Consider the following 57,671-nt stretch of genomic DNA (forward strand, 5'->3'; position numbering starts at 1 on the left):
TACGTGTCCGACGCGCTTCGCCGGTGACATCCGAGCCGTCAAGCGGCCCGAGTGTTCCGCAGTGTCAGACTCACCGATACGCCAACGACCTCACCTCACAGGGCCGTCACCGGGCGGCCCTCCCACCAGGTGAACCATGATCAGTGCTCCCGCCCCGCACCGAGCCACCACTGACCGTCGCGCGGGAGCACGACCGGCTGCCCAAGGCGTACCGCCGACCGGGCCGATAGCGCCAAGCCGCGATGGTGCCCACCTTTCGGCCGAAGAGCCCACCGGCACCAAGACCGCCTACGACGCCATCGGTGCGAGAGAATCTCACAGCAACGACGGACACACCACGGAGGGCTGCGGCATGCAGGCGACGCGTGGGAGATCGAAGTTCCGCAAGATCTGGACGCGGAGCCTCGCCGGCCTGGCCGCCTTACTCATCGCCGGTGCGGCAGGAGTCGTCCTGGCCTACCCGTCCGTCGCGGCGACCACCTGCCCGGGCTGCTACGGGTTGACGGAGTTGCAACCCGGCGTCTACACCGAGCAGGGCCTGTCCGGCGAGCAGCGAGCGTGGGTGAGCCAGGTGGTCGAGACCGCGCGACAACGGGTCAGCGGCTTCTACGGCGGCCGGTCCGGCTCTCCCAAGCTGCTCGTATGCCTGACCGAGGAGTGTTATCAGCACATCGGCGGCGGAAAGGAGCGTGGGATCGCGGTGCTCAACCGATCGGTGATGCTCTCACCGCGCGGCCTCGACCCGGTGATCGCCTCGCACGAACTGTCTCATGTGGAATTACACCAGCGCCTCAGCGGAGGGGCGGATGTCCCACAGTGGTTCGACGAGGGCCTGGCGGTGGTGGTCTCGAACGACCCCCGCTACCTCGCCCCCGAGTCCGCCCCTGACCGCTGCCTGACGGATCCCACCGGGCCGCTGCCCGTCACGCTGGGCGAATGGCTCCACGCCGCAGGCCAGGACCCAGGCACCTACGCCAAGTCCGCGTGCCAGGTGAGCCGCTGGCTCCGGCAGAACGGCGGGCGAGCAGCCCTCCACACCTTGATCAAAAGCCTCGGCAACGGCGGCGCGTTCACGGCTCTGGTGAAGGTCGCACCACAGGACCAGCCGACAGGCTGACCGCAACCCTACGGAGGTTCGCGTTCCGGCCGTCGTGGTGGGTCATCGTGACCACCTCCGGCATCCAACCCGGACCTGCCGAGGAGCAGGTGACAAAGCGCTTTCGGAAACTGCAAAAGGGTGGGCATAGTCGGGCGCATGAGTGACGAGTTCGACGCCGTGCTCGGCGCGGTCGGCCGCGACTGCGCGCATGGCGTCATCGCAGTGGAGTTTCCCTGACCACGCTGTCGGAGACCACCGGCATCTCGGTCAGCACCCTCTCCCGTCTGGAGTCCGGCCTCCGCAAACCGGGCCTGGAGCTGCTGCTCCCCCTGTCCCGCAACCCCAGCGGGCTGCAGGCGTTCAAACAGATCCTCCCGGCCGGCCCGGACGATCTCCAGCCCGATCCCCGCTCGCACGAGGGATACCACTGGCTGTACGTCCTCAACGGGCGACTACGCCTGGTGCTCGGCGACCAGGACCTCGTCCTCGTCGCGGGCCAGGTCGCCGAGTTCGACACCCACCAGAGCGGGATGGTGTCCTCCTCCCTACCAGTCTCGGACGGATTCCACTCCAGAGATGAGGCTGCCGCGAGCGTTTTCGACGCTAGGGCCGTGGAGCGCTTCGGCTTCGTTCATGATGTGGTCAAGGGCCTCGAAGAGTTCTTCGCGTTCGACGGTTTCGATGAAGCCCGATCGCTGGTCAAGCTGGTTGAATGCCTCTCCGTAGAAGCGCCCGATCTCTTCCATCCGGGCCGGTCGGGTGTCGGCGGGCTCTTCGGCGAACGCCTCGATGACCGCCCTCCTCGTCGTCCTGTATTGAGCGACGGCCCTCTTGTACGTGGTGGCACTGATCTGTTCGCGGCCGTCCCAGTCGCGCAGCGGATTGTTCCGGTTCTCCTCGACCCATTCAGGCTTGCGGGCCCGGTGGATGGAGACAAAGGTGCCTGCGGGGATCTCGGGATGCCAGGTCTTGCGCATCACCGAGGCGTAACCAGCCGGGATGCCGTAGAGGTCCACCGATTCCAGCTCTGACACTCGAAGCGGCTTGAGGCAGTCCTCTTTGGTCATCCCCAACAGGTCGACGATGCTGATCCGCTGGAGAGAGATGAGTTGGCACAGGTCGTCCGCATGGGAGAGCAGTCCGAGGCGTCCGGACAGATGAAGCCGCGTCAACGCGGGGAAACGCTGGACCAGCTGGGCACAGTCGAGGGAGTCGATGTCCCTGATCGTCAGATGCATGACCTCTGAACGTGGCGCGGCCGGCCGGCTGAGCAGTTCGTTGACCTTCTCGCCGGTGCACTCCACCTTCCACGGCACGACCGGGTCCTCGTGGACGCCTCGGTCCCACCGTCGTTGTCGAGCGAGCTGGTCGCCCAGATGCCATCCGGAGGCCCAGCTGTTCGCCGGTCCGCCGTGGAGCAGCCGGGTCGCTCCGATGACCTTGTGACTGCGCGGGAGGACCCATTCGTGGTTGCAGAACGACAGCGTCCCGTTCCATGAATGATGGGTGAGCTTGAGAGGTGCGACGTCACCGAGGTCGGCGACGGACGATGGCTCGGGCCCGGACCAGTCCAGCTCGAGCACCGCTGCCGTCTGTGAATCGGCGTTGAGCCGGACGACCTGCGCGGCCGTCCACTCCCCTAGATCCACCGAGTGGGCGGCCACCACGTCGCCGACCGCGAGTGGCCTTGGGGGTGTGACCTGCTTGCGACGCGACATGGCGTGATCTTAGTCATCGAGGATGAACGGACAGCACCCTGGTGAGGCTGTTCATGAACAGCCACCGACCCAGCCGGACGACCGTTCCATCCGGCATGTTTCCGGGTATGTCATGAAATGACGCGTTCCGGAAGGTTCCGGGATCGTCGAAGGCGCATCAAGAGACGTGGAAGGATTAGATGGTTTACAGGTAGGAAATAGAGAGCTTGGGAGGTGGCCGCCGTGAAGCAGGCGCTGGAGACCATCGTGAAGCCGCTGCCGGAGCACCTGTTCGTGCGGCACGACGGCAATGCCGAGATGCGCTGGGAGAGCATGGCCGGCCAGGGCTACCACACCCCCACCGACCGGTTCTTCGTCCGCAACCACACCTCCACTCCCCTGATCGACGCAACCGGGTGGCGGCTGCGGGTGCACGGCGACGGTGTACGCCGGCCGGACGTGTTCGACTACGAGCGACTGCTGTCCATGCCTTCACGGACCATCGACGCGGCCATCGAGTGCGCCGGGAACGGCCGCCGGTTCTACGGATCACAGCAGGGCGACCCGGCGCCGGGAGCGCAGTGGGGGCTGGGGGCGATCGGGGTCGCGCGCTGGCGCGGGGTGCCGCTGCGGGACCTCCTGCGAGAGGCCGGCGTACGCGAAAACGCCGTGGACGTGGTGGCCCACGGGCTCGACGCGCCCTTCGAGGGGTACGGCCGCATCCGCAGACCGCTGCCCGTCGGCAAGGCGATGGACGACGTCCTGGTGGCCTACGAAATGAACGGGGAGCCACTTCTCCCCGACCATGGATTTCCGGCGCGACTGGTGGTGCCCGGCTGGGCGGGAATCGCGTCCATCAAGTGGCTCGGGGAAATTGAAGTTTGTACGACTCCCGCTTTCACGCCGTGGAACACCGTGTTTTACCGGGATGTCGCCGAGCAACCGGTGAAGAGCGCATTCGAGCTCCCCTGGAACGCCGCACTGTCCGCCGGCGAGCCCCACGTGCTGCGCGGCAGATCGTGGTCGGGGCACGGGCGGATCGTACGGGTGGAGGTCAGCTTCGACGGCGGCGCCGGCTGGCACGAGGCGGAGCACCATGGCCCGCACCTGGTCAGCGCCTGGTTGCCGTGGCACGTCTGGTGGGTGCCCGAGCGGCCGGGCGCGCAGGTGCTCCTGGCCAGAGCGACCGACGAGACCGGGGCCACGCAGCCCCTCACCATGCCCCGGCATCCGTTCGGCTATCACTTCGACGCTGTCGTACAACACCCCGTTCACGTGGTGCGTGGTTAGAGAAATGTCACGGATAGCGGCTGAGCTGCGTAATCCATGAACCGGGTGCGCGCGGTACTCGAATTCATCTGAGAGACTCGCGCGGAAACGTTCTGGTAATCCATACATGTGATGGTGAACACACCCGGCGAATAGGGGAGAGCAGATGCGCCAGCTGTCCGCGCTCGACGCGCAGTTCCTGAACGCCGAGTCCGAGACCACGGCCGCGCATGTCGCGGGGCTGGCGATTCTCGACCCGGCCGGTGGCAGCATCAGCCGGCAGTCGCTCGCCGATCTTCTGCTCGAACGCCGCCACCTCTCGCCGGCGCTGAGTCTCCGCCTCGTCCAGGTGCCTCTCGGGCTGGACCGGCCCTACTGGGCGCACGATCCGGACTTCGATCTGGAGCACCACCTGTTCGAGCAGACCCTGCCCGCGCCCGGCGGCATGGGGCAACTCGCCGACGCGGTGGCCGAGATCCACGCCCGGCGGCTCGACCGCGCGCACCCGCTGTGGGAGATGCACCTCATCCACGGACTGGCCGACGGCACGGTGGCCGTCTACACCAAGGTGCACCACGCGGCCATCGACGGCGTCTCCGGCGCGGAAACGCTCGCCACCCTCCTCGACCTCGCCCCCGGCCGCCCCGACCTCCTCAAGACCCCCGCAAGCCCCGAAACCCCCGACGACGTCCGTGACGGAGCCGATGGGCGACACGCGGATGCCAGGACCGACGCGGATGCCAAGACCAACGGGGAAGCCAAGATCGACGCGAATGCTGGGACCGACGGGGATGCCAGGAGCGACGAGGCGAGCCGGGGCGAGCTGGGTGACACGGGGGCGCCGAGCTTTCTGGAGATGCTCTCCGGGGCCGCCGTGCAGGCCGCGACCCAGCCCGTACGCACGCTGCGCTCCATGATCCGGATGGCCGGGGAACTGGACGCGATTCCCCTGGCCGCCAGGGTGCCCGGCGCGCGGCTGATCGCCGAGGCGGCCCGGGTGGCGGGCGGCGATCTGGAGCCGCGGCCCGAGCCGCCCAGCCTGGCGGTGCCGCGCACGCCGTTCAACGGCCCCATCAGCGCCGAGCGGCGCCTCGCCTTCGGTTCGGTGTCGTACAAGGACGTCCGGAACGTGGCCAAGGCCAACGATGTCCGCGTCAACGACGTGATCATGGCGGTGTGCGCGTCGGCGCTACGGTCGTGGCTGCTGGAGCGGGACGCGCTGCCGGCGGAGCCGCTGATCGTGGCCGTCCCGGTCGCGGTCCGTACGGCCGCCGCCAGCGCGCGGGCCGGCAACCAGATCTCAGCGCTGGTCACCACGCTGCCCACGCAGGTCGTCGGCGCGAGAGAGCGGCTGCGGGTGACCGGGGAGACGATGAGCGCGGCGAAACGGCGTTTCGCGATGGCGCGCACCAGGTGGCTGGACGAGCTGTGCACGTTGCTGCCCGCTCCGGTCGCCGGTCTGGTGACGCCGGCGGCCTTCCGGCTCGCCTCGGTGGCGTGCCCGCCGATCAACCTGATCATCAGCAACGTGCCCGGCCCGCAGTTCCCGCTGTTCCTGTGCGGCGGGCGGGTCCTGTCGTACTACCCGATGTCGGTGCTGTCCGACGTCAGCGGCGGGGTGAACATCACCTGCCTGTCGTACGACGGCATGATCGACTTCGGCATCGTGGCCTGCCCGGAGCGGATGGACGACGTGTGGGGCCTGCTCGGCCATCTGAGGACGGCGCTGGACGACCTGCTGGACGATCGGGTGGGCGACGAGTTCCGCGACGTCGCGGGAGGCTGACGGTCAGCGGATACGGTCGATCAGAGCGCCCCAACGGTCAGCGGATACGGTCGGTCAGGGCGCCGTGACCGTCAGCGGACGCGGTCGATCAGAGCGCCGTAACGGTCAGCGAATGCGGTCGATCAGAGCGCCGTAACGGTCAGCGAATGCGGTCGATCAAAGCGCCGCACACGTCGCGGAGGGCGGTGTCGCCGGGCAGGAACTCCGCCATCATCTTCATGGCGCCCCGGGCCCGGCGGGCCGACAGGTCCAGCGCCGCCTGCCGGCCGCCGGCCTCCTCGACGAGACGCGCGGCCTGTCGTACGGCTTCCTCGTCCGTGGCGGCCGCGCCGACCACGACGGCCAGCTCGCGGGCGGCCGTACCTCCCGCGGACAGGGCCGCGATGATCGGCAGGGTCTTCTTGCCGCGGCGCAGGTCGCCGTGGACGGGCTTGCCGGTGATGGCCGGATCACCCCAGATGCCGAGGATGTCGTCATAGATCTGGAAGGCGACACCGAACTCACGGCCCATCTCCCAGGCTCGCTCGGCCAGCTCGGGCGCGCCGCCGAGCGCCACGCCGGTCGCGGCGGCCGCGCCCAGCAGGCTGCCGGTCTTGCCCGCGGCCATCTCCTCGTACTCCTGGACGGTGACCTCGCCGGGTCCGCTCCACGGACGGTTTTCGAAGGCCAGGTCGAGGGTCTGCCCCTGGACGAGCTCCACCAGTGCCCTGGACAGGTACGCCATGGGGACGCCGGTGCCGGCCAGGCGGTCGACCGCCAGCGCCAGCATGGCGTCGCCGGCCAGCAGGGCCGGGCCCGCGCCGTAGGCCCGCCACAGCGTCTGCCGGTGCCTGCGCCGCTCGTCGAGGTCCATGATGTCGTCGTGCACCAGTGAGAACGCGTGCACCAGCTCCACGGCGACGGCTCCCGGCAGCGCCGATTCGGGCGGCGCGCCGACGGCCTCGGCGGACAGCATGGCGATGGCCGGCCGCAGGTGCTTGCCGCCGTCTCCGGCGAACGGCCGGCCGTCCACATCCGACCAGCCGAGCGCGAACCCGGCCATCCTCGCCCCCGACGGATGCAGCACCGAGACCGCTTCGCGAAGGGCGGGCTCAAGCAGGCGCCGGCAGCGAGCGATCGCCTCCGCACCCGCCTGGACGGCGTCAGGACGGCTGGCATTCATGGCGCGCTCCTACTCAATGCGATCTTGAACTGCATGCACGATCATGTAATACTCCATCTAGCTTTGACTTTCGTCAGCTTATGTCCGTTATGTGAGACAAATGGCTGGACCTGAGAAGGAGACACGCATATGGCGGCCACCGTCGCCTCCGTCAAGACCCTCCCCTTTCTCAGCAGGCTGACGAGGCACTGGCGCGTCCCGGTCAACGCTCTGGAGGAGGCCGGCGCGCAGGCGGACGGCGAGCTCGTCCGGCTGAGCATGGGACCGTTTCGCCCCTACCTGGTGACCCACCCCGACCACGTCCAGCACGTGCTGACGACCAACCAGCCGAACTTCGTCCGCGAAGGCATGTTCTGGGATCCGCTGGCCCCGCTCGTCGGGCAGGGCATCCTGTCCGACGGCGACAACTGGGCGGAGAGCAGGCGGATCCTGCAGCCGCTCTTCACCGCCAGGTACGTCAACTCGCTGGCCGAGCGCATGGCGGAGAGCATCGACAGGTCGATCGACGAGGTCATCGTGCCGGGACCGCCCCTCGACATCGCCAAGACGATGTCCGCGATCGTGCACCCGATGATCGTCCGGCTGTTCTTCGGCGAGAAGATCTCCGTGGCCGACATGAACCGGCTGGGACCGGCCTACGACGTCGCCGTCACCGCCAACGCCATCCGGCACCTGCTGCCCTTCGTGCCGGACCGCGTGCCGTTACCGGGAGATCGAGCCTTCAGACGAGCGATCAGGACCGTCGACGAGGTCATCTACCGGCGCATCGAGCAGGTCAGGACGCAGGAGCAGGACGGCGACGACGTCGTCTCGCGACTGTGCCAGGCCCGCAGGGACGACGCCGGGCCCGACGGCGACCGGCGGATCAGGGACGACATGGTGGCCATGCACGGCCCCTCCACCGACACCACGACCACGGTGCTGACCTGGGTCTGGCCCGCACTGCACGCCCATCCCGAGGCCGCCGCCCGCGTGTACGAGGAAGTGGAGCGGGTGGTCGGCGACGCCCCGGTCAGCGTCTCCCATCTGCCGGATCTGACGTACCTGCGGATGTTCGTCAGTGAGGTGCTGCGCCTGTATCCGCCCGCCTGGATGCTGCCCCGCAAGGCCCTCGCCACGGACGTCGTCGGCGGAGTCACGATCGAGGCCGGCTCCACCGTCATCCTCAGCCCGTACCTGACGCAGCGACTGCCGCAGTTCTGGGACCGGCCGCTGACGTTCGACCCCGAGCGGTTCGCGCCGGGGAACGAGTCCGGGCGGCACCGCTACGCCTTCCTGCCGTTCATCGCGGGACCGCACGTCTGTCTCGGTCAGGCCCTGTTCATGATGGAGGCTCCCTTGCTGATCGCCGGAATCCTCAGGAGGTTCAGGCCCGTGGTCCACAGCGACGGCCCGGTCTCCCCCCAGCTCGCCTCATCCCTGCGGCCACCCGCGGGGCTGACGATGGCTCTCTACCCGATACGACGACCGTGACGACGCCGGCCGAGCTGTTCGCGGACGGGCGAACGTGCGCCCTGGCCGTGGCCGGCGCCCGCGATCTGGCCCGCGGCGCGGCCGCGCACCCCGGGCTGTTCCCCGAGAAGTCCTTCGACGGCGGGCTCTACTTCTCCCTGGCGCTGGCCGGCGCGTTCGGCTCACCGTGGGCCACCGCCGACGCCCTGCGGGCGGTCAACCGCGCCTCACTGCTGGTGTTCGCCGTGGACCGGCTCATCGACGAGGAGGCCACCGCCAGGGAGGAGGTCGCCGCGCTGGTGACCGAGTGCCTGGCCGTGGCGGGCGGCGGCGCCCCAGTCTCCCCCGCCGGCGCTTTCCTCGCGGAGCTGCGCGGCGAGCTGGCCGGCACGGCCGGTTTCCCCGGGCTGGAGCCGGCCTGGCGGGCTCAACTGGAGCGCATGCTCACCGCCATGGCCCGCGAATGGGAGTGGAGCCGGGCCGAGGCGCCGACGCCGGAACGGTATCTGGCCAACGCCGACAGTTGCGGGGCCGGCTTCATCAGCGTCTCGCACTGGATCTACACCGGCCTGGCCACCGGCCCCGGCGATTTGGACCGGCTGCGTCCGGCGGGCGACACGGTGCAGCGCTATCTCCGGCTGCTCAACGACCTGGCCACGCACCACAGGGAGAGGAGCTTCGGCGACCTCAACGCCTTCACCCTGGGCATGACCCGCGACGAGGTGACCACCCGGCTGGCGGAGCTGTCCCGCGAGGCCGCCGACCTGATCGAACCACTGAGGAACGTCCATCCCCGCGCCGCCGCGTATCTCTGGTGGCAGATCCACTACAGCGCCGGCTTCTACGAGCTGACTGACTTCTGGGCGGACACACAGTGGTGATCATGAACTTTTCCCAGCAGGCCGGAACCTTGGTCGACGAACTCATGGCACGGCCCTGGGGCCAGGTGTCCGCATCGGTGTACGAGACGGGGCGCTTGGTCACCCTCGCCCCCTGGCTGGCCGGCCACGGCGAGAGAGTGGCCTTCCTGCTGGCCCAGCAGCGCGACGACGGCTCCTGGGGCGCTCCCGACGGCTACGGCCTGGTGCCCACGCTGAGCGCCACGGAGGCCCTGCTCAGTGCGGGCGAGCGGGACCCCGCCCTCGTCCCGGTGGCGCGGTCCGGGCTGCGGGCCCTGCGCCACCTGCTCCAGCAGAAGCCCGACCTGCCCGACACCCCGGCGATCGACCTGATCGTGCCGGCCCTCGTCGAGCTGATCAACGCACACGGTCACGGTGAGCCGCTGGCGGCGCCCGGCATGGACACCACCCGCCTCGATCGGGTCAAGCGGCTGCTGTCCTCAGGCCAGGAGCCGCCGCAGAAGGTGCTGCACGTCCTGGAGGTCGCGGGCACGGACGCGGCCCGCGCCGGCGACGTCCGGCCCGCGCCGCTCGGCACCGTCGGCGCCTCCCCGGCGGCGACGGCCACCTGGCTGGCCGGGTTCGCCTCGGCCGACGCGGCGCGGGCCGATCCGGCCGACACGGCGCTGACCGATTCGGCCGCCGCCGCCCGGCAGCACCTGGAGGCGGTGGCCGCGCGCAGCGGCGGACCCGTCCCCGTCGGGCTGCCCATCACCGTCTTCGAGCGCGGCTGGGTGCTGAGCTGGCTGGTCAGGGCCGGCGTGCCGGTACGGGTGCCGGCCGAGATGATCGCCGATCTGCGGACCGCCATCCGCCCCCAGGGGACGCCCGCGGGAGCCGGCCTGCCGGCCGACGCGGACACCACCAGCGTCGCGCTCTACGCGCTGGCCCTGCTCGGCGTGCCCTGCGACCCCTCGTCCCTGATGATGTTCGACACGGGCGCCCACTTCTGCACCTGGCAGGGCGAGGACGGCGTCTCGGTCAGTGTGAACGCCCACGTGCTGGACGCGCTCGGGCAGTATGTGCGCGCCAGGCCGCCGGCGCAGGCGGCGTACGGGCCGGTGATGGCGCGCGTGGCGAGCTGGCTGGCCGCGAAGCAGCGGGCCGACGGAAGCTGGGAGGATCGATGGCACGCCTCCCCCTTCTACGCCACACTCAGCTGTGTGCTGGCGCTCGGCGATTTCGGCGGGCCCCGGCACACCGGCTCGGTCCACCGGGCCAGGGAATGGGTGCTGGCCACCCAGCGGGACGACGGATCATGGGGGCGCTGGGCAGGTGGGCCGGAGGAGACCGCCTACGCCATGCAGATCCTCCTGCTCTCCGGCCCGGACTCGGATGAACGGTGCCTGAAAGCCGCGTGGCGCGGATACGAATTTCTCCGGGAAGATCCCTTATCAGATTATGCTCCGCTTTGGCATGACAAAGACCTTTACTCCCCGACGGCAATCGTACGGGCAGCCATCCTAGCCGCTCTTTACGTAGCAAAGACCTCAAAAGGATGATTACACAGGAAACTGGGACATAGCGTCTCGATGGCGTCCATTCGCGTTGAGAGAGCTACGCTGCGTTGCTAAGGTGACCCGGGTGTCTGAATCTTGGGTTGCTCATCTTTCCGTCTTGACAAGGCAGGCTGACTACCCTGCTTTCTTCAGGGGTGGGCTCGATGCGCTTCCGTAACGCCAGTGTCCGGTCAAAGGTCACTGCACTAATCGTGTCGCTCGCGCTCCTGTGGGCTTTCGCCGCCTGGGTGACGCTCCGGGAGGGCATCAACATGCTCTGGGCCGCGACCATCAACAGCAGTGTGGTGGAGCCCAGCGAGCCCCTGCTCGTCGAGTTGCAGCGGGAGCGCCGACTGACCGTCGCCAGCCTCGGTAGCCGTTTGCGGCCGACCGGCGCGGCGCTGCGCCAGCAGCGCGCGCGGACGGACGCGGCGCACGCCGCGTTCGCGAGCTCCATCAGCGGCACCGCGGTGCGATTCGGCGCCGACGACCTGCTGGAGGAGCGCGTGGCGGCCGTCGAGAGCCGGCTGACCGGCCTCAAGGCCATCAGGAAGGCGATCGACACGGGCGTCACGCAGCCCTCCCAGGCGACGGCCCCTTACAACGCCGTCATCGACGACTTCTACCGCATGTACGACTCCGTCGCCGCGTTCGACGACAAGGAGATCGCCAAGGACGGCCGGACGCTGGCCGAGATGCACCACTCGCGGGAGTTCCTCGCCCGCGAGGACGCCATCATGGCCGGTGTCTTCGCCCGGGACGGCTTCACCGAGCAGGAGCACGCCGACTTCGTGGCGGCCACCGGGGTCTTCCGCCAGACCCTGTCCGAGGCCATGTCCAAGCTGCCGGACGTGGACAAGCCGCACTACGACGCCTGGGCGAAGAGCCCGGCCGCCACCCGGCTGCGGAGCATGGAGGAGCGACTCATCCGGCATCGGGTGGGCGCGGACGTGCTGCCCGTCAGCGGCGAGGATTGGCGCAAGACCACCGAGGCGACCCTCGCCGACCTGCACACCGTGACGGTCTCGGCCGGAGACCGGCTGCTGGAGCGGATCACGCCCGTCGCCGTCGGCGTCATCGTCCGGCTCGTGCTGGCCGGCGGTCTCGGCCTGCTCGCCGTCATCGCCTCGATCGTGCTCTCCATCACCACGACCAGGCAGCTGCTCGCCCAGCTGAAGAAGCTGCGGGACGCCGCCCATGAGCTGTCCGACGAGCGGCTGCCCGGGGTGGTGGAGCGGATCGGCCGCGGCGAGGTGGTCGACGTCAGCCGGGAGGTGCCCGACCTCGACTTCGGCGACGACGAGATCGGTCAGGTCGGGCAGGCGTTCAACACCGTCCAGCGGACCGCCATCGGCGTCGCCGCCGAGCAGGCCGAGCTGCGGCGCGGCATCCGCGACATCCTGCTCAGCCTGGCGCGCCGGACGCAGGGCCTGGTGCACCGGCAGCTCACCGTGCTGGACGTGATGGAGCGGCAGGAGACCGACCCCGAGGAGCTGAAGCAGCTCTTCCGCCTGGACCACCTGGCCATCCGCATGCGCCGCAACGCCGAGAACCTCATCGTGCTGTCCGGCTCCTCCCCCGCCCGCACCTGGCGCCGTTCGGTGCCCATGGTCGACGTGGTCCGCGGCGCGCTGGCCGAGGTGGAGGACTACACCCGGGTGACGCTCATGCCGATGGGCGAGGTGGTGCTCGTCGGCCGCGCCGTCGGTGACGTGATCCACCTGCTGGCCGAGCTGATCGAGAACGCCGTCTCCTTCTCGCCCCCCTACACCAACGTGCGCGTCAGCGGCCAGCTCGTGGCCAACGGCTATGTCATCGAAATCGAGGACCAAGGGCTCGGCATGAAGCCCGAGGACCTGGAGGCGGCCAACGAGCGCATCGCCGACCCACCGGAGTTCCGCATCAGCGGCACCGCCCGGCTGGGCCTCTACGTGGTCAGCCAGCTGGCCGATCGCCACGACGTCAAGGTGGTGCTCAAGCACTCGCCCTACGGCGGCACCACCGTCGTGGTGCTGCTGCCGCAGGAGCTCGTGGAGGTGGACGCCGGGCCCGACCCGGCCGACACGGACGCCACGCCACGCCTGCCCCGCAGGTCGCCCACGTCGGCGACGGCCGCGTCGGCCACGGCCACGGCGGCCCGCCCGGCCACCGAGCGTCCGGTGGCCCAGCGCCCGGTGAACGAAGGCAACGTCCGCGCGCTGAAGGTGGCCGGCCCTTCGCGGCCGCCGCAGCAGCCTGAGCCCGACCTGCCCCAGCCGATCGAGAAGGGGGCGGCCACGGAGCCCCAGCCAGAGGCACCCTCGGTGTTCACCCCGGGAGGGCTGCCGCTGCGGGTGCCGCAGGCCAACCTGGCCGCGGCCCTGCGGGACGAAGGCCCGCCCACCACTCCAGATCTTGAGGATGACGATGACGAGCGCTCGCCGGAGGAGATCCGGGCGATGATGGGATCCCTGCAGTCCGGCACCCGGCTCGGCAGGACCGAGGCGGCCAGGCTCATGGAAGAACAGTCGGGAGGCGACACGTGACACCAGGTGCCGGCACAGACCTCAACTGGCTCCTCGATGATCTGATCGGCCGCGTCAAGGAGGCCGAGCACGCGATCGTGCTGTCCTCCGACGGGCTGCTCATGGCTTCCTCCGCCGCGCTGCAGCGGACCGACGGCGAGCACCTGTCGGCGGTGGCCTCCGGGCTGCAGAGCCTGGCCAAGGGCGTCTCCGAGCATGTGGGCGGCGGCCCGGTCAAGCAGACCGTGGTGGAGTGGAGATCGCGGTTCCTCATCGTGACCGTGGCGGGCGAGCGGGCCTGCCTTGCGGTGCTCTGCGCGCAGGGCGCCGACATCGGCCTGGTCGCCTACGAGATGGCCATGCTCGTGGCCCGCGTCGGCCAGTATCTGACCTCGGGGACCCGCGCCGGGGCAGAGCGGTGAACGGGGATTACAGATCCTCGGGCGAGCCGAGCGGGGAGCACTGGATCGATCCGGAGATCATCCGGCCCTATGTGGTGACGCGGGGCCGGACCGCGCCCGTGCACGGCAGGTTCAACCTGATCTCGATGGCCCTGGCCGTGGGGCCGCCGCCTGGCCCGGACGCCGGGCTCGACCCGGAGCACCACTCGATCCTGCGGCTCTGCCGGGAGCCCAAGTCCGTGGCGGAGATCGCCGCACACCTCAACCTGCCCGCGGGCACCATCCGCGTACTCCTCGGCGACCTGTTCGACAGGGAGCTCGTCTCGGCCCAGGAGCCGCAATCCGAAATGGACATGCGTGACATGAAGATGTACAGGGCGGTGCTCGATGGCCTTCGATCGCTCTAGCCGGCCGCGCCTGCCGACGGCGATCAAGATTCTTGTCGCCGGCGGGTTCGGCGCGGGCAAGACCACGATGGTCGGCGCGGTCTCGGAGACCAGACCGCTGCGCACCGAGGAGGTGCTCACCGAGCGCGGCATCGGCATCGACGACCTGTCCAGCGTCGAGGCCAAGCGGACGACCACGGTGGCGATGGACTTCGGCCGCATCACGATCGGCGACGAATACGTCCTCTACCTGTTCGGCACGCCGGGCCAGGAGCGGTTCTGGTTCGTCTGGGACGAGCTGGCCGAGGGCTCGCTCGGCGCGGTCATCCTGGCCGACACCCGCCGCCTGGCCGACTGCTTTCCTTCGGTCGACTACTTCGAGCGGCGCGGCACCCCGTTCGTGGTCGCGGTCAACTGCTTCGAGGGCTCCGAGACGTTCGAGCTCGCGGAGGTACGGCTGGCGCTGCAGCTCAAGCCGTCGATCCCGATCATCATGTGTGACGCCAGGAAGCGTGACTCCAGCCGGGAGGTGCTCATCTCGCTGGTGAAGCACTCGGCGAAGCTCCGCGCGGAGCCAGTGGGCTCCTGATCAACTGACCGAGCACGTGGAAAGGGCCCGGCACGGCGTGCAGTCCGTGCCGGGCCCCGCTCTGTGCGCGTCAGTGCTTGGTAGCCTGCTCCGCGCCCACACCGGTGAGAGACCGGACCTCGATCTCGGCGTACTTGGCGGCGTTGTACTCCTTGCTCAGGACCGTGCCGAGCCAGCCGCAGAAGAACCCGAGCGGGATCGAGATGATCCCCGGGTTGCTCAGCGGGAACCAGGCGAAGTCGGCGTCCTTGAACAGGGCGGTCTTCGAGCCCGAGACCACGGGCGAGAAGATGACCAGCAGCAGCGCGGAGACCAGGCCACCGTAGATGGCGCTGACCGCCCCCGCCGTGTTGAACCTCTTCCAGAACAGGCTGTAGAGGATCGCCGGCAGGTTGCCCGAGGCCGCGACCGCGAAGGCCAGGGCCACCAGGAACGCCACGTTCTGGCCCTGGGCGAGGATGCCCAGCCCGATGGCGGCGGCGCCGATCACCAGGGCGGAGAGCCTGGCCACCACGACCTCCTGACGCTCACTGACCTGGCCGCGCTTGAAGACGTGGGCGTACAGGTCGTGGGCGAAGCTGGAGGAGGAGGCGAGAGTGAGGCCCGCGACCACCGCCAGGATGGTGGCGAAGGCGACGGCGCCGATCAGGGCCAGCAGGATGGTGCCGCCCACCGAGCCGAAGATCTCCTCACCGATCCGCTGGGCCAGCAGCGGCGCGGCCGTGTTGCCCGCCGGGTCCTCCGCGCGGATGGCGTCGGCGCCGACCACGGCGGCGGCACCGAAGCCGAGGACCAGCGTCAGCAGGTAGAAGGTGCCGATGAGGCCGATGCCCCACATCACGGACTTGCGCGCTGCCTTGGCGGTCGGGACGGTGTAGAAGCGGATGAGGATGTGCGGCAGTCCCGCCGTGCCGAGCACCAGGGCGAGGCCGAGGCTGATCAGGTCGATCTTCCCCGCGAGTCCCTGCGCCTCGGTGCCGTACCTCAGGCCCGGGCTGAGGAAGCTGCCGCTGTTGGCCGAGGGTCCGCTGGTCGTGGCGGCCTGGCTGAGCAGCGCCGACAGGTTGAAGCCGAACTTGCCCAGCACCAGGATGGTCACCAGGGCGGCGCCGCTCATCAGCAGCACGGCCTTGACGATCTGCACCCAGGTGGTGCCCTTCATGCCGCCGAACACCACATAGATGATCATCAGGGCGCCGACGGCGACGATCGTCCACATCTTGCCGGCGTCGGAGGTGATGCCGAGCAGCAGGCCGACCAGGGCGCCCGCGCCGACCATCTGCGCGAGCAGGTAGAAGATGCTGACGACGATGGTCGAGACGCCGGCCGCGGTGCGCACCGGCCGGGGGCTCATCCTGAAGGCGAGCACGTCGGCCATGGTGAACTTGCCGGAGTTACGCATCAGCTCGGCCACCAGGAGCAGCGCGACCAGCCAGGCGACCAGGAAGCCGATGGAGTAGAGGAAGCCGTCGTAGCCGTACAGCGCGATGATGCCGGCGATGCCGAGGAACGAGGCCGCCGACATGTAGTCGCCGCCGATGGCCAGGCCGTTCTGCACGCCGGTGAACGAGCGGCCGCCCGCGTAATAGTCAGCCGCGGTCTTGGTCTGGCGGCTGGCCCAGACCGTGATGCCGAGCGTGGCGGCGACGAAGGAAAGGAAGAGGATCGTGGCGAGAACCGTTGAGCTCACTTGGCCTTCTCCTCGACCTCGTGGCGGAGCTTGTCGGAAATGGGGTCGAGCACCTTCTCCATGTGCCTGGAGTAGGCCCACGCGATGCCGAAGGTCGTCACGAACTGGAGCAACCCGAAGATCAGTCCAACGTTGATCTCACCGAGCAGTTTGATGGCCATGAAGTCACGGGCCCAGCCCGACATCACCACATACAGCAGGTACCACACCAGGAACGCCGCCGTCATCGGGAACGTCCACCGGCGGAAACGCCTCTTCAGATCTTGGAACTCACTGCTCCTCTGGACCTCTTCATAGACAGACGCGTCATGTTCTTGGGTTGTCACGAGACCTCCACTGTGATGCGGATCACGCTCACGTTAAGAGGGGTGCCTACCCTACGTGGAGGGGCCGAACGGGGTTGTTCGGCGAGCCGCCGCCCAATGGCGTTCAGTTGGGCGGCGGCTGCGACGAAAGGTCAGTTCGAGACGACGAACGGTTGTCATCCTTTGACCGCTCCAGCGGTCAGTCCTTCGACGATGTAGCGCCGGATGACGGCGAACATCACCAGGGTCGGGATCACCGAGACCACGGTGGCGGCCGCCATAGCGCCCCAGTCGATGTCGTACTGGGTGATGAAGGAGTTCATCGCGACCGGGATGGTCTTGGCGTCCTCGCTGTCGATGAACGTGATCGCCAGGAACAGCTCGTTCCAGCACTGCACGAAGGCGAAGATGAACGTGGCCGCGATGCCGGGCAGCATGACCGGGATCACCACCCTGATCATGGCGGCCATCCGTGACGCGCCGTCGACCTGCGCGGCCTCCTCCAGCGCCACCGGCACCCGCTCGTAGAAGCCGCGCATGATGATCGTGGCGAACGGCACCAGCATGGCGACGTAGACCAGCATCAGCCCGGCCAGCCTGTTGAGCAGGTCGAGGTCGGACATCAGCAGGTAGAGCGGGCCGAGCGCGATGAACAGCGGGATCATCTGGGTGACGAGGAAGGCCAGCATCAGCGCTCCCCTGCCGGGAAAGGCGAAGCGGGCCAGGACGTAGCCGCCGAGCACCCCGGTCACCGTCACGACGCCGGCGGAGATCAGGGAGACCATGAGGCTGTTGAGCAGGTACGTCCCGAAGTCGGCGAAGGAGAACAGCTCGGTGTAGTGCTCGAACGTCACGGTGCCCGGCCAGTAACGCAGCGGCAGGGAGAAGATCTCGGCCTTGGGCTTGAGCGAGGTGACGACGATCCAGTAGAGCGGGAACAGCGTGATCAGCAACCAGACGGTGAGCACGATCACCTTGGCGAGACGTCTCATCGGGCCTTCTCGAATCGGGTCGCGTTCAGGTAGAAGACGCTGAAGGCCAGCAGCAGGCCGAGGACCAGCAGCCCGACCGCGCCCGCCCTGCCGTAGTCGCCGCCGGCGACCTGCTGGATGAGGAACGTGGTGATGATGTCGGTGCTGCCCGCCGGTCCGCCGCCCGTCATGGCGTAGATGAGGTCGGGGAAGTTGAGGATCCAGATGATCCGCAGCAGCACGATCAGCGCCAGGGTGGGCCGGATGTGCGGCAGCGTCACGTGCCAGAACTGGCGCAGCCGGGACGCCCCGTCCACCGACGCCGCCTCGTAGAGCTCACGGGGCACCGACTGCAGCGCGGCCATGATCATGATGGCGAAGAACGTCACGCCGTACCAGACGTTGGCCACGATCACCGAGGTCATCGCCCAGCCGGGTGAGGCGAGGAAGCCGATGCGCTCGTCGATGATCCCGGCCTTGAGCAGCAGGTCGTTGATCACGCCGAACTGCCCGTTGAACATCCAGCGCCACAGCAGCCCGATCAGGAACCCCGACATGGCCCACGGGAAGAACACCCACGCCTGGTAGAGCCCGCGCCCCCGGAAGTGACGCCGCAGCAGCAGCGCCAGCCCGAACCCGAGGACGAACTGGAATAACAGCGACACGACCACCCAGGTGCCCGTGTTGCGCAGCGCCGTCCAGAAGCGGTCCTCGGCCAGCACCGCCTGGAAGTTCTCCAGCCCGACGAACGGCGTGGCGGTCAGGTCGAACAGGTTGTAGCGCTGGAAGGCGATGATCGCGCCACGCACCATCGGGTAGTACGTGAACAGCAGCACGAACACGACCCCGGGCAGCAGGCACAGGGCGATGAACCTGGCCCTGCGCCCGGTGAACGCGGGTTTGGCACGGGTGCTCAAGAGACCTTCTTCGCCTGGTCCGTCCAGAAGGCGTCCCAGGACTTGAGCACCTCGGCGGTGGTCTTCTTGCCGGTGATCAGCGCCTGGATGTCACGGTCGGAGTCGACGTTGAACTGGCTCCAGCCGGGATAGTCCACCGGGCGGATGGTGATGACCTGCTTGGGGTCCTGCTGCGCCTCCAGGTAGGCCTTCCAGGCGCCCTGGGAGAACTGCGGGTCGCTCTGGGCCTGCTTGGAGATGGGGATCAGCGAGTTACCCTTGGCGAAGGCGATGCTCTGCGCGGACTCCGAGAGGAACTGCACCAGCTTGACCGCCTCCTTGGGGTGCGCGCTGAAGGAGGTGGCGCCCCAGCCCGCGTAGCCGACCGGCTGGAAGGCGTAGCCGCTCGGGCCCTTGGGGATGGGGGCGGTGGACCAGGCGGTGACCCCGCTCTCCTCCACCGTCTTGATCACCTCGGGGTCCTGGATGAGCATGCCGGTGACGCCCGAGGTGAAGCCCTGGACCATTTCCGGATAGCCCCACGACACCGAGTCGGGCGGCGACGCCTCCTTGAAGATTTTGACGTAGAGGTCGAGCGCCTGCGTGGCCTCGGGGGTGGCGAAGATGGTGCGCTTGTCCTTCAGGAAGAAGGACTTCTCGGGATCCAGGGCCTCGCCGTTGTAGGCGCTGATCATCATGACCGCGTAGTCGGCGCCGCCCTTGCCGCCCCGGAAGGAGTAGCCGAAGCGGTCCTTCGTGGTCATCGCCTTGCCCGCTTCGTACAGCTCCTGCCAGGTCTTCGGCGGCGCGGTCATGCCGTAGTCGGTCCGGTAGAACAGCGTCCGCTGGTAGAAGCCGTACGGGATCAGGTAGGGCTTGCCGCCGACCTCGACGGCCTTGGTCTGGGCCAGCTCGGTCAGGTCCGCCCAGCCGGGCCAGTCGGTGGTGGGCAATTCGGCGAGCCAGCCGTTGTTGGTGAAGGACTTGGCCGTGTGGTCGCGGACCTCCAGCACGTCCAGGTCCTTCTTCGTCTGCAGGATCTGGGTGATCTTCTGGTCGGCGCTCTCCAAGGGGGGTGAGACCAGCTCGACGGTGACGCCGGGGTTGGCCTTCTCGAAGTCCGCGATCAGCGTCTTGATCAGCTTCGTGCGCTCGGGGCTGGTCAGGCTTTCGATCATGCGCAGCTGTACCTCCCCGGAGGAGGAGGACGAGCCGGAGCCGCATCCGGCGAGCACCAGTGTGGCGGCGGCTGCGGCCGCCAGGAGGGGGGATTTCATGGTGGGGCCTCCAGAGAGGTAAGACAGCGCTGTCAATCACGCTAGGCGACTGACCCTTTCCGGCGCTAGACCGAGACGCCGGATGGACTCATTCGCCGCCGGACCGAGACCGGCCCGGCTGTCACGAGACCGGCCCGGCTGTCAACTGATCCGCTCCAGCGCCAGGCCGAGATCCTTGATCAGCGTCTCGGCCGCCTCCAGGCCGACCGAGAGCCGTACCAGGCCGACGGGGATGCCCATGGTGGCGCGCACGCTCTCCTGGGTGGACAGCGCGGGGGCGTTGACCAGGCTCTCGAACCCTCCCCACGACACCCCGATCCTGAAATGTCGCAACGCGTCGAGGAATGCGGCGACTTCGGCGCGGGACTCCGTGGCCAACTCGATGCTGAAAAGGCTGGAGAAGCCGGACATCTGGCGAAGGGCCATGCCGTGACCGGGATGCGAGGGCAGGCCGGGATAGTTCACCTGCCGCACCGCCGGATGGTCCGCCAGGAACCGGGCGACCGCCATCCCGCGCTCCTGATGAGCGACCATCCGTACGGGCAGCGTACGCAGTCCCTTGATCACCTTGGCCCCGTCGTGCGGTGACATCGCCGCCCCGTAGAGCTGGTACTCGGTCAGCGCCAGCGGCCTGATCAGCCGCGACGACCCCGCCACCACCCCGCCCACCAGGTCGCTGTGCCCGCCCACGTACTTCGACAGGGAGTGCACCACCAGGTCCACGCCCATCGTCAGCGGCTTCTGGAAGATCGGGGTGGACCAGGTGTTGTCCATCACGGTCACCAGGCCATGCTCGCCCGCCCACCGGGTGACGGCGGGGATGTCGAAAATCTCGTAACGCATGTACGAGGGCGACTCGAAGTACAGTAGGCGGGTGCTCTCCCTGATAGCGCTGTCACAGGCCTCCAGATCGACGACATGCGTATGCGTGACGCCGAACTTCTCCAGGTAACGAAGGAACTGGGTGGTCGGTCCGTAGACCGCGCCCAGCACCAGCACGTGATCGCCTGCCGACACCAGCGAGGAGATCGTCGCCGCGATGGCGCCCATGCCCGAGGCGAAGCACTTGGCCCGCTCCGCCCGCTCCAGCGCGGCCAGCTTGCGCTGCGCCAGATCCACCGTCGGATTGGTGCCGCGCCAGTAGACGTACCTCTCGTCCTCGTTCCTGATCGCCTCGCCGAGCTCACCCGCCGTGGCGAAGGTGAACAGGGAGTTCTCGAAGATCGGCGGGTTGACCGCGCCCATCATCCAGGGCTCGTCCTCGCCCAGCCGGCCGCAGATCCATTCATCATCCATGGGGGCAGACTATGACAGCGCGGAAACCGACCATGGTCGACGTGGCCAGGCACGCGGGGGTGAGCCTGAAAACGGTCTCACGGGTGGTCAACCAGGAGCCGCATGTCAGCACGCTGCTGCGGCAGCGGGTGCTGGCCTCCATCAGCACGCTGGGCTTCCGCCGCAACGAGGCCGCCAGCCGCCTGGCGCGCGGCGCGACCATGCTCACCCTCGGCCTGATCATGGAGAACATCTCCAACGAGTTCTACTCCCGCCTGGCCAAGGCGGTCGAGGCGGCCGCGGCCGAGCACGAGGCGCTCGTGGTGTTCGGCTCCTACGAGGAGCGGCCCGAGCGGGAGCGGATGCTGGTCGAGTCGATGTACGCCCGGGGCGTCGACTCCCTCATCATCGTCCCCTCCGCGGCCGACCACGGCTGGCTGGGCGAGCACCCCGGCCTGACGACCGTATTCGTCGACCGGGTCCCGACCGGCCTCGACCAGGCGGACGTGGTGCTGCTCGACGACGTCAGGGGTGGCCTCGTCGCGGCCGAGCACCTCATCGCGCGCGGCCACCGCCGCATCGCGCTGATCTCCGACGACGACGGGCTGAGCTCCGTGCACGACCGCGCCTCCGGCTACCGTACGGCGCTGCGGGCGGCGGGTCTGCCCGTCGACGAGTCCCTCGTGGTGCGGGGGGTGTTCGACCCGTGGCGGGTCTCCCGCGAGGTGAGCCGGCTGCTCGACCTGGCGGACCCGCCGACGGCGCTGTTCGCGACCAACAACCGGGCCGCGATCGGCATCCTGCAGGCCCTGCGGGAGCGCCACGAACGACCGGCGTACGTGGGATTCGACGACTTCGCCCTCGCGGACGTCTTCAACCCGGGCGTCACGGTGGTCCGCTACGACGTGGCCAGGCTGGCGCGCAGCGCCGTCGACCTGCTGCTCGACGGGGGGTCGGGCGGGCGCCGGGTCAAGGTCCCGGTCGAGCTGGTCGCGCGCGGCTCGGGCGAGCTGCCCGGCAGCCGCGCCAAGCCCTAAAATCGACATCTCGCCTATCGAAGGACACCCATGACGTTGCCCTCCTCCGCCGTCCGGCTGACCGGCCATGACCTCGTGCTGCGCGAGTGGGAGGAGGCGGACCTGCCGGTCATGGCGGAGTTGTTCGACGATCCCGGCGTCGCCTACCGCACCCCGCTGGCCTCCCCCTTCGGCCTCGACGAGGCACGCGCGTATCTGGAGATGGTCCGCCGCACCCGCGCCGCCGGGGACCGGCTGCACCTCGCCATCACCACCGACGGCCACAAGCCGCTCGGCGAAGTGCTGGTCAGCCTCTCCCGGGCCAGCATGGGCTACGCCATCGGCGCCGCCCACCGCGGGCAGCGCCTGGCGCCGCGCGCCACCCGGCTGCTGATGGACTACGCCCACGAGGTGCTGGAGATCCCCCGGCTGGTGCTGGAGATCGAGCCGGACAACGCCCCCAGCGTCTCCGTCGCGCGCGCCCTGGGCTTCCGGCTCACCGACGAGGAGCCGGCGCAGGTGGAGGAGAAGGGCCGCGTCCTGACCCTGCGGACGTGGGCCCACGACCGCTGACCGTCAGCGCGGGCCATGCCGGTCGAAGGCGGCCGCGTACTCCTGTCCGGGATCCACGAGTACGGCGTAGCCGTCGGGGAGGAGGCCGAGCAGGTCCGCGCCGACGGTGGAGAAGAAGCGGGGCTCCAGGTCTCCACCCTTGGCCGTGACGTAGTGGGCCAGTGCTTCGGGCGAGGTGAACGCGGGCACCAGGCCCTTGCCCGGCGGGCCGACGGCGACGACTCCGGGCTTGTCCATGGCCTCGCAGTGGAGGCGGGCGCGCTGGAACGCCTGGAACGCCGCCTGACCGGCCCCTCCGGAGGTGCGCTCACGCCGCAGCGTGTACGCGAGCCAGCCGGTGCCCGCGCCGCCGCGTGAGAGGCGGTCCACGCCGTCGGTGAGATCGTCGAGGTCGTCCAGGGTGAAGCCCGTGACGTGCAGGAACGCCTCCAGGACCGTCTCGGTGGCCCGATCGGCGTCGCGCCGGGACAGGACCGCGATGTCCTCGCTGCCCGGCCACCACGGCTCGGCCAAGGCGACCTCGTCCCCCGAGTTGAGCCGCAGCGTCAGCCAGTGGCGCAACCGCTCGTCCCCGTTGACCTGGGAGAGATGCCGATGAATCCGCTCGGTCACCCGCATTTCGTTCATGCGGATCCGCGCGATCACCGGAGAGTCCGCATAATCCTGCCACGGACCCTCGGCCACGGAGAGGAACGGCAGTTCGGGCCATGGCCGCAACGCGTCCATGTGGTCGAGCACGCGTCGGGCGAAGTCCCGGAACTCCTGCTCGGAGTGCGGCACGGGAAGCGGGGACGGAATGAGGTCGGCGAGCGGGGAGTCGTTTCGCAGGGACGCGGCGACGGCTTCGTACTCCTCCTCCGGCGTCAGGCCGTGGATGGGCTCCAGAATCAGGGCGCGGGCCCTGAACAGGGCGAGGGCGTCATCGAACGCCGATTGGTACTGGACGCTGTAGAACAGGATGGATAGCACCCGGTCCCCGCCGGTCGCCGGCCAGTCACCCACCGTCGTACCCCTCCCGCTGAACACCGTCGACGTCGACACCCGCACGTCTGAGCACGTTGATGACCCGCGGCGGCCTGGCGCGCGGTGGGGTCCAGCGCGAAACGGTAGGCCTGCACGACCCGCACGACGATCCCCTCCCCCGTATACGAGATCAGCTCGCAGGCCACTGAGCCAACCCCGATCACCACGTGACAGACCGCGATCGCGCTGCAGAAACCCAGATGAAGACCGACGAACACTGATACGAACCACAGCGGTTCCCACACCCTTGTCCGTCCGTCCGTGGCGTACGGCGTGCGCTCTACCGAGCGTAGGCAAGCGGGGCGCTCAGCGGCGGGAACCATTCCAGATCCCTATGAGGCCCGCCTGAAGAACCTGCTCAGCACCCAGGGCACGCAGCGGAAGGGGTCAGGACGAGCGGGGGCGCCAGTCGCCGCGGTCGAGGTCGAGGTTCTCCGGGGTGTGCAGGCGGACCATGGTCCTGGCCACCCCGATCGGCACCCGGTCCGGCGTGAGGAACGACACGGAGATCATCACCGCGAACGCGATCGGCACGGTCCACGCCGCCGGTTGCGCCAGCAGGGCCCCGGCCAGGCCCTCGTGCGGTCCCCCGGTGATCGTGGCCAGCACGGCGAGGCAGGCCAGGCCGCCGCCCACGTACAGCCCGGCCAGCGCGCCGGTGGTGCTGAGCCTGCGCCACCAGATGCCGAGCACGAGCAGCGGGCAGAACGACGAGGCCGCCACCGCGAACGCCAGCCCCACCACGTCCGCCACCGGCAGCGTCCGCGCCCACAGGGCCAGCGCCAGCGGCACCGCGACCGCCATCAGCGTGGCGATCCGGAACGAGCGGACGCCGCCCTTGAGCAGGTCCTGGGCGATGACCCCGGCCACGGACACGGTCAGCCCCGACGACGTCGACAGGAACGCGGCGAACGCCCCCGCCGTGATCAGCGCCGTCAGCAGGTCGCCGAGCGTCCCGCCGATCATCCGGGCGGGCAGCGTCAGCACCACCGCGTCGGGGCGCACCAGGTCGGGCGTGTAGATCCGGCCGAGCCAGCCGTACACCGCCGGCAGCAGGTAGAACGCTCCAAGCAGCGCCAGCACCACCAGCGTGGTCCGGCGGGCGGCCCGGCCGTCGGGGTTGGTGTAGAAGCGGACCAGCACGTGCGGCAGCCCCATGGTGCCCAGGAAGGTGGCCAGGATCAGCGAGTACGTCGAGTAGACGCTGTAGTCCTTGCCCCCGGTCAGCGGCGTCTGCCAGACGGCGGCGTCCTGCGGGGACAGGCCGGGGGCCCCGTCGGCCTGCCAGGCCAGTAACAGGAAGATCACCGGTACGGCCAGCGCGGTGAGCTTCAGCCAGTACTGGAACGCCTGCACGAACGTGATCGACCGCATGCCGCCCGACAGCACGTTGACCACGACCACGACCGCCACCAGCAGCCCGCCCGCCCACACCGGCGCGCCGGTGATCGTGCGCAGCACCAGGCCGGCGCTCTGGAACTGCGGCATCAGGTAGAACCAGCCGATGAGCACGACGAGCACGCTGGCGGTCCGGCGCACCGCCATGGACTCCAGCCTGGCCTCGGCGAAGTCGGGCAGCGTGTAGGCGCCCGAGCGGCGCAGCGGCGCGGACACCAGCACCAGTAACACCAGGTAGCCGCCGGTCCAGCCGACCGGCAGCCAGAGCATGTCCACGCCGTAGCTGAGGATGAGCCCGGCCACCCCGAGGAACGAGGCCGCCGACAGATACTCGCCGCCGATCGCGGAGGCGTTCCAGAGCGGGCTGACGGTGCGGGAGGCGACGAAGAAGTCGGAGGTGGTGCGGGAGACGCGGATGCCGAACGCGCCGATGAGCACGGCCGCCACCATGACGATGACGACTGCGGCCAGGCTCACGAGCGGTCGACCAGGTCGGCGAAGTGACGCTCGTTGCGTTCGGCCTGCCGTACGTAGAGCCAGGCGCCGATGACGAAGGCGGGATAGATGAGTCCGGCGAGCACCGCCCACGGCAGGGGGACGCCGAGCAGGTGCACGTCGCGCAGTTCGGGGATGAGCAGGAACAGCACCGGCAGGCCGCCCACCACGCAGGCCAGCACCGTGCACACGAACGCGGCCAGCCTGAACTGGGTGCGCAGCAGCGAGCGCATGTAGACCTCGCCGAGGTGGGTCTGCTCGTCGATCTCGCGGGTGGCCGGGTAGCGGGGGCGGCGGGCCGCCGCGGTGCGCGGGCTGGTGATGGCGACGCGGCGGCCCGGTCGCGGCTCAGGGCTCATTCTGGCCTTCCCTTTCTGGCGCGGCGGACGAGCAGGTCGCGCAGTTCGCGGGTGTGGCGGCGGCTGACCGGGATCTCGGTGTCCCCGACCCGGACCACGCATTTGCCCGAGTCGATGTGCAGTTCCTCGATGTGCTTGACCGCGACCAGGTGGCTTCGGTGCACGCGGATGAACCCGGCCGCCGACCAGCGTTCCTCCAGCGTGGCCAGCGGGATGCGGACCAGATGGCTGCCGGTGGCGGTGTGCAGGCGAGCATAGTCACCCTGGGCCTCGACGTAGATGACGTCGGCGGTGGAGACGAATCTGGTCACGCCGCCGAGCTCGACGGGGATGGTGTCGGTCTCGGCGCTCTCGATGGGCACGTCGGCCGAGACCGCGACCCGCCTGATCGCCTCGGCGAGGCGCTCGGGGCGCACCGGTTTCAGCAGGTAGTCCTCGGCTTTGATCTCGAAGGCGTCGACGGCGTGCTCTTCGTAGGCGGTGACGAACACGACCCTCGGCGGGTTGGCGAACCGTGACAGCAGGCGACCGAGCACGACGCCGTCGAGGCCGCGCATCCTGATGTCGAGGAAGACGGCGTCGATCGGCCTGCCCTCGGCGATGGCCCGGTCGAGCAGCCGCAACGCGGCGGCGCCGTCCCGGGCGGTGGCGACCTCGCCGATGCGTGGGTCGGCGCGGAGCAGGTAGGAGATGTCTTCCAGGGCTGGAAGCTCGTCATCTACCGCGAGGACCCGAAGTTGTGCCATAGACAGTGATAAAACCGACAACAAAGGTCCAGGTCAACGGGCTGAGACGCCTGGGTGATATTTCGGCAATCTCACGTTGACTTTCGTACCCGCGCCGCGGGCCGTCTCAACGACCAAACCGTACTCGTCGCCGTACACCTGGCGCAGCCGTTCGTCCACGTTGGCCAGCCCGACGCCGCCCGCCGAGGAGACCTTGCCCGCGAGGATGTTGCGCAGCCGGTCGGGGTCCATGCCGAGGCCGTCGTCCTCGACACTGATGCCGCACTCGGCTCCGGCGTCCTCGGCGATGATCGTGATCCGGCCCACGCCGTCCTTGCTCTCCAGGCCGTGCCGGACGGCGTTCTCCACCAGGGGCTGCAGGCACAGGAACGGCACCGCCACCGGCAGCACCTCTGGCGCGATCCGCAGCGTCACCTGAAGCTGGTCGCCGAAGCGGGCGCGTTCGAGGACGAGGTAGCGCTCGACGGAGCGCAGCTCCTCGGCCAGCGTGGTGAACTCGCCGTGTCTGCGGAAGGAGTAGCGGGTGAAGTCGGCGAACTCCAGCAGCAGCTCCCTGGCCCGCTCCGGGTCGGTGCGGACGAACGAGGCGATCGTGGTGAGCGAGTTGTAGATGAAGTGCGGCGAGATCTGCGCGCGCAGCGCCCGCACCTCCGCCTCCATCAGCAGCGTACGGGAGCGGTGCAGCTCGGCCAGCTCCAGCTGGGAGTCCACCCAGCCGGCCACCTCCTGGGCGGCCCTGACGAGCCCAGCGGAGGCGTGCGGCCCGAAGGCGGCCAGGGTGCCGACCACCCGGTCGTCGGTGGTGAGCGGGACGACCACGGCGTGCCTGACGGGGCACTCCAGCAGCTCGCAGGAGATGGCCAGCACCTGGGTGCGGCCGTCTTCGAGGGTCGCCTTGGCCTGCTCGAAGGCCTGCTTGGCGTGGTGCTCGCCGACGCCGTCGTACACCAGCAGGCGCTCGCCGTCGGTGATGGCCAGCGCGGAGGAGCCGAGCAGCTCGCGCAGGTGCCGTGAGGCGCGCAGCGCGCCCTCGGAGGTCAGCCCGGCCCGCAGCGGCGGCCCGGCCAGTGAGGCGGTGTGCAGGGTCTCGAAGGTGGCCCGCTCCGCCGGGCTGGTGCCGAGCTCGCGGCGGCCGCGCATGACCCGCCAGAGGACGAGGGCGGGCACCCCCACCAGTCCCGCGATCACGGCCGCGCCGAAGAGGTACTCCATCACTCAGCCCTCGGGCAGCGCTTTGGCGATGCGTTCGGCGTAGAGCTGCGCCTCCGCCGCCGAGGCGTAGGTGGTGCGGGGCCAGAAGAAGCCGCGCAGCCCGTCCTTGCGGTTGCGCGGCACCACGTGCACGTGCAGGTGGGGGACGCTCTGGCTGATGCGGTTGTTCATCGCGACGAACGTGCCGTCGGCCTCCAGGCCCTCCTCCACGGCGCGGGCGACCGCCTGCACCTGCTCGAAGAACGGGCCGACGTCGGTCAGGTCGGTGAGCACCTCGACGTGGGCGCGCGGCACCACCAGCACATGCCCCTTGAAGACGGGCCGGGTGTCGAGGAAGGAGACCGACACCTCGTCGGAGTGCACGACGTGGGCGGGCCGCTCACCGGCGATGATCTCGCAGAACAGGTCGTTGCTCACCGGCCGACCTTATCCGCCTGCCCGGCGTAGGCCGTCCAGCTGGTCATGTCGGGGGCCGACCAGCGCTCGGGCGCGTGCAGGAACCGCTCGTCCACGCGGACCGCCCTGGCACGAGATCGTCTCGGTGCCGTCGGTGGACGCGCGCACCCGGATGAAGTCCATGACAGGCAGCTTTACCCCGCCTGCCTCCAGGTTGCAAGCGGGCGGGGGTCAGCCGGGGAGTCTGTCGGGCTTGGGCGGGTCACGCGGCACCACGTACGGCTCCTGCTCGACCGGCTCGCCGGCGACCGCGTTGCGCTCCCTGATCAGCTCGGCGTCCAGCTCGGCGCCGAACAGCAGCGCCATGTTCGACAGCCACAGCCAGATGAGGAAGACCACGACCGCCGCCAGCGTGCCGTACGTCTTGTTGTAGGAGCCGAAGTTGGCCACGTACAGGGCGAAGCCGCCGGAGACGAGCACCCAGAGCAGGACCGCCAGCAGGCCGCCGGGGGTGAGCCAGCGCACGCCGGGCTGGCGCACGTTCGGCGCCGCCCAGTAGAGCACCATGATCAGTCCGGCCGCGATCAGCGCCAGCACCGGCCACTTGGCCAGATCCCAGACGGTCACGATGGTCTCGCCCAGGCCCAGCGCCTCGCCCGCCAGGCGGGCGAAGTCACCGGTCAGCGTGACCGCGACCGCCGCCACGGTCAGCAGGACCGCGAGCAGGACCGTGAGGCCGAGGCGGAGCGGGGTGATCTTCCAGAACGGGCGGCCCTCCTGGATGTCGTAGATCTGGTTGCCCGCCCGGATGAAGGCCCCGATGTAGCCGGAGGCGGCCCACAGGGCGACCAGGAGGCCGAGGATCGCCGCGAGGCCCGCCCGGGTGTCGCGTACCTGGGACAGGCCCTGGCCGACGAGGTCGCGCACCTCCGCGGGCGCCAGCGCCGTCAGGTTGCCGACGACCGCGCCGGCGTCCTGGCGGCCGAGCAGGCCGAGCAGTGACACCAGCACGATCAGCGCGGGGAAGATCGACAGCACCGCGTAGTAGGTGAGGGAGGCCGCCAGGTCCTGGACGCGGTCGTTGTTGAACTCGGCCACCGTGCGCCTGATCACCCGCCACCAGGATCGGCCTGGCAGGTCGGTGGGCCGCTCGGGACGCTCCACCGCTCACTTGACCCGGTTACGCCTCATGATCCGCCGCACGGCGAAGGCGATCACCGCACCCATGGCCGCGATCATCAGCACCGGGCGCTTCCTGGCCTGCTCGGGCGTCGCGTCGTGCACCTTGTCCGCCATGACGGCGGCCTTGCCCTTGACGGTCCCGGCCACCTCGGCCGCCTTGCCCTTGGCCGTCCCGGTCATCTCGGCCGCTTTACCCTTGGCCGTCCCGGTCATCTCGGCCGCTTTACCCTTGGCCGTCCCGGTCATCTCGGCCGCCTTGCCCTTGGCCGTCCCGGTCATCTCGGCCGCCTTGCCCTTGGCCGTCTCCGTCATCTCGGCCGCTTTACCCTTGGCCGTCTCCGTCATCTCCGCCGCCTTGCCCTTCGCGGTGCCTGCCATCTGTCCTGCCCTTCCTTTCGCTGTCGCCGCCGCCTCGCCCGCCCGGCTCTTCATGTCCGCCTTGTGGGCCAGGGCGTGCACGGTCTCACCGAGCGCCCGGCGCGTCTGCCTGATGTCCTGTCGTACGTCTTCCGCGTCCTGAGCGCCGTCCAGGGTGCCGTGGCGGTCACTGCGGCGGTCGCTGTGGCGGTCGCCGTGCCGCCTTTCGCCGTCCGGCTCGTGGCGCTTCTCGTGGCGGGCCTCGCCGTCCTGCAGCGACTCCTCCTCCACGGCGCGCGACCGGACCGCGTCGGTACGGTCGTCGCGCTGGGGGGCCTCGGGGATGAAGGTCTCGTGCCCTTCGCGGGCGCGCTCGGCCTCGTGCGCGTTCTCGGCCGCGCCCGGCCTGGTGACGGGCACGTTGATGGACTCGCTGTCGGTGGGCTCGCCTACGGTCGCGCGACGGGCGCCCATGGTGCCCGCATACTGCTTGTCGGTACGCCCGGGATTCATCTCGCTCATCGCCGTGCTCCCTCCTTGACCGCGTCAAGGTCGGCCCTGACGCTCGCCATCGTCTCCGCCGGCACCGCTGGTGAGGCCTGCTGAACCTTCTTCTTGCCGACCAGGCCGAGCAGCGCCGCGGCGACGAACAGGAGCACCGCCACGATCGCGGCCGCCAGCCACGCGGGCATGACCAGCGCGAGGAGCAGCACGAGAGCGGCCACGAGCGTGGCTCCGCCGAGGAACGCGGTCACACCGGCCGCGCCGGCCAGTCCCGCGCCGAGTCCGGCGCGCTTGCCCTTGGCCGTGAGTTCGAGCTTGGCCAGCCGCAACTCGTCCTTCACGAGCCGGGAGACCTGGTCCGACAGATCGTTCACTAGCTTGTGGGTGTCGTTCACGAGGTCGCCTCCTCCTCCTTCGAGGGGGCGACTACCCAGACAACCGGCCTTCTATCTAGGGCCGGCGCGCGGGGGGCGGCGCGCGCTCAGCGCTTGGCGGCCCGCAGCAGGAAGTCGAAGACCGCCACGACGGGCGACTTCTGCGTCTCGCACCAGTTGTCGGGCTGCTTGGGCGCGCTCCACGGGGACGGGAGCTCGCATGAGGGAGCCTGCGGCTTGGGCCGCTCACACCACGATCCCGGAGTCTTCATATCTCCATCGTACAACTTCACCACTTACTTATATAAGTTCCCCCTCATGCCCGATCGGTGGCGGGACGCCACGGCGGTACCCTGCCGTAGGTGCTAGTCGTTCACAGCGTCTGGGCGGGAGACGGACTCGCCTTCTGGGCGGAGGACGCCGCCGTCGACCCGCGCCCCGCCTCCGGGGCCGTCCCCCGCGCCCACCCTTTCGCCGCCCCGGCGCGCACGCTCACAGCCGCCCTCCTTGCCCGGGACGCGGCACAAGGGCCGGTTCAGGACCCGTCACGGAGTTCCGGTGAAGGCGGGTCGGATGGGGAGTTCGCTCGCACGCTGGAGTTGCTGCTGCCCGGCTCGGTGAAGGAGCCGCTGCCGTCTCCTGAGACAGGGCGGCTGTCCGCGATCGCCCGCCCCAGGCTGCACCTGTGGCGGGTCGACGCGCTCGTCCCGCCCGTCGCCGAGGCGCTGCGCCTGGTGGACGAGCAGGCCACGAGCGCCACCGTGCGTCACTGGGCCGCCGTCGTGGCGTTCGCGCGCGATCTCGTACGGCGAGGGCGGGTCATTCCTCAGCTCGTGACCGCCGAGCTCAGCGTGGCGGTGTGGCAGCCGGTGCTGACCGGCGCGGACGCGTCGTACTTCAAGGAGCTGGCCCTGGCCATGCCGCCCGCCTGCCGCACCTGGAGTGCCGAACGGCCGTCCGGTGAGGTGCAGGGTGCGGCGCTCGGGGTGTTCACCGACGCGCTGGTACGGGCGGCGCTGGGCGAGCCGCTCGTCAAGCGGCCCGGCACGCCCCGCGAGCGCTGGCTGGCGGCGCTGACCGGGCCGGACGGCACCTGCCCTGACGTGCCGGAGCTGCGCGAAGAGCTGGAGACCTGGCGGACGTCCGTGACCGCCGCAGACGGCGCGGCCCGCGTCTGCTTCCGCCTCGTCGAACCAGCCACCTCCCCCCTCGACGCCGACACGGGCGCAGACCCGAGCGCAGACGTGCACACGGACGGTGACGGGTGGCGGGTGGAGTTGGCGTTGCAGGCGGCTGATGATCCGGGTCTGTACGTTCCCGCCGGTCGGGTGTGGGGTGGCGGGCCGGTGGCGGGGTTGCCGCGGCGGCCGGAGCGGGAGTTGCTGGCCGGGCTGGGGCGGGCCGTGCGGCTGTATCCCGAGCTGGATCGGGCGCTGCGGGAGGCCGAGCCGAGCGAGCTGACGCTGGACACGCGGGGCGCGTTCGAGTTCCTGCGTCAGGCGGCGCCGCTGCTGCAGGCGGCGGGGTTCGGGGTCCAGTTGCCGAGGTGGGCGGGGCGCACCCGGCTGGGACTGAAGCTCACCACCCGCACGAAGGCGCAGACCGCGGCCACGAGCCAGGGGTTCGGGATGCGGGAGCTGGTCGACTTCCGGGTCGACCTGGCGGTGGGCGAGGAGACGATCACCGAGGAGGAGCTGGCCGAGCTGGCCAGGCTCAAGGTGCCGCTGGTGCGGGTGCGGGGCCAGTGGGTGGAGCTGGACGAGCGTCAGCTCGCGGCGGCATTGAAGGCGGTCGAGGGCGGGCGGGCCGGGCAGGCGCCGGCGGCCGACATCCTGCGCGAGGTGATGCAGGGGGACGACGAGCTGCCGCTGCTGGCGGTGGACGCCGACGGCGTGCTGGGCGATCTGCTGTCGGGAGAGGCGGAGCGGCGGCTGCTGCCGATCGGCACGCCCGCCGGGCTGGACGCGACGCTGCGGCCCTACCAGGAGCGGGGGCTGGCGTGGCTGAGCTTCCTGTCGGAGCTGGGGCTCGGCGGGGTGCTCGCCGACGACATGGGCCTGGGCAAGACGGTCACCACGCTGGCGCTGCTCGTGCACGAGCGGGCCGACACGCCGACGTTGCTGGTCTGCCCCATGTCGCTGGTGGGCAACTGGCGGCGGGAGGCGGCCAGGTTCGCGCCGGAGCTGCGCGTGCACGTACACCATGGCAGTGGCCGGGACGTCGGCGAGATCGACGGCGCGGACCTGGTGATCACCACCTACGGGACCGCCCAGCGGGACCTGGAGGCGCTGCGCGGGCTGCGGTGGCGGCGGGTGGTGTGCGACGAGGCGCAGGCCATCAAGAACAGTTCCACGCTGCAGGCGCAGGCGGTCCGGGCCATTCCGGCGGGCACCCGGCTGGCCCTGACGGGCACGCCGGTGGAGAACCATCTCGCCGAGCTGTGGTCGATCATGGAGTTCGCCAATCCGGGGCTGCTCGGGTCGCGGGCGAGGTTCAGGACGCGGTTCCAGGAGCCGATCGAGGCCCGGCAGGACGAGCAGGCGGCGCGGGCGCTGCGGCGGGCGACCGGGCCGTTCGTGCTGCGCCGGCTCAAGACCGACACCACCATCATCTCCGACCTGCCGGAGAAGCTGGAGGTCAAGGAGTGGTGCCCGCTGACGACCGAGCAGGCGTCGCTGTATCAGGCGGTGGTGGACGACATGCTGGCCAAGATCGATGACAGTGAGGGGATCGAGCGGCGCGGCCTGGTGCTGAGCGCGATGGCCCGGTTGAAGCAGGTCTGCAACCATCCGGCCCACCTGCTCAAGGACGGCTCGCTGCTGGCGGGCAGGTCGGGCAAGCTGAGCCGGCTGGAGCAGCTCGCCGAGGAGATCGTGGCCGAGGGCGAGAAGGCGCTGGTGTTCACGCAGTACGCCGAGTTCGGCACGATGCTGCAGCCCTATCTGGCGCAGCGGCTGGCGCGGCCGGTGCTGTGGCTGCACGGCGGCCTGCCGGCCAGGACCCGCGACCGGCTGGTGGAGCGCTTCCAGCAGGACGACGAGCCGATGCTGTTCCTGCTGTCGCTCAAGGCGGCGGGCGTGGGGCTGAACCTGACGGCCGCGAACCACGTCATCCACGTCGACCGCTGGTGGAACCCGGCCGTCGAGGACCAGGCGACCGACCGGGCCTTCCGCATCGGCCAGCGCAAGAACGTCCAGGTGCGCAAGCTGATCTGCGGCGGCACGCTGGAGGAGCGGGTGGACGAGATGATCGAGCGGAAGAAGGCACTCGCCGAGCGGGTGGTCGGCGCGGGCGAGGACTGGCTGACGGACCTGTCCACCGGGGAGCTGCGCGAGGTGTTCCGTCTGACGGCCGAGGCGGTGAGCTGAGCATGCCGGTCGGCAGGGACGGATGGTTCGAGGCGGGCCGGCCCATCAGGGTCGAGGGCGGGATCCGGGCTCGCACGCAGCGCGGCTCCATCGGCTCGACGTGGTGGTCCAGGCGCTTCATCGACATCCTGGAGCGGATCTGCGACCCGGGCCGGCTCTCGCGCGGCCGCCGGTACGCCCGCGCCGGCCAGGTCCTGTCCATCGACCTGTCGCCCGGCCTGGCCGCCGCGCCGGTGCAGGGCTCGCGCGCCAGGCCGTACCAGGTGACGATCTCTGTCGAGGCGTACGACGAGGCGCGCTGGACGGCGATCGAGGAGGCGATCGGGGCGCAGGCCGTCTACCGGGCCAAGCTGCTGGCCGGGGAGATGCCGACGGAGATCGAGGAGCTGTTCGCCTCGCTCGGCGTGGACCTGTTCCCGCGTGATCTGGACATGGCGTGCTCGTGTCCCGACTGGGGCTTCCCGTGCAAGCACGTGTCGGCGGTGCTCTACCTGCTGGCCGAGTCGTTCGACGACGATCCGTTCCTGGTGCTCGCCTGGCGCGGCCGTACCCGGGAGCAGTTGCTGGGCAATCTGGCCGGCGACCCGGTGGCGGAGGCGGTGTCGCCGGCGGTGGCGGACGTGCCGTTCGCCGACCGCCTGGCGGACTTCTACGCGCCGGCGAGCACCGTTCACCACCCCGAGCGCCGGTCCGCCGCCGCGACACCGGATCTCCTCCCCCGCGTCTTCCCGCCGCCCGCGGGCGTGGCGGGCCCGCTCACCGCCGCCTACCGCCAGCTGGGGCCGGGCTAGGGGATCACCGGTCCTCGAAGCTGTCGGGCACCATCACGCGCACCCCGTTGGGGACCACGCGGAGGCGGATCGGCGTGCGCAGGCGTACCTCGCCGTCGATGTCGGCGGCCATCGGCGGGTCGGTCTCCAGCAGCATCTCGCGGCCGGCCACGAACGGGCCGCCCGCCAGGCTGCGCCAGCGGCCGGTGGTCGCGCGGGCCAGCGTCTCGCCCAGCAGCCGCAGCTTCTTGCCCGAGCCGAGCTGGTAGGCCACCAGCATGCCGTCGTCGATGCTGATGTCGCGGGCCACCTGCCAGCCGCCGTGGAAGCGGCCGTTGGCGATGTTGAGCTGGTGGGTGAGCAGCTCGTGGCGCTGGCCGTCGACGGTGATGAAGGCGCGGAAGGGCGTGTGCCCCGGCAGCACGGTGAGCGCGGTCAGCGGGTAGGCGGGCCGGCCGAGCACCCGCTTGAGCCACGGCTTCACCTTGCCCGCCACCTCGACCGACACGCCGAAGCTGGCCAGGTTGGCGAACGGCCGGTCGTCGGCCATGCCGAGGTCGATGTCGGCCACCTTGCCGGTCTGGAACACGTTGATCGCGCCGGCCAGGTCGAGCGGCAGGCCGAGGCTGCGGGCGAAGTTGTTGGTGGTGCCGAGCGGCAGCACGCCGAGGGCGACGTCGCGGTGGGCGACGTGCCGGACGGCGGAGGACAGGGTGCCGTCGCCACCGCCGACGATGAGCAGGTCCGGCCCGGTGGCGAGCGCGGTGTCCAGCAGGTCGCGCAGGCGCTTGGGGTTGTAGACGCCGATCTCGGCCAGGGGCTCGTAGCCGAGCTTGTGCAGCTGCTCGATCACCTCGAAGTAGTGGCGGCGGCCGCGACGCGAGCGAGTGTTGATCACCACCGCGACCCGGCGGTCCTGCCGGATCGCCTTGGTGTGCTCGGTCTTGGCGCGCAGTTCGCTCATGGTCGTCAATCGTAGGCGCAGAAGCCGCGACCTTCGGCCGCCGAACCTCATCGAGAGGAGGGGCCGCCGGGACTCCGCCCGGCGGCCCCTGGGATCACTTCTTGGGCGGGACCACCTGGACGATGGCGCCCAGGTTGCCAGGAAGCGGTGAGACGAGCTTGAACTGCACGCCCAGCGCCTTGCCCTCGTCACCGGGGTTGCCGGTGCCGAGGAGGTGGCCGCCGCCGATGTCGGTGCCGTAGAGCTCGGTGGCGGGGGTGCCGTCGACGTTCACGACGCGGGTGCTGTACGGCTGGTCGCCCTTGCTCGGGACCACGACGGAGGCGTCGAAGTCGCGGTAGAAGAGGCCGCCGTCCTGCACTTCGAGGCCGGGGTACCAGGTCTTGGCGTCGGTGAAGGTCCGTACGCCGCCCAGGCCCTTGATCTCGGTGCAGTACTCGCTGAACGGCTCGCCGGCGGCCTCCAGGCACTCCTTCAGCGGGTAGGTCTTGGTGAAGGAGAAGGCCGCGTTGGACGTCTGCGTACGGCCGTCCATGTTCTTGTGCCTGGTCGGGTCCTTGGTGGCCGCGACGCCGGTGCGGCGCAGCGGGTCGTAGTGCGAGTCCACCAGGAGGAGGCTGCCCTTCGAGCCGATGCTGGGCGCCGCTTCGAGGTTGTTGGCCACACTGTTGTTGGTGTAGGTCGAGTCGCGGTACCACACGAGCAGGCCGGGGGCGTTGTACTTGACCTTCTCCACCTTCCACGCGCCGTCACGCGAGTAGTTGGTGTCGTAGGCGTACTGCAGACCCTGGTCGAACCCGTCGTAGTTACGCCATTCGGCCAGGTAGAACCGGTCGATCTGGCGCTCGCCGTTGTTGATCGTCCAGCCCGAGCCGCTGGTGTTGGTGAACGTGCCGCCGACGGCGCGCCAGCCGTTCTCGCCGCCTTCGACGTCGTCGCTCCACACGGCCGTGCCGCCGTTGGTGAGCTCGAAGTCGTCGGCGTGCCAGCCGCGCGGGGTGAAGGCCGCGTCGGTGTTGTACGCCAGCCGCAGCTTGATCGTCTGACCGGCGAACGGGGTCAGGTTGACGTAGTCGTGCCGCCAGCCGTTGGTGTCACCGGTGATGCCGTACTTCTTGCCGCCGAACGCCTGGAGGTTCTTGTTCGGGTCCGGGTAGTCGTCGGCGGTGGTGATCTCGGTGCCGGCCTCGTTGAAGACCTTCTGCTGGGCCCACGTCTGGCCGCCGTCGGTGGAGATCTCGAAGAAGCCGAAGTCCCAGTCGGACTCGATCTCGTAGTTGTTCCACATCCAGAACCGCACGTCGGTCCCGGCGGGCACCGCCACGTCGCGGGCCACGGAGATGTTGGCCCACTCCTGGTCCATGCCGGACCACCAGGCGCCGGTGCCGCTGTGCGGGTCGACCATCTTCAGCGGCTCGGACTTGAGGTTCACCCGGACGCCGTCCTCGGTGAACTTGGGGGTGCGTGAGGACTGGCCGACGGTGACCAGGCGCTGGCGGTCCCCCGGGTCGAGCACCTCGGGCTTCGCCCAGCCGAGCACCCACTTGTCCCACAGGCCCATGTGGGTGGGCATCGACTGGAAGATGGGGCCGGAGTGGGAGCCGCTCGACATCAGGTCCCAGAAGTCCACCGCGGAGCTGGCCGAGCCCGAGGTGTCGTAGAGGTCGGGCAGGCCCAGGTCGTGGCCGTACTCGTGGGCGAAGACGCCGACGCCGGAGTCCTCGGGCTGCACAATGTAGTTGGAGATCTTCTTGTCGCTGCCGGGCACCTGGTAGCCGCCGGCGACCGCGCTGGAGTGCGCCCAGATGGCGTAGGTGCCCTCGGCGCCGCCGCCGGAGGACTTGTCCTTGCCGGCGTGCACGAGCACGAGGTGGTCGATCACGCCGTCGGGCTCGGCGAAGTTGCCGTCGCCGTCGGCGTCGGAGACGTCCTCGACGTCGTAGTCGGCCCACGGGAAGGCGGGCTGGGACTGCGCGAGCACGTCGACGGCGTCGATGGCGAGCTGGCCGGCGCCGTTCGGGTTGTCGGGGTGGCCGGACATGTCCTGCTGGACGTTGCCGCAGGCGGCCGCGCCGTACCACGCCTCGGAGTGCGGGGCCTTGATCCAGCCGACGGCGGAGCCGGTGACGGAGTAGGCGCCCTTGGACATCTCCTCGTACATCTTCTTCATGGTGAAGCCGGAGATGTCGATGCCGCGCCTGCCGTCGCGCGGGTCCTTCAGGTCGGTACGGACCCGCTCGGTGATGCCCCGGTCGGTGTAGAGCATCTTGTTGAAGTGCGCGGGGCTGAAGTCCTTGACCCAGAAGGAGTTGTTGTCCTTCTTCGGCAGGGTGGCCGGGTCGGGGATCTTGTTGTGCAGGGGACCGTTGAGCCGCGTGCCGGCCGGCTCGGTGACGCAGTCGCCGGGCGCGCTGCCGACGGTGCGCGGCCGGCTGAAGCCGGAGAAGTCGTCGTTGGCGCTGTCGTTGAACTCGACGAGCAGGGTCAGCAGCTTGGCCGTCCTGGTCTGCTTGGAGTTCTTGAAGATGAAGTCGGCCGGGTTGCGGCCCGTCTTTATCGCTTGCCGCTCGCGGGCGGCAAGGATGCGGCCCGCGGCGGGATTACCGCTCTTGAACTTCCGGTCGAACTTCTGGGTCCGGGACAGGCGCTTGTCGCTGCCGGGAACGGCCGGGTCCTCGGGCGAGTCCTCGACCATGGGCGGCGCGTAGTTAATGTAGTAGTCAGCGGCACTCGGCTCGTAGGTCGCCACCGAGGAGGCCTGAGCGGTGGGGACCGTCAAGGCGGCAGCGAGGAGGGCTACCGCCGGGGCCAGGGCTAACAGGCGCGTTCTGCTGGGCAAAGTAACCCCTTCTGCCCGGGGTCACCGGGCGCATGATCATAGGGAGTCGCAATGCCGGACGCTAGAGCTTCCTAAAGGCACCGTAAAGTAGGTTGTTGAAATGTAACCAAATAAGGACATTTCACAACAGCGGGCCCGTGACTATGACGTGACCTCGCCGTACACCGAAAAGCGAGGCCCAGCAGGGCCTCGCGGTGAAGTGGATCTAACTCGCGGCATGACCGCCGGTGCCGAACGCGGTGACGCCCGGTCAGTCGGACGTCACCTCCGGCTGCTGGTGCGGGTAGTGCAGATCGAAGGCGGGCCGTTCGGACCGGATCGGCGGCATGGACGTGAAGTTGTGCCGGGGCGGCGGGCAGGAAGTCGCCCATTCGAGGGAGTTGCCGAACCCCCACGGGTCGTCCACCGTCACCTTGGGCGCCCTCCTGGCCGTCCGGTAGATGTTGTAGAGGAACGGGATCGTCGAGGCGCCGAGCAGGAACGCCCCCACGGACGAGATCTGGTTGAGCGTGGTGAAGCCGTCGAGGGCGCTGTAGTCGGCGTAACGCCTGGGCATGCCGAGCGCGCCGAGCCAGTGCTGGATCAGGAACGTGGTGTGGAAGCCGATGAACAGCGTCCAGAAGTGGATCTTGCCCAGGCGGTCGTCGAGCATCCGGCCGGTCATCTTCGGCCACCAGAAGTAGAAGCCGGCGAACATCGCGAACACCACGGTCCCGAACACGACGTAGTGGAAGTGAGCCACCACGAAGTAGGAGTCGGTGACGTGGAAGTCGAGCGGCGGCGAGCCCAGGATCACCCCGGTCAGCCCGCCCAGCAGGAAGGTGATGAGGAAGCCGATCGCGAACAGCATCGGCGTCTCGAAGCTGAGATGGCCGCGCCACATCGTGCCGATCCAGTTGAAGAACTTCACCCCGGTCGGCACCGCGATGAGGAACGTCATGAACGAGAAGAACGGCAGCAGCACCTGCCCGGTGGCGAACATGTGGTGCGCCCAGACGGTCATCGACAGCCCCGCGATGGCGATGGTCGCCCCGACCAGGCCCAGGTAGCCGAAGATCGGCTTGCGGCTGAAGACCGGGATGACCTCGGTGATGATGCCGAAGAACGGCAGCGCGATGATGTAGACCTCGGGATGGCCGAAGAACCAGAACAGGTGCTGCCACAGCATCGGCCCGCCGCCGTTGGCGTCGAAGACGTGCGTGCCGAACTTGCGGTCCGACTCCAGCGCCAGCAGCGCGGCGGCCAGCACCGGAAAGGCCATCAGCACCATCATCGAGGTCAGCAGCACGTTCCAGGTGAAGATCGGCATCCGGAACATGGTCATGCCGGGCGCGCGCATGCCGATGATCGTGCTGATGAAGTTGACCCCGCCGAGGATCGTGCCGAGCCCGCTCAGCGCCAGGCCCATGATCCACAAGTCGCCGCCGACGCCCGGCGAGTAGGTGGCCGACGACAGCGGCGTGTAGCCGGTCCAGCCGAAGTCGGCCGCACCGCCCGGCGTGAAGAACGCCGTCACCGCCATCAGCCCGCCGAACAGGAACAGCCAGTACGCGACCGCGTTCAGCCTCGGGAAGGCCACGTCCGGCGCGCCGATCTGCAACGGCATGATCACGTTGGCGAACCCGGCGAACAGCGGCGTGGCGAACAGCAGCAGCATGATCGTGCCGTGCATGGTGAACAGCTGGTTGTACTGGTGCGCGTCGACCAGCTGCAGCCCCGGCTGCACCAGCTCGGCCCGGATGAGCACCGCCATGACCCCGGCCGCGAGGAAGAACGCGAAGGAGGTGATGAGGTAGAGGTAGCCGATGACCTTGTGATCGGTGGTCGTCAGCCAGGACACGATCACGGTCCCGGTCCGGCGGCTCCTGACCCGCTCGATCGAGCTCTCGCGCACGCTGGTCACGGTCGCTCCCTTCGCGAAAGACAAAGGATGCCCGTTCATGCCCAGTTTCACGCTAATCATCCCGCGCGCGACAGGCGAGGTCAGGTGCGCTTTCTGTAACCGAAGATGTACTCGCGCGTCTCGCTCGGATGGAACGAGACACCGATCTCCGGCTCGAACGCGACGTTGTCGCGCGGGCAGTAGAAAAGACCCTCCCAGACGGCGTACGCCTGCTCCCTGGCCGGGCCCTCGGCGTGGTCGGTCTTGCGCGCCCCGCGCGCGCCGAGCACGAACAGCAGCCCGAACCCCCACAGGAACCCGGTCAGGCAGAACGGCGCGAGCAGCACCTCACCCCAGCCGGAGTCCTTGCCCATCGCGATCACCAGGGACAGCACCAGGTGCACCATGGCGCCGAGCAGGAGCAGCAGGTAGCCCTGGTTTCTGGCCCACGGATTGTAGTGCCGGCTGGGGAACGATAACCAGACCGCGAGCTGGGTGCGGCTCATCACGTGCTTGGAAGCGCCCAGCGCGGGCGCGGTGGGCAGGTCCGCCACCTGCCGCTCCCCTGGCAGCCTTACCCTGCCGATCCGGTACGTGGTCCCCGCGGCGACCGCTCCCGGCACCGACACCACCTGGTCTACCTGCCCACACACCGGACACTTCGCTTCCACTCAGGCAGTCTGGCCGTAAGGCTTCGTCCGCGCAAACCGTAAGGTTTCTCATGTGGAACCCATTGACGCCCTGGTGAAGTCCCTGCCCGACGGCCGCGTGCTGACCGATCCCGACGTGGCCGATTCCTATGCCCGCGACCGCACGTTCGTGGAGCCCGGCAAGCCGCTCGGCGTGGTGCTGGCCGCCTCCCGCGACGACGTGGTGACCACGCTGCGCTGGGCGAGCGAGCACCGGGTGCCGGTGGTGCCGCGTGGCGCCGGCACCGGCCTGGCGGGGGGCGCCACGGCGAGCGAGGGGGCGCTGATCCTCTCGCTGGCCAGGATGACCGCGATCAAGGAGCTGTCACCGGCGGACGAGATCGCCGTGGTCGAGCCGGGAGTGATCACCGCCGACCTCGACCGGGCCGCCAGGGAGCACGGGCTGATGTACGCGCCGGACCCCTCGTCGTACGAGATCTCCACGATCGGCGGAAACCTGGCGACCAACGCGGGCGGGCTGCGCTGCGTCAAGTACGGCGTCACCCGCGACTCCGCGCTCGGCCTGGAGGTCGTGCTGGCCGACGGCCGGATCCTGGACACCGGCCGGCGCACCATGAAAGGCGTCACCGGCTACGACCTGACCGGGCTGTTCGTCGGCTCGGAGGGCACCCTCGGCGTGATCACCTCGGCCACCGTGCGGCTGCGCCGGGCGCCGGTGGCGGCTCCCGCGACGTTCGCGGCGGAGTTCGGCTCGCTGCGCGACGCGGGCGCGGCCGTATCGGCGATCATGGCGGCCGGGTGCCAGCCGTCGCTGATGGAGCTGCTGGACCGGGGCACGCTGCAGGCCATCGACGACTGGCGCAACATCGGCCTGGAGTCCGGCACGATGGCCATGCTGATCGGGCAGTCCGACGCCGCCGACGGCCAGGCCATGGCCGAGCGCATGGAGCGGATCTGCCTCGACAACGGCGCCTCCTTCGTCGCCGTGTCCACCAGCCCGCAGGAGACCGAGGAGCTGATCGGGCTGCGCCGGATGGCCTACCAGGCCAAGGAGCGCCTCGGCGCGTGCCTGGTGGAGGACGTCTGCGTGCCGCGCTCGGTGCTGCCGGAGATGATCACCGCCATCGAGGCCGCCGGCGCGCGGCACGGGGTGCGCATCTGCACGGTCGCGCACGCGGGCGACGGCAACCTGCACCCCGTCTTCATCTTCGAGCACGGTACGGCCGAGCCGCCGGCCGAGGTGTGGGCGGCGGCCGACGAGGTGTTCACCCGGGCGCTGGAGCTGGGCGGCACGCTCACCGGCGAGCACGGCGTCGGCCTGCTCAAACAGCGCTGGCTCGCCCTCGAATCCGGTCCGGTGGCCCAAGAGGTGCAGAAAGGGATCAAGGCCGTGTTCGACCCGCTTGGCCTCCTCAACCCCGGAAAAGCCATTTGATCAGCGCAACTACCACTATTCACCAAGCCGTGACCTAGCGTCTTCACACGGACTCGACCTGCACAGAAACGCTGACACAGCGTCGTCAGAGACGAATGTTCTGCCAGGTGAGGCTACATCCCAATGGTCACGCTGGTACGGTCTTGCCCCAAACGATCGTTCTGTTACGGGGGGCAGGGGTGAGTCAGTTCCAGCCGTTGGTGTCTGGCGACCCGCGACGACTGGGCGAGTACGACATTATCGCCCGGCTCGGCGAGGGTGGCCAAGGGATCGTCTATCTCGGCAAGTCCGGCTCGGGGGAGCAGGCAGCGGTCAAACTTCTGCACCACGCGCTGGTGGCCGACCCGGACGCGCGCAGCAGATTCCTGCGCGAGGTGGCCGTGGCGCAGCGCGTGGCCAGGTTCTGCACCGCCACCGTCCTGCACGCCGACCTCGAAGGCAGCCGGCCGTACATCGTCAGCGAGTACGTCCCCGGCCCTTCCCTGCGTGAGCTGGTCATCAACGAAGGGCCGCGCCGGGGGGCCGCGCTCGAACGTCTGGCGATCAGCACGGCCACCGCGCTGGCGGCCATCCACCGAGCGGGCATCCTGCACCGCGACTTCAAGCCCGCCAACGTGCTCATGGGCCCCGAAGGCCCGGTCGTGATCGACTTCGGCATCGCCCGCGCGCTGGACTCACCCGGCGCCACCGCCACCGGCATGGCCATGGGTACGCCCTCCTTCCTGGCGCCCGAGCAGCTCACCGGGGCGGCGGCGGTCTCCGAGGCCGCGGACGTGTTCGCGTGGGGCGTCACCATGGTGTTCGCCGCCACCGGCAAGCCCGCCTTCGGCTCCGACTCCATCCCCGTGGTGATGAACCGGATCCTGCACGAGGAGCCGCAGCTCGGCGGGATGGAAGGGACACTGGCGGACCTGGTGGCCGCCTGCCTGTCGAAGGACCCCGCGCAGCGGCCCACGGCCGACCAGCTCATCATCGAGCTCACGGGCCAGCCCGTGCCCAAGGCCGCCATCGAGCCGCTGGCCGGCCCGGCGGTGCCGCGGCCCGCCGGCCCGAACGCCTTCGCCGCTCCCCACCCCACCGTCCAGCAGGCCGGCCCCGGCCCTCAGGGCGGCCCCGGCCCTCAGGGCGGCACGGAGGAGGGCTACACCCCCCAGGCGGCCGCGTACGGCCCGCGTGCCCTCGCCGGTGGCGGTCAGCCCGACGCCGCGCCGCAGACCGGCCCCTACGGGCAGGCGGCATCCGGCGCCGTGGGCCCCACGGTGGTCGCCGGCCCGTCCACGTTCGCCCCTGGCATCCCGCAGGCACCGGGCACGCCGCCCGGCACCGCCCCGGGCCTGCCGCCCGCACCCGGCATGCCCGGCGGCGCCCCCGGCTCGGGCAGCGCCCAGCAGGGACCCGGCATGGGTGCCGGGAACGGGCAGCCCGGGATGCCATCCCATGACGGACATCTACCCGGCGGTGGAATGCCTCCAGGCGCTCCCCCGCAGCCCGGCGGAGCCTACGGACCTCACGCAGGACCGTCCCAAGGTGGCCCCAGCCAAGGGCCGCAAGGCCCGTCGGCTCACGGACCCCAGGGGCCCGGCAACCATGGCCCTGGGCACCAAGGTTCCGTGGCCCATGGCCAAGGACCGCAAGGTGCCGTGACTCACGGCCAAGGACCGCAAGGTGCCGTGGCTCACGGACCCCAGGGGCCGGGCCAAGGATCGTTGGGTGCCTTAGTTCACGGCCCCCACGGGCCGGGAAACCATGGCCAAGGACCGCAAGGTGCCGTGGCTCACATGCCCCAGGGACCCGTGGCTCACGGTCCGGGCTCTCCCCAGGCCGCAGGGCACGGGCCGGGAGGGCGGGGACCGCACCAGGCGGGGCAGCCCGGTGGGCGGCCTGATGGTGGGGCGGGGTCAAAGCAGCGGCGTACGCTGACCTTCGCTCTCTCGGGCGCCGCGGCGGCGGCGCTGCTCGTGGTGGCGGGCGCCGTGGTGGTCCAGGCCAACTCGGGCACGCAGAAGGTGCTGTCCGTGGGCACCACCTCCGAGGCGTCCCCCACGACCGAGGAGACCCCCACGACGGTCCCGTCCATCAACCTGCCGGTGGACACTTCGAAGCCGAATCCGCGCAACGTTCCCGACCTGGACGTGGACGTGCCCGAGCCCACCAAGGCCAAGACCAGGCGCGGCAACGACGCCATGGCCCAGGTGCCGGACACGGCCGTGGTGCCCTCGCGGCAGCCGACGTCCCGCCCGACGCGGAGCCCGTCCCCGTCGCCCACGAGGACGGTCAAGAAGAAGGTCAAGAAGAAGAACCTGATCGAGCCGGACACCGAGCCGACGGGAACGCCGACCCCCACGATCGTCCAGAACCCGCACCAGCCGACCGCGGTGTGCGGCCCCGGCTTCAAGATCATCAACCGGCACGCGCTGGACGACAAGGCGACCATCTTCCTGCTCTACAACACCGCCACGGCCAAGAACTGCGTGGTCACCATGTCCCGCCTGGTCTATCCGACCAAGATTCACATGAACGCGGTCCTCCAGGTCCAGGGTGGTGCCAGCGCCAGCAACCCCGGCAAGTTCAGCGCCTACGCCGGCCCTATCCGGCTGTCGGCCCCCAAGAAGTGCGTCATGTGGGGCGGCACCTGGGAGAGCCTGACGTGGAAGTCCCCCGCCTGGGGCCACTGCAGCTGACCCGAGCTTGTCGATCAGGGCCGCTCTCCGCTTGCCGGAGAGCGGCCCTTTCGCCGTCATGAGTCCGGAATGCGCCTCCGGCGAGCGGGATCTTCTCAGAACGACCCCCGGCCGCTACCGTAGTTGACGTGATCGTCAAATCGCTGACCTCCCGGGGCATGCGGACGCGTGCCGCGCTCCTGCGGGCGGGGCGCGAGGCGTTCGACGAGCACGGCTACGACACCGTGCGGATCGACGACGTCTGCGCGCGGGCCGGGGTGTCGCACGGCACCTTCTACACCTACTTCGACTCCAAGGAGTCGCTGTTCGCCGAGGTGGCGGGCGCGGCCATGGGCGAGATGTTCGCGGCGAGCGTCGTGGGACCGTCCGCGCCCGCCGACCCGTACGCCCGCATCGAGGCCGCCAACCGGCTCTACCTGCGCGCCTGGTCGGCCAACTCCCGGCTGATGCGGACGCTGGAGCACGCGGCCACCGCCGACGACCGGTTCGGGCGGCTGCTCATGGAGCTCCGCGAGGTCTTCGTCCGGCGCGGCGCCGACGGCGTGCGACGCCTGCAGGAGCAGGGCCTGGCCGACCCCACGCTCGACCCCAGGCTGACGGCGGTCATGCTGGGCGGCATGGTCGAGCACTTCGCGCACGTGTGGCTGGACCTGGGCGAGCAGGCGGACGAGGAGACGGCCGTGGATCACCTGACCCGGCTGTGGGCACGAGCCATCGGCCTGACACCACCGTCAAGTACGGACGCCAGGTCGTCGGTTCTGGAGGAGGACGCGTGATCGTCAGCAGGCTGGACCCGAGCGACGACGACCGTCCGCGGCGCCGGGAGGCGATGCTGGCCAAGCTGGCCGAGCTCGACGCCGAGCACGCCAAGGCGGTCGCCGGCGGCGGGGAGAAATACGTCGAGCGGCATCGCCGCCGTGGCAAGCTGCTCGCCCGGGAGCGGATCGAGCTGCTGGTGGATCCGGACTCGCCGTTCCTGGAGCTGTCGCCGCTGGCCGCGTGGGGCAGCGAGTTCTCCGTCGGCGCCGGCGTGGTCACCGGGATCGGGGTGATCGAAGGCGTCGAGTGCGTGATCACCGCGAACGATCCCACGGTCAGGGGCGGCGCCTCGAACCCGTGGACGCTCAGGAAGACGCTGCGCGCCGCGGACATCGCCATGGCGAACCGCCTGCCGTACGTCAATCTGGTGGAGAGCGGCGGCGCCGACCTGCCGACGCAGAAGGAGATCTTCATCCCGGGCGGCCGGATCTTCCGCGACCTGACGCGGCTGTCGGCCGCCGGGATCCCGACGATCGCGCTGGTCTTCGGCAACTCCACGGCCGGCGGGGCGTACGTGCCCGGGATGAGCGACTACGTGGTGATGGTGCGGGAACGAGCGAAAGTGTTCCTGGGCGGGCCGCCGCTGGTGAAGATGGCGACCGGCGAGGAGTCCGACGACGAGTCGCTCGGCGGCGCCGAGATGCACGCCCGGGTGAGCGGGCTGGCCGACTACCTGGCCGCCGACGAGCACGACGCGCTGCGGATCGGACGGCGGATCATGAAATCGCTCAACTGGCGCAAGCACGGCGTCCGGCCACAGGCCGGGAGGGATCCGGCCTATCCGGCGGAGGAGCTGCTGGGGATCGTGCCGGAAGATCTGAAGGTCCCGTTCGACCCGCGCGAGGTGATCGCCCGGGTGGTGGACGGCAGCGAGTTCGAGGAGTTCAAGCCGGTGTACGGCGCCTCGCTGGTGACCGGCTGGGCTCAGCTGCACGGCTATCCGGTGGGCATCCTGGCCAACGCGCGCGGCGTGCTGTTCAGCGAGGAGGCGCAGAAGGCCACCCAGTTCATCCAGCTGGCGAACCAGTCCCGCACTCCGCTGATCTTCCTGCAGAACACGACCGGTTACATGGTGGGCAAGGAGTACGAGCAGGGCGGCATCATCAAGCACGGCGCCATGATGATCAACGCGGTGTCGAACTCGACGGTGCCCCACCTCACGGTGGTGATGGGCGCCTCCTACGGGGCGGGCAACTACGGGATGTGCGGGCGGGCCTACGATCCGCGGTTCCTGTTCAGCTGGCCGAGCGCCAAGTCGGCGGTGATGGGCCCGGCGCAGCTCGCCGGGGTGCTGTCGATCGTCAGCCGCGCCTCGGCCGAGGCGCGCGGGCAGGTCTACGACGAGGAGGCGGACGCGGCCATGCGGGCGATGGTGGAGGCGCAGATCGAGGCGGAGTCGCTGCCGTTCTTCCTGTCCGGCAGGCTCTACGACGACGGGGTGATCGACCCGCGCGACACGCGTACCGTGCTGGGCCTGTGCCTGTCGGCGATCAACAACGCCGCGGTGCCCGAGGCGGCGGGATTCGGGGTGTTCCGGCCGTGATCACACGTCTGCTGGTGGCGAACCGGGGCGAGATCGCCCGCCGGGTCTTCCGCACCTGCCGGGAGCTGGGCATCGAGACGGTGGCGGTCTTCTCCGACGCCGACGCCCACGCGCCGCACACGGCCGAGGCCGACTACGCGGTACGGCTGAGCGGCGTCAAGCCCGCCGACACCTACCTGGCCGTCGACCGGCTGCTGGCGGCCTGCCGCGTCTCCGGTGCGGACGCGGTGCACCCCGGATACGGGTTCCTGTCGGAGAACGCGGCCTTCGCGCGGGCGGTGATCGAGGCGGGGCTGACCTGGGTCGGCCCGCCGCCGGCCGCCATCGCCGCGATGGGCGTCAAGCTGACGGCCAAGCGCCTGATGTCCGAGGCCGGCGTCCCCACGCTCCCGTCGCTGGCCGAGACGGCCGACGGCGAGCTGGCGGATCCGGCTCCGGCGTGGGAGTTCCCGGTGCTGGTCAAGGCCGTCGCCGGCGGCGGCGGCCGGGGGATGCGGGTGGTGCGCGCGGCGGACGAGCTGGCACGGCAGGTGGCCTCGGCGCACCGGGAGTCCCTGGCGGCCTTCGGCGACGGCGGCGTGTTCGTCGAGCCGCTGCTGGAGGGCGCCCGGCATATCGAGGTGCAGGTCCTGGCCGACCGGCACGGCATGGTGTGGGCGCTCGGCGAGCGGGAGTGCAGCATCCAGCGCAGGCACCAGAAGGTCGTGGAGGAGTGCCCCTCCCCCGGCGTCGCCCCGCCGATGCGGGCCCGGCTGGAGCAGGCAGCGGTCCGGGCCGCCCGCGCGATCGGCTACGAGGGCGCGGGGACGGTCGAGTTCCTGGTCCGGGGCGAGCAGGTGGCGTTCCTGGAGATGAACACCCGCCTGCAGGTGGAGCATCCGGTGACGGAGCTGGTGTACGGGGTGGACCTGGTGCGGTGGCAGCTGGAGGTGGCCGAGGGCGCGGCCCTGCCGCCGGAGTCGCCGACGCCGGCCGGGCACGCCGTGGAGGTGCGGCTGTACGCCGAGGACCGGGCCTACCTGCCGCAGTCCGGGGTGCTGCACCGGTTCGAGGTGCCGGGGCAGGTCCGGGTGGACTCGGGGGTGGAAGGCGGGTCGGTGGTGTCCTCCCACTACGACCCGATGCTGGCCAAGATCATCGGGTACGGGTCGGGGCGCGGCGAGGCGGTGCGCAAGGTGGTCTCCGCGCTGCGGCGGGCTCGGATCCACGGTCTCACCACGAACCGCGACCTTCTTCTCGACATCCTGAAAAATCGGGACTTCGAGGCTGGGGACACTCATACCGGGTTTCTCGACCAGCACGTGTTCGCGGGCGACGGCGCTCCCGACGAGCTGGCCGTGCTGGCGGCCGCCCTGGCGACGGCCGCCGCCAACCGGGAGCGCGCACCGGTCCTGGGCGGCCTGCCCGCCGGGTGGCGCAACGTCCGCTCCCAGGCACGGGTGGCCCGGTTCGAGGAGGCCGAGGCGGTCTACGACCCGCTGCCCGCCGGGGTCCGCGTGATCGAGACGGTCCGGGGCACCCTGCCCGCCGGCTCCGCGCCGTACGAACTGGACGCTGTCGGACCGTACCGGGTGGTGCTCGAACGCGGTGGCGTGCGGCACGCCTTCGAGGTGTCGGGGTACGGCGACGGCAAGGTGTACGTGGACTCCGCCGCGGGCGGGGTCGCGCTCACGCCGGTGCCGCGGCTGCCGGAGCCCGTCGAGCAGGTCGCGCCGGGTTCGCTGCTCGCGCCGATGCCGGGCAGCGTGCTGCGGGTGGAGGTGCGACCGGGTGAGCGCGTGGTGAAGGGGCAGCCGGTGCTGGTGCTCGAAGCGATGAAGATGGAGCATCTGATCGCCGCCCCGGCGGCCGGCGTGGTCGCCGAGGTGCACGTCGAGAAGGGCCGGCAGGTCGACGCCGGAGCCGTGCTGGCCATCATTGAGGAGGGGGACGCATGACACGCCTGGTCCACAGGGAGCTCGCGGACGGGATCGCGACGATCACGCTGGACTCGCCGCCGAACCGCAACGCGCTGTCCGTACGCCTGCTCGGCGATCTGGCGGACAGCCTGGAGCAGGCGCTGGCCGAGCCCGAGGCCCGGGTGATCGTGCTGACCGGGACGGGGCCGGTGTTCTGCTCGGGCGCGGACCTGAAGGAGCAACGCGGGGACGCGCCGGTGACGGCGTCGTTCCCGGAGGTCCTGTCGCTGATCTGGGAGAGCCCGAAGCCGGTCATCTGCCGGCTGAACGGCACCGCCCGCGCCGGCGGCCTCGGCCTGGTCGCCGCCTGCGACTTCGCCATCGCGCCGCTGACGGCCTCGTTCGCGTTCACGGAGGTACGGCTCGGCGTCGCGCCCGCGATGATCTCGGTGCCCGTGCTGAGGCGGCTGCAGCCGAGGGCGGCGGCCGAGTACCTGATGACCGGCGAGGTGTTCGGCGCCGCCAAGGCGGTGGAGATCGGCCTGCTGACCCGCGCCGTGCCGCAGGAGGAGCTCGACGCGGCCGTCGCCCACTACGCCGGGATGCTCATCAAGGGCGGCCCGGAGGCGCTGGCCATCACCAAGCGACTGGTCCGGGACATCCCGGCCGTCCCGTTCGAGGAGGGGTTGCGGCGGATGACCGAGCTGTCCGCCGAACGCTTCACCTCCGAGGAAGGCCAGGAGGGCATCGCCGCCTTCATGGCCAAGCGACCGCCCCGCTGGGTCCCCGGCGACAAGTGAGCCGGCCACGTCCCCCCTGGGTCCCCGGCGAGAGGTGAGCCGACCATGCGTCCCCTGAGGATCGCCAACTGCAGCGGCTTCTACGGCGACCGGCTGTCGGCCGCCCGCGAGATGGTCGAGGGCGGCCCGATCGACGTGCTGACCGGCGACTGGCTGGCCGAGCTGACCATGCTCATCCTGGCCGGCAACCGGCTCAAGGGCCGCCCCGGCTACGCCCCGACGTTCCTGCGCCAGCTTGAGGACGTCCTCGGCCCCTGCCTGGATCGCCGCATCAAGATCGTGACCAACGCGGGCGGCCTGGACCCGGCCGGCTGCGCCGAAGCCGTGCACGAGCTGGCCGCCAGGCTCGGCCTGTCCCCCAAGGTCGCCCACGTGACCGGCGACGACCTCACCGGCCGCGACCTCGACCTGGTGAACGCCGACACCGGCGAACGACTGCGAGCCACGCCGCTGACCGCCAACGCCTACCTGGGCGGCCGTCCCATCGCCGCCGCCCTGTCGGCGGGCGCCGACGTGGTGGTCACCGGCCGCGTCACGGACGCGGCGCTGGTGACAGGGCCGGGCATCTGGCGGTACGGATGGCAGCCGGACGACCTGGACCCGCTGGCGGGCTCGGTGGTCGCCGGCCACATCATCGAATGCGGCTGCCAGGCCACCGGCGGCAACTACGCCTTCTTCCAGGACGTGCCCGACCTGGCGCACTGCGGCTTCCCCCTCGCCGAGCTGCATACCGACGGCTCCAGCGTCATCACCAAGCATCCCGGCACCGGCGGCCTGGTCTCGATCGGCACGGTCACGGCCCAGCTCCTCTACGAGATCGCCTCGCCGCGCTATGCCGGCCCTGACGTGGTGGCCCGCTTCGACACGATCACCCTGGCCGACGACGGCCCCGACCGGGTACGCGTCTCCGGCGTGCGTGGCGAGCCCCCGCCCGGCACCCTCAAGGTCGCCGTCAACTACCTGGCCGGCCATCGCAACACCATGACGCTCGTACTGACCGGCCTGGACCTGGCGGCCAAGGCCCGCGTGGCCGAGGAGGCGATCTGGGCCCGGATCCCCAAGGACTCCTTCGACGAGGTGGACGTCACCCTGACGGACTCCGGTCTGCTGCGGATCACCGTCATGGACACCGACCGGAACGTGGCCGGACGCGCCTTCTCCGCCGCCGTGGTGGAGACGGGGCTGGCCAGCTACCCGGGCTTCTACGGCCTGACCCCACCGGGCGCCGCCTCCCCGTACGGCGTCTACTGGCCGGTCCTGATATCCGCCACCGAGGTGCACCCACAGGTCTTCCTGGACGGCGAGCCCGTCCCTCCGACGTTCACCCTGAACGTCGAGCCCGAACCTCAGAAGGTCCTCCCGGACGGCGAGCCCCTCCCTCTCGCCGACACAGCCGCTGTGCGCGGAGGCGTACGGCCCGAAGGGGCCGGCGAGCCGCCCCTTCCTCCCGGCGGGCGGCTCACCCGCGTCCCGCTGGGGCGGATCGCCGGAGCGCGCTCGGGCGACAAGGGCGGCAACGCCAACCTGGGCGTCTGGACCACCACCCCGGAGCAGTACGCCTGGCTGGCGGGCCACCTCACCACCGAACGCCTGAAGGACCTGCTCCCGGCCCTGGGCCCGCACCGCGTCGACCGCTACGAGCTGCCCAACCTCAACGCGCTCAACTTCGTCGTCCACGGCCTCCTCGGCAGAGGCGTGGCGGCGAGCCCTCGCATGGACCCCCAGGCCAAGGCCCTCGGCGAAGAGCTACGAGCCCAGCCGGTGAACCTGCCGGAATCCCTCCTGCCCCACCCACGGTGATCATGCCGACGGTCATGGCGTCGACGGAAGCCGCACCGAGTGCCGCGCGGCCGTCGGTGGCGTCCCCTAGCATCGCTGGTCATGAAGATCACCAACAAGACGGAGCGTGCCCTCTCGGACGCGCTGGGCGCGCAGGACTGGGCCGCGTTCGAGCCTGTGCGCGACCTGCCCCCGTTGCGGGCCGCGCTGCAGGAGCTGGAACGCGCTCACGGCGTCACGGAGGCGCACCGGCTCGCGACCAAGCGGATCCGCGAGCGCGGGGCTCTGCTGCGCCATCCCGATGTGCACCGCGTCGAGATCTCCTCGCAGGCGCTGAGCCCGTCTGGACGTTACCTCGCGGTCGGCGACTTCGGCGGTGACGACTACGAGGCCGGAGCCACCCTGCAGATCTGGGAGGTCGCCACCGGCCGCTGCGTCAACGTCATCGACGGGATCGTGGGTGGGATCGGCTGGCCCGGGTACGGCGAGACGATCGAGTGGTCGGCCTGCGAGACTCGGCTGGCCGTGGAGTACCGGGCCAGCAACGTCGGCGTGTGGGACCCCTTCGGCGCCGGCACCGAGCCGATCGCGACCGTCCGCCTCACCTACAACGGCCGTCCCGACCCGTTCGCGCTCTCGCCCGACGGCCTTCGCGCGTACGTCATGGACGAGGACTCCGAGACCTATGGCTCGATCGTGGAGTTCTCCAGCCTGGAGACCACGACGGTACCGGCGGTGAGTGATGAGGAAGAGGAGGAGGACGAAGACTACGACGAGGAGGGCTTCGTCCTGCGGTGGCCCGTCTGGTCCCGGGACGGGAAGCGGCTGTACGGGAGCCTGGGCGATGGGAGGGTGTGCTCGATCGACGTCGCCTCGGGGGAGGTCTCCTGGATCGTCCAGGCCGACAAGAACAACCGGTGGCCGTCCACCGCATGGAGCCGGGACGAGACCCTGCTGGCCTACCACCGCGACGGTGAACTGGTGATCGCGGACGCGGTGACAGGCCGGGACATCGCCTCCGGCCCCGGGTATTTCGATGTGTCGTTCCAGAGTGTCCACCTGTCCTGGGGGACGCGGCTCGCCGTCGTCGTCCCCGCGGGGCACGACGCTGAACGTCCGCGCGTCGGGATCGTGGACCGGACCGGTCAGTGCCGCTACGACCTCGACGTCGCGGTCCGGGCGCCGGGAGGCGACCTGGAGGTCGGCGCCTGGGCCTGGGCGCCTGACGGCGACCGCGCGGCGTGCCTCACCGCCGACGGTCGGATCGAGGTCTGGTCGCTGGACGACGAGCACGCGGAGCGGCTGCGCGCGTTCGACGCTCCGGAGAAGGCCACCGGGCTGCACTGGGGCGCCGACGACGTGCTGGTGGCGGTGGGGCCGACCGTGCTGCGCTTCCTGCGCGCGGACACCGGCGAGGTCATCGGCGACTTCACGCTGCTGCGGCAGCCCGTCGCGCCGCGCCCGCTGCTCCTTGACGGCGGCGACATCGGCGAACGGATCCGGCGGGGGCCCAATCCCACGTTCGCGCTCGATGAGGAGACCTGGGCGGTCGCCTTTCCGGAGGGCGTCGTGATCGCCCCTCCCGAACGGGAAGGGGACCTGGCCTCGACGCTTGCGTGGGCGGTGGACCGCCGCTACGCATGGCCCGTTCACTGGGGACGGCTGGATGTCTTCCCCGACGCGCCCACCGCGGCGGAACGGGTCCACGAGCCGCTGCGCGAGGACCTGGAGCCGTTCCGCGGCCGTGCCGTGCGGATGCCGGAACCCGGAGGGTGGCCGCCACCGCCCGGCGCGGCCACGGTGGACGACGTGTTCCGGGTCTTCCTCGAAGCGGTCGTGGAGTACGGCGTGGACCAATCCCCGTGGCCCGGCGAGGCTCTCCACGAGGCCGCCCTCATCCGGGCCCGGCGCGGCGAGCCGGACGGCGTACGCGTGCTGGTCAAGGCGTCCCCGGAGGGCCGTCGCCCGTTCGTGGCGGCCGAGGCGGCCATGGTCCTGGCGGCCGCGGGGCTACCGGACGACGCGCGCCCGCTCTTCGCCGATCACGAGACGGCCTGCGAGGCCCTGTGGGACGAGCCGGTGTGGTACGCCATGATGTGGGGCGGCCAGGCTCGCGCCGGTGCAGCCGTGGGCGGGGCGTACGCGGCGCTGGGTGATCGGGAGCGCGCGAACCGGTGGTTCGAGAGGGCGCGCGAGGCGCTGCGCGAGCAGCACGGCGGGTGGGACCATCGCCTGCCGGTCGTGTGGGCGCTGCTGGAGTGCGGGCGGGAGGACGAGGCGCGGGCACTGCTGGACGAGGGCACCGGCGACCCCGGCCACCACGCCGGCGTCCCGTTCGTCGGGTACGCGTTGCGCACGGGCAGGGCCGACCTCGCCGAACGAATCCTGCGTGACGCGAAGAACTGGTTCGACGAGCGGACGGTGGCGCACCTTCTCCGGCAGTACGGGCAGACAGAGCTGTCGCACGAATGGGCCGAGCGCAACGGCCTCGCGATCGTGGAACCGGGGGACCCGGTGGACGAGGACCTTGCCCGCAGGTACGCGGAGATCACCCGGATCCCTCCGGCACAGCGGCAGGGACCGACCGTGGATCTGCTCCTCCAAGCGGCCGAGCGGGGGCGGCTCAGTGCGGTGCTCGACCTCCTCCCGAAGGTGCCGATGCCCTCGTACGGCGGGATCAGCTCGTACGACCGGCCGTACGCGGCGTTCAGCGCGCTGCGGATCGTCACGACCGGGCTCGACCACGAGATCTGGTGACGCCGGTGCCGCCGATCTCGGCCACCGGATCCAGCGACTTGACCGGCTCACAGCCGGGGCAGGGCGCGGAAGCCCAGGAGGCCCGCGCCGAGAAGCCCCGCGTCCGGGCCCAGCCCTGAAACGCGGACCATGGGGGCGGGGCGGAACGTCAGCCGGTCGCCGAGCCGCTCGCGCAGGGGGTCGAGGAGCAGGTCGCCCGCCTGCGCGAGGCCGCCGCCGATGACGATCAGCGCCGGGTCCAGCAGCAGCGTGTAGGTGGCCAGGGCCAGCGCCAGCGCCTCCGCCGCCTCGCCCCAGACCGTGACGGCCCGAGGATCGCCCGCCCTCACCCGGCGGGCGACGTCGGCGGCGGAGGTCTCGCCGCAACGGCTCGCGATGGCCGACGCCGACGCGTACGCGGCCAGGCACCCGCGCTGCCCGCACGAGCACGGCAAGCCGTCGGGCCAGACCGGGACATGCCCGATCTGCCCGGCCCATCCGGCGGCCCCGCCGTACAGCGAGCCTCCTAGGACGAGCGCGCCCGCGATCCCCGTCCCGATCGGCATGAACAGAACGTGACCCGCCGGAGGCTCAGCCCTCACCGCGGCGCGCCCGTAGACCAGCTCCGCCTCTCCCGCGGCGCGTACGTCGTGGCCCAGAGCGACGGGGAGGGCCACATCGGTGAACGCCTCGGCGGGTACGTCCTTCCAGCCGAGGGCGGCCGAGTAGAGGGCCCGTTGCGGGGTGACCAGGCCGGGCACGGCGAGGCCGACCGCCTCGGGGCGGACCTGGGCGTCGTCCAGCGTACGGGGACGGGCCAGGTCCGTGACGAAGGCCGAGATGGCGGCGATCACCTGGGCGGGGCCCTCGGCTCGGGGGGTGGGCCGGCGCTCGGCGTACAGGATCGTCCCGTCCTGAGTGATCAGCCCGCCCTTCATGGTCGTGCCACCGACGTCCACCGCCACCACGCACCGCATGCACTCATGATCCACGAGAATCACGCCGAGCGCAGCGGCAGGCAGCCGCATCACCTCGCGGCCCGCCATGAGGGCAGGGCGCCCCTCAGGGCGCACGACGACGTTGAGCGCGGAGGCGCCCGCCACAACAAACGCGTTGAGCGTGGAGCCAGGTGTGGTGAAGCATGTGACGCATGACCGTGCGCCGTCTCACCCTCGCTGACCTTGACGACTGTGGCCGGCTGGCCAAGGACCGGGAGTGGCTGCCCGAGACGCGCAAGTGGGCGCTGCTGTTCGAGGTCGGTGAGGTTTACGGCGTCGACGCACCCGACTGCGACGGGCTGGCCTCGACGACCGTGCTGACCCGCTACGGCACCGATCACGCCGTGATCAGCATGGTGCTCACCGCCTCCCGGTACGGCCGGCGCGGCCTGGCCCGGGGCCTGATGGAGCACGTGCTGGCGCGGGCCGGGGACCGGGTGGTGTCGCTGCACGCGACGGAGAACGGCCGGCCGCTGTACGAGACGCTCGGGTTCCGCACGGTCGGCCGGGTCGCCAAGCGCACCGGCGTCTTCCGTGGCGACCCCTCCGGCCGGACGCGGGCCGCCACCGAGGCGGACCTCGGGGAGATCGTGGCGCTGGACGCCGAGCTGTTCGGCACCGACAGGTCGCCACTGCTGCGGCGTATGTTCGCCTTCGGCGAGCAGGTACGGGTCGCCGAAGGCGGCTTCGGTCACTGCTGGCGCAACGATGACAACGTGGTCGTCGGGCCCGTCGTGGCGCGCGACGAGGAGACGGCCAGGGCGCTGATCGGCGACCTGGCGCTGCACGCGGGCGGCGAGGTGCGGCTGGACCTCGATCTGGCCAAGGACGATTTGGTGCGGTGGGCGGACGAGCACGGGATCGGCAGCCCGTGGGAGGTGTCGCTGATGGTGCGCGGCGGCGAGCTGCCCGGTGACCGGTCGCGGCAGTACCTCCCGTTCATGCAGGCCCTGGGTTGACCGGCCGAACCGGGCGACCGTAGGGTCAGCCGCTGGTATTTCGTCCGGTTGAAAGGCAGTTCATGACCTCCACGCACATCGACGTGAGCGCCGTCGATCTGGCGGCACTCGGCGCCTGGATGGACGCTCAGGGGCTGCCCGAGGGTGAGATCACCGGCATGGCTCCGGTCCTGGGCGGCACCCAGAACGTCATGGTGCGCTTCGAGCGCGGCGGCAGGCCGTACATCCTGCGCAGGCCGCCCCTGCACGCCCGGCCGAAGAGCAACGACGTGCTGCGCCGTGAGGCGCGGGTGCTGGCCGCGCTGCGGGACACGCCGGTCGCGGCGCCCAGGTTGGTGGCGGCGCAGACCGAGGTCCAGTCGGAGCTGGAGCCGGTCTTCTATCTGATGGAGCCGGTCGACGGGTTCAACGCCTCGATGGGGCTGCCCGAGCCGCACGCCTCCGACCCGGCGATCCGCCACCGGATGGCGCTGGAGGCTGCCTCGGCGCTGGCCGTGCTGGGCCGGGTCGATCCGGACGTGCTGCCCGGTTTCGGCCGGCCGGAGGGGTTCCTGGAGCGTCAGGTGCCGCGCTGGCTCAGGGAGCTCGACTCCTACGGCCGGCTCGACGGCTATCCGGGGCCGGAGATTCCCGGCCTGCGGGAGACGGCCGGGTGGCTCGACGCCAACCGGCCGGCCGCCTTCACGCCGGGCATCATGCACGGCGACTATCACTTCGCGAACCTGCTGTACGCCCACGACGGGCCCAGGGTGGCGGCC

Annotated in this window: 47 protein-coding genes and 1 pseudogene (1 of these 48 running past the window's edge); 25 read left to right on the forward strand and 23 right to left on the reverse strand. The window is 70.4% G+C overall.

The genetic code is table 11. The features are described 5' to 3' along the window. The first annotated feature begins 352 nt into the window (after window positions 1-352). Window positions 353-1,117, forward strand: a complete 765-nt coding sequence (locus IEY87_RS39390; RefSeq protein ID WP_189143973.1) for a hypothetical protein — start codon at window positions 353-355, stop codon at window positions 1,115-1,117. A 138-nt stretch (window positions 1,118-1,255) separates the two neighbouring features. Continuing rightward, a pseudogene (locus IEY87_RS39395) lies at window positions 1,256-1,617 on the forward strand (helix-turn-helix domain-containing protein); the annotation flags it as partial. Window positions 1,618-1,644: 27 nt separating this feature from the next. Here IEY87_RS39395 and IEY87_RS39400 read toward each other — a convergent pair. Further along, complete coding sequence (locus IEY87_RS39400; RefSeq protein WP_225277640.1) at window positions 1,645-2,766, reverse strand: hypothetical protein; 1,122 nt, start codon at window positions 2,764-2,766, stop codon at window positions 1,645-1,647. A gap of 273 nt (window positions 2,767-3,039) precedes the next feature. On the opposite strand from IEY87_RS39400, the gene IEY87_RS39405 reads away from it, so the two are divergent. Together IEY87_RS39405 and IEY87_RS39410 are read left to right on the forward strand one after the other, a co-directional pair. Next, entirely contained in the window at window positions 3,040-4,086 is a 1,047-nt protein-coding gene (locus IEY87_RS39405; protein WP_189143975.1) for a sulfite oxidase, read from the forward strand. A 145-nt stretch (window positions 4,087-4,231) separates the two neighbouring features. After that, entirely contained in the window at window positions 4,232-5,851 is a 1,620-nt protein-coding gene (locus IEY87_RS39410; protein ID WP_189143976.1) for a wax ester/triacylglycerol synthase family O-acyltransferase, read from the forward strand. 139 nt (window positions 5,852-5,990) lie between these two features. Here IEY87_RS39410 and IEY87_RS39415 read toward each other — a convergent pair whose 3' ends face one another. Next, complete coding sequence (locus IEY87_RS39415) at window positions 5,991-7,013, reverse strand: polyprenyl synthetase family protein (RefSeq protein ID WP_189143977.1); 1,023 nt, start codon at window positions 7,011-7,013, stop codon at window positions 5,991-5,993. 129 nt (window positions 7,014-7,142) lie between these two features. Here IEY87_RS39415 and IEY87_RS39420 point away from each other — a divergent pair, with 129 nt between their 5' ends. The 7 genes from IEY87_RS39420 (at window position 7,143) to IEY87_RS39450 (ending at window position 14,743) form a co-directional block, all read left to right on the forward strand. Next, entirely contained in the window at window positions 7,143-8,486 is a 1,344-nt protein-coding gene (locus IEY87_RS39420) for a cytochrome P450 (RefSeq protein ID WP_189143978.1), read from the forward strand. Next, entirely contained in the window at window positions 8,483-9,346 is an 864-nt protein-coding gene (locus tag IEY87_RS39425) for a terpene synthase family protein (RefSeq protein WP_189143979.1), read from the forward strand. Before IEY87_RS39420 ends, IEY87_RS39425 begins: the two co-directional genes overlap by 4 nt. Window positions 9,347-9,348: 2 nt before the next feature. Further along, the gene (locus tag IEY87_RS39430; protein WP_189143980.1) at window positions 9,349-10,866 is read left to right on the forward strand and encodes a prenyltransferase/squalene oxidase repeat-containing protein; all 1,518 of its coding nucleotides are present in this window, start codon (window positions 9,349-9,351) and stop codon (window positions 10,864-10,866) included. A gap of 209 nt (window positions 10,867-11,075) precedes the next feature. Continuing rightward, window positions 11,076-13,388, forward strand: a complete 2,313-nt coding sequence (locus tag IEY87_RS39435; RefSeq protein ID WP_225277611.1) for a sensor histidine kinase — start codon at window positions 11,076-11,078, stop codon at window positions 13,386-13,388. Beyond that, the gene (locus IEY87_RS39440) at window positions 13,385-13,789 is read left to right on the forward strand and encodes a roadblock/LC7 domain-containing protein (RefSeq protein WP_189143982.1); all 405 of its coding nucleotides are present in this window, start codon (window positions 13,385-13,387) and stop codon (window positions 13,787-13,789) included. Before IEY87_RS39435 ends, IEY87_RS39440 begins: the two co-directional genes overlap by 4 nt. Then, window positions 13,786-14,175 (forward strand): DUF742 domain-containing protein, encoded by a 390-nt coding sequence (locus IEY87_RS39445; RefSeq protein WP_225277612.1) that lies wholly within the window; start codon window positions 13,786-13,788, stop codon window positions 14,173-14,175. Before IEY87_RS39440 ends, IEY87_RS39445 begins: the two co-directional genes overlap by 4 nt. Continuing rightward, the gene (locus IEY87_RS39450) at window positions 14,156-14,743 is read left to right on the forward strand and encodes a GTP-binding protein (RefSeq protein ID WP_189143983.1); all 588 of its coding nucleotides are present in this window, start codon (window positions 14,156-14,158) and stop codon (window positions 14,741-14,743) included. The genes IEY87_RS39445 and IEY87_RS39450 overlap by 20 nt, the downstream gene beginning before the upstream one ends. Before the next feature lie 70 nt (window positions 14,744-14,813). Here the strand turns inward: IEY87_RS39450 and IEY87_RS39455 are convergent, their stop codons facing one another. The 6 genes from IEY87_RS39455 to IEY87_RS39480 form a co-directional block, all read right to left on the reverse strand. Next, complete coding sequence (locus IEY87_RS39455) at window positions 14,814-16,433, reverse strand: monocarboxylic acid transporter (protein ID WP_189143984.1); 1,620 nt, start codon at window positions 16,431-16,433, stop codon at window positions 14,814-14,816. Then, window positions 16,430-16,660, reverse strand: coding sequence for a DUF485 domain-containing protein (locus IEY87_RS39460; RefSeq protein WP_229699447.1), 231 nt, complete (start codon window positions 16,658-16,660; stop codon window positions 16,430-16,432). The genes IEY87_RS39455 and IEY87_RS39460 overlap by 4 nt, the downstream gene beginning before the upstream one ends. Window positions 16,661-16,914: 254 nt before the next feature. After that, complete coding sequence (locus tag IEY87_RS39465; protein WP_189143986.1) at window positions 16,915-17,730, reverse strand: carbohydrate ABC transporter permease; 816 nt, start codon at window positions 17,728-17,730, stop codon at window positions 16,915-16,917. Continuing rightward, entirely contained in the window at window positions 17,727-18,626 is a 900-nt protein-coding gene (locus IEY87_RS39470; RefSeq protein WP_225277613.1) for a carbohydrate ABC transporter permease, read from the reverse strand. The genes IEY87_RS39465 and IEY87_RS39470 overlap by 4 nt, the downstream gene beginning before the upstream one ends. Beyond that, window positions 18,623-19,882: an ABC transporter substrate-binding protein gene (locus IEY87_RS39475; RefSeq protein ID WP_189143987.1), complete on the reverse strand. Its 1,260-nt coding sequence runs from the start codon at window positions 19,880-19,882 to the stop codon at window positions 18,623-18,625. The genes IEY87_RS39470 and IEY87_RS39475 overlap by 4 nt, the downstream gene beginning before the upstream one ends. Before the next feature lie 141 nt (window positions 19,883-20,023). Then, window positions 20,024-21,178: a trans-sulfuration enzyme family protein gene (locus tag IEY87_RS39480; RefSeq protein WP_189143988.1), complete on the reverse strand. Its 1,155-nt coding sequence runs from the start codon at window positions 21,176-21,178 to the stop codon at window positions 20,024-20,026. Between the two features lie 11 nt (window positions 21,179-21,189). Between IEY87_RS39480 and IEY87_RS39485 the strand changes: the two genes are divergently transcribed. Further along, window positions 21,190-22,194, forward strand: coding sequence for a LacI family DNA-binding transcriptional regulator (locus IEY87_RS39485; RefSeq protein ID WP_189143989.1), 1,005 nt, complete (start codon window positions 21,190-21,192; stop codon window positions 22,192-22,194). Window positions 22,195-22,224: 30 nt separating this feature from the next. Then, a complete protein-coding gene (locus tag IEY87_RS39490; RefSeq protein ID WP_189143990.1) occupies window positions 22,225-22,746 on the forward strand; it encodes a GNAT family N-acetyltransferase in 522 nt (173 codons plus the stop codon). A gap of 3 nt (window positions 22,747-22,749) precedes the next feature. On the opposite strand, the gene IEY87_RS39495 is transcribed toward IEY87_RS39490, so the two are convergent. From IEY87_RS39495 to IEY87_RS39540, 10 genes are all read right to left on the reverse strand, one after another. After that, window positions 22,750-23,748: an SseB family protein gene (locus tag IEY87_RS39495; RefSeq protein ID WP_189143991.1), complete on the reverse strand. Its 999-nt coding sequence runs from the start codon at window positions 23,746-23,748 to the stop codon at window positions 22,750-22,752. Between the two features lie 408 nt (window positions 23,749-24,156). Then, a complete protein-coding gene (locus IEY87_RS39500) occupies window positions 24,157-25,644 on the reverse strand; it encodes a sodium/solute symporter (RefSeq protein ID WP_225277614.1) in 1,488 nt (495 codons plus the stop codon). Beyond that, window positions 25,641-26,021 (reverse strand): hypothetical protein, encoded by a 381-nt coding sequence (locus IEY87_RS39505; RefSeq protein WP_189143992.1) that lies wholly within the window; start codon window positions 26,019-26,021, stop codon window positions 25,641-25,643. The genes IEY87_RS39500 and IEY87_RS39505 overlap by 4 nt, the downstream gene beginning before the upstream one ends. Then, window positions 26,018-26,767: a LytR/AlgR family response regulator transcription factor gene (locus tag IEY87_RS39510; RefSeq protein WP_189143993.1), complete on the reverse strand. Its 750-nt coding sequence runs from the start codon at window positions 26,765-26,767 to the stop codon at window positions 26,018-26,020. Before IEY87_RS39510 ends, IEY87_RS39505 begins: the two co-directional genes overlap by 4 nt. Window positions 26,768-26,800: 33 nt before the next feature. After that, complete coding sequence (locus IEY87_RS39515) at window positions 26,801-27,979, reverse strand: sensor histidine kinase (RefSeq protein ID WP_189143994.1); 1,179 nt, start codon at window positions 27,977-27,979, stop codon at window positions 26,801-26,803. A 3-nt stretch (window positions 27,980-27,982) separates the two neighbouring features. Then, window positions 27,983-28,396, reverse strand: coding sequence for an HIT family protein (locus IEY87_RS39520; RefSeq protein ID WP_189143995.1), 414 nt, complete (start codon window positions 28,394-28,396; stop codon window positions 27,983-27,985). A gap of 210 nt (window positions 28,397-28,606) precedes the next feature. Continuing rightward, window positions 28,607-29,539 (reverse strand): YihY/virulence factor BrkB family protein, encoded by a 933-nt coding sequence (locus IEY87_RS39525; RefSeq protein WP_189143996.1) that lies wholly within the window; start codon window positions 29,537-29,539, stop codon window positions 28,607-28,609. A gap of 3 nt (window positions 29,540-29,542) precedes the next feature. Beyond that, window positions 29,543-30,436 (reverse strand): DUF3618 domain-containing protein, encoded by an 894-nt coding sequence (locus IEY87_RS39530; RefSeq protein WP_189143997.1) that lies wholly within the window; start codon window positions 30,434-30,436, stop codon window positions 29,543-29,545. Continuing rightward, a complete protein-coding gene (locus IEY87_RS39535) occupies window positions 30,433-30,813 on the reverse strand; it encodes a phage holin family protein (RefSeq protein ID WP_189143998.1) in 381 nt (126 codons plus the stop codon). The genes IEY87_RS39530 and IEY87_RS39535 overlap by 4 nt, the downstream gene beginning before the upstream one ends. Window positions 30,814-30,899: 86 nt before the next feature. Next, window positions 30,900-31,064, reverse strand: a complete 165-nt coding sequence (locus IEY87_RS39540; protein WP_189143999.1) for a hypothetical protein — start codon at window positions 31,062-31,064, stop codon at window positions 30,900-30,902. Window positions 31,065-31,154: 90 nt separating this feature from the next. On the opposite strand from IEY87_RS39540, the gene IEY87_RS39545 reads away from it, so the two are divergent. Together IEY87_RS39545 and IEY87_RS39550 are read left to right on the forward strand one after the other, a co-directional pair. Further along, window positions 31,155-34,160, forward strand: coding sequence for a DEAD/DEAH box helicase (locus tag IEY87_RS39545; protein WP_189144000.1), 3,006 nt, complete (start codon window positions 31,155-31,157; stop codon window positions 34,158-34,160). A 2-nt stretch (window positions 34,161-34,162) separates the two neighbouring features. Further along, window positions 34,163-34,951, forward strand: a complete 789-nt coding sequence (locus tag IEY87_RS39550) for an SWIM zinc finger family protein (protein ID WP_189144001.1) — start codon at window positions 34,163-34,165, stop codon at window positions 34,949-34,951. 4 nt (window positions 34,952-34,955) lie between these two features. Here IEY87_RS39550 and IEY87_RS39555 read toward each other — a convergent pair whose 3' ends face one another. The 4 genes from IEY87_RS39555 to IEY87_RS39570 all read right to left on the reverse strand — a co-directional run bounded on the left by IEY87_RS39555 (window position 34,956) and on the right by IEY87_RS39570 (window position 41,286). Then, window positions 34,956-35,894, reverse strand: coding sequence for a diacylglycerol/lipid kinase family protein (locus tag IEY87_RS39555; protein WP_189144002.1), 939 nt, complete (start codon window positions 35,892-35,894; stop codon window positions 34,956-34,958). A gap of 94 nt (window positions 35,895-35,988) precedes the next feature. After that, window positions 35,989-38,673 (reverse strand): immune inhibitor A domain-containing protein, encoded by a 2,685-nt coding sequence (locus IEY87_RS39560; protein WP_225277615.1) that lies wholly within the window; start codon window positions 38,671-38,673, stop codon window positions 35,989-35,991. A gap of 310 nt (window positions 38,674-38,983) precedes the next feature. Then, window positions 38,984-40,636, reverse strand: coding sequence for an aa3-type cytochrome oxidase subunit I (ctaD, locus tag IEY87_RS39565; protein ID WP_225277616.1), 1,653 nt, complete (start codon window positions 40,634-40,636; stop codon window positions 38,984-38,986). An 80-nt stretch (window positions 40,637-40,716) separates the two neighbouring features. Further along, complete coding sequence (locus IEY87_RS39570; RefSeq protein WP_189144005.1) at window positions 40,717-41,286, reverse strand: hypothetical protein; 570 nt, start codon at window positions 41,284-41,286, stop codon at window positions 40,717-40,719. 52 nt (window positions 41,287-41,338) lie between these two features. On the opposite strand from IEY87_RS39570, the gene IEY87_RS39575 reads away from it, so the two are divergent. The 8 genes from IEY87_RS39575 to IEY87_RS39610 all read left to right on the forward strand — a co-directional run bounded on the left by IEY87_RS39575 (window position 41,339) and on the right by IEY87_RS39610 (window position 54,977). Next, window positions 41,339-42,700 carry an FAD-binding oxidoreductase gene (locus IEY87_RS39575; protein WP_225277617.1) on the forward strand — a complete coding sequence of 454 codons (1,362 nt, stop codon included), beginning with the start codon at window positions 41,339-41,341 and terminating at the stop codon, window positions 42,698-42,700. 179 nt (window positions 42,701-42,879) lie between these two features. Then, window positions 42,880-45,381 (forward strand): serine/threonine protein kinase, encoded by a 2,502-nt coding sequence (locus tag IEY87_RS46870; RefSeq protein WP_268241371.1) that lies wholly within the window; start codon window positions 42,880-42,882, stop codon window positions 45,379-45,381. 128 nt (window positions 45,382-45,509) lie between these two features. Continuing rightward, window positions 45,510-46,157 (forward strand): TetR/AcrR family transcriptional regulator, encoded by a 648-nt coding sequence (locus tag IEY87_RS39585; RefSeq protein ID WP_225277618.1) that lies wholly within the window; start codon window positions 45,510-45,512, stop codon window positions 46,155-46,157. Between the two features lie 53 nt (window positions 46,158-46,210). Continuing rightward, window positions 46,211-47,743, forward strand: a complete 1,533-nt coding sequence (locus IEY87_RS39590; RefSeq protein WP_189144114.1) for an acyl-CoA carboxylase subunit beta — start codon at window positions 46,211-46,213, stop codon at window positions 47,741-47,743. Continuing rightward, on the forward strand, window positions 47,740-49,680 hold the full coding sequence (locus IEY87_RS39595; protein ID WP_189144006.1) for an acetyl/propionyl/methylcrotonyl-CoA carboxylase subunit alpha: 1,941 nt from the start codon (window positions 47,740-47,742) through the stop codon (window positions 49,678-49,680). The genes IEY87_RS39590 and IEY87_RS39595 overlap by 4 nt, the downstream gene beginning before the upstream one ends. Continuing rightward, window positions 49,677-50,441: an enoyl-CoA hydratase-related protein gene (locus tag IEY87_RS39600; RefSeq protein WP_189144007.1), complete on the forward strand. Its 765-nt coding sequence runs from the start codon at window positions 49,677-49,679 to the stop codon at window positions 50,439-50,441. Before IEY87_RS39595 ends, IEY87_RS39600 begins: the two co-directional genes overlap by 4 nt. A 45-nt stretch (window positions 50,442-50,486) precedes the next feature. Beyond that, entirely contained in the window at window positions 50,487-52,241 is a 1,755-nt protein-coding gene (locus IEY87_RS39605; protein ID WP_189144008.1) for an acyclic terpene utilization AtuA family protein, read from the forward strand. Between the two features lie 81 nt (window positions 52,242-52,322). After that, the gene (locus IEY87_RS39610; protein WP_189144009.1) at window positions 52,323-54,977 is read left to right on the forward strand and encodes a WD40 repeat domain-containing protein; all 2,655 of its coding nucleotides are present in this window, start codon (window positions 52,323-52,325) and stop codon (window positions 54,975-54,977) included. Between the two features lie 47 nt (window positions 54,978-55,024). On the opposite strand, the gene IEY87_RS39615 is transcribed toward IEY87_RS39610, so the two are convergent. Next, window positions 55,025-56,059 carry an ROK family protein gene (locus tag IEY87_RS39615; protein ID WP_225277619.1) on the reverse strand — a complete coding sequence of 345 codons (1,035 nt, stop codon included), beginning with the start codon at window positions 56,057-56,059 and terminating at the stop codon, window positions 55,025-55,027. Between the two features lie 47 nt (window positions 56,060-56,106). Here IEY87_RS39615 and IEY87_RS39620 point away from each other — a divergent pair, with 47 nt between their 5' ends. After that, the gene (locus IEY87_RS39620; RefSeq protein WP_189144010.1) at window positions 56,107-56,913 is read left to right on the forward strand and encodes a GNAT family N-acetyltransferase; all 807 of its coding nucleotides are present in this window, start codon (window positions 56,107-56,109) and stop codon (window positions 56,911-56,913) included. A gap of 62 nt (window positions 56,914-56,975) precedes the next feature. Continuing rightward, window positions 56,976-57,671, forward strand: the 5' portion of a protein-coding gene (locus IEY87_RS39625) for a phosphotransferase family protein (protein WP_189144011.1). Its footprint extends 327 nt past the window's final position; the window shows 696 of its 1,023 coding nt (coding positions 1-696); it begins with the start codon at window positions 56,976-56,978; its stop codon lies beyond the right edge, outside the window.

It is taken from the genome of Nonomuraea glycinis, from assembly GCF_014646515.1.
In the GTDB taxonomy this organism is placed as follows: Bacteria; Actinomycetota; Actinomycetes; order Streptosporangiales; family Streptosporangiaceae; genus Nonomuraea; species Nonomuraea glycinis.

What these genes read in the sequence shown, in the direction of transcription:
- IEY87_RS39390 (WP_189143973.1), top strand. Translation starts at nt 353, where the DNA reads ATGCAGGCGACGCGTGGGAGATCGAAGTTCCGCAAGATCTGGACGCGG.
- IEY87_RS39410 (WP_189143976.1), top strand. Translation starts at nt 4,232, where the DNA reads ATGCGCCAGCTGTCCGCGCTCGACGCGCAGTTCCTGAACGCCGAGTCC.
- IEY87_RS39415 (WP_189143977.1), bottom strand. Translation starts at nt 7,013, where the DNA reads ATGAATGCCAGCCGTCCTGACGCCGTCCAGGCGGGTGCGGAGGCGATC.
- IEY87_RS39420 (WP_189143978.1), top strand. Translation starts at nt 7,143, where the DNA reads ATGGCGGCCACCGTCGCCTCCGTCAAGACCCTCCCCTTTCTCAGCAGG.
- IEY87_RS39430 (WP_189143980.1), top strand. Translation starts at nt 9,349, where the DNA reads ATGAACTTTTCCCAGCAGGCCGGAACCTTGGTCGACGAACTCATGGCA.
- IEY87_RS39450 (WP_189143983.1), top strand. Translation starts at nt 14,156, where the DNA reads ATGGCCTTCGATCGCTCTAGCCGGCCGCGCCTGCCGACGGCGATCAAG.
- IEY87_RS39460 (WP_229699447.1), bottom strand. Translation starts at nt 16,660, where the DNA reads ATGACGGCGGCGTTCCTGGTGTGGTACCTGCTGTATGTGGTGATGTCG.
- IEY87_RS39465 (WP_189143986.1), bottom strand. Translation starts at nt 17,730, where the DNA reads ATGAGACGTCTCGCCAAGGTGATCGTGCTCACCGTCTGGTTGCTGATC.
- IEY87_RS39475 (WP_189143987.1), bottom strand. Translation starts at nt 19,882, where the DNA reads ATGAAATCCCCCCTCCTGGCGGCCGCAGCCGCCGCCACACTGGTGCTC.
- IEY87_RS39480 (WP_189143988.1), bottom strand. Translation starts at nt 21,178, where the DNA reads ATGGATGATGAATGGATCTGCGGCCGGCTGGGCGAGGACGAGCCCTGG.
- IEY87_RS39485 (WP_189143989.1), top strand. Translation starts at nt 21,190, where the DNA reads ATGACAGCGCGGAAACCGACCATGGTCGACGTGGCCAGGCACGCGGGG.
- IEY87_RS39490 (WP_189143990.1), top strand. Translation starts at nt 22,225, where the DNA reads ATGACGTTGCCCTCCTCCGCCGTCCGGCTGACCGGCCATGACCTCGTG.
- IEY87_RS39505 (WP_189143992.1), bottom strand. Translation starts at nt 26,021, where the DNA reads ATGAGCCCTGAGCCGCGACCGGGCCGCCGCGTCGCCATCACCAGCCCG.
- IEY87_RS39510 (WP_189143993.1), bottom strand. Translation starts at nt 26,767, where the DNA reads ATGGCACAACTTCGGGTCCTCGCGGTAGATGACGAGCTTCCAGCCCTG.
- IEY87_RS39515 (WP_189143994.1), bottom strand. Translation starts at nt 27,979, where the DNA reads ATGGAGTACCTCTTCGGCGCGGCCGTGATCGCGGGACTGGTGGGGGTG.
- IEY87_RS39530 (WP_189143997.1), bottom strand. Translation starts at nt 30,436, where the DNA reads ATGAGCGAGATGAATCCCGGGCGTACCGACAAGCAGTATGCGGGCACC.
- IEY87_RS39540 (WP_189143999.1), bottom strand. Translation starts at nt 31,064, where the DNA reads ATGAAGACTCCGGGATCGTGGTGTGAGCGGCCCAAGCCGCAGGCTCCC.
- IEY87_RS39550 (WP_189144001.1), top strand. Translation starts at nt 34,163, where the DNA reads ATGCCGGTCGGCAGGGACGGATGGTTCGAGGCGGGCCGGCCCATCAGG.
- IEY87_RS39555 (WP_189144002.1), bottom strand. Translation starts at nt 35,894, where the DNA reads ATGAGCGAACTGCGCGCCAAGACCGAGCACACCAAGGCGATCCGGCAG.
- IEY87_RS39590 (WP_189144114.1), top strand. Translation starts at nt 46,211, where the DNA reads ATGCTGGCCAAGCTGGCCGAGCTCGACGCCGAGCACGCCAAGGCGGTC.
- IEY87_RS39600 (WP_189144007.1), top strand. Translation starts at nt 49,677, where the DNA reads ATGACACGCCTGGTCCACAGGGAGCTCGCGGACGGGATCGCGACGATC.
- IEY87_RS39605 (WP_189144008.1), top strand. Translation starts at nt 50,487, where the DNA reads ATGCGTCCCCTGAGGATCGCCAACTGCAGCGGCTTCTACGGCGACCGG.
- IEY87_RS39610 (WP_189144009.1), top strand. Translation starts at nt 52,323, where the DNA reads ATGAAGATCACCAACAAGACGGAGCGTGCCCTCTCGGACGCGCTGGGC.
- IEY87_RS39620 (WP_189144010.1), top strand. Translation starts at nt 56,107, where the DNA reads ATGACCGTGCGCCGTCTCACCCTCGCTGACCTTGACGACTGTGGCCGG.